The 57,671-nt window shown below is 67.8% G+C and carries 49 protein-coding genes and 1 tRNA gene (1 of these 50 cut by a window edge); 28 read left to right on the top strand and 22 right to left on the bottom strand.

Features of this window, described 5'->3' with window-relative positions; translation table 11 throughout:
• From J2S53_RS11755 to J2S53_RS11740, 4 genes are all read left to right on the top strand, one after another.
• Window positions 1-768 carry the 3' portion of a MetQ/NlpA family ABC transporter substrate-binding protein gene (locus J2S53_RS11755; protein ID WP_456241001.1) on the top strand. Its footprint begins 42 nt before the window's first position, so 768 of the gene's 810 nt are visible here — the last part of the coding sequence; its start codon lies off the left edge, out of view; it ends in the stop codon at window positions 766-768.
• 79 nt (window positions 769-847) lie between these two features.
• On the top strand, window positions 848-1,804 hold the full coding sequence (locus J2S53_RS11750) for a 4-(cytidine 5'-diphospho)-2-C-methyl-D-erythritol kinase (RefSeq protein ID WP_456242775.1): 957 nt from the start codon (window positions 848-850) through the stop codon (window positions 1,802-1,804).
• A 187-nt stretch (window positions 1,805-1,991) separates the two neighbouring features.
• Window positions 1,992-3,806, top strand: a complete 1,815-nt coding sequence (locus J2S53_RS11745; RefSeq protein WP_456241000.1) for an ABC-F family ATP-binding cassette domain-containing protein — start codon at window positions 1,992-1,994, stop codon at window positions 3,804-3,806.
• 194 nt (window positions 3,807-4,000) lie between these two features.
• Window positions 4,001-5,665 carry a fatty acyl-AMP ligase gene (locus J2S53_RS11740; RefSeq protein ID WP_456240999.1) on the top strand — a complete coding sequence of 555 codons (1,665 nt, stop codon included), beginning with the start codon at window positions 4,001-4,003 and terminating at the stop codon, window positions 5,663-5,665.
• A gap of 85 nt (window positions 5,666-5,750) precedes the next feature.
• Here J2S53_RS11740 and J2S53_RS11735 read toward each other — a convergent pair whose 3' ends face one another.
• The 5 genes from J2S53_RS11735 to J2S53_RS11715 all read right to left on the bottom strand — a co-directional run bounded on the left by J2S53_RS11735 (window position 5,751) and on the right by J2S53_RS11715 (window position 10,883).
• The gene (locus J2S53_RS11735; protein ID WP_456240998.1) at window positions 5,751-6,194 is read right to left on the bottom strand and encodes a hypothetical protein; all 444 of its coding nucleotides are present in this window, start codon (window positions 6,192-6,194) and stop codon (window positions 5,751-5,753) included.
• 196 nt (window positions 6,195-6,390) lie between these two features.
• The gene (locus J2S53_RS11730) at window positions 6,391-6,972 is read right to left on the bottom strand and encodes a hypothetical protein (RefSeq protein WP_456240997.1); all 582 of its coding nucleotides are present in this window, start codon (window positions 6,970-6,972) and stop codon (window positions 6,391-6,393) included.
• A 374-nt stretch (window positions 6,973-7,346) separates the two neighbouring features.
• Window positions 7,347-7,991, bottom strand: a complete 645-nt coding sequence (locus tag J2S53_RS11725) for a hypothetical protein (protein ID WP_456240996.1) — start codon at window positions 7,989-7,991, stop codon at window positions 7,347-7,349.
• 55 nt (window positions 7,992-8,046) lie between these two features.
• Window positions 8,047-8,502, bottom strand: coding sequence for a hypothetical protein (locus J2S53_RS11720; protein ID WP_456240995.1), 456 nt, complete (start codon window positions 8,500-8,502; stop codon window positions 8,047-8,049).
• A gap of 32 nt (window positions 8,503-8,534) precedes the next feature.
• Window positions 8,535-10,883 carry a glycoside hydrolase domain-containing protein gene (locus J2S53_RS11715; RefSeq protein ID WP_456240994.1) on the bottom strand — a complete coding sequence of 783 codons (2,349 nt, stop codon included), beginning with the start codon at window positions 10,881-10,883 and terminating at the stop codon, window positions 8,535-8,537.
• 651 nt (window positions 10,884-11,534) lie between these two features.
• Between J2S53_RS11715 and J2S53_RS11710 the strand changes: the two genes are divergently transcribed.
• Window positions 11,535-12,014: an SH3 domain-containing protein gene (locus J2S53_RS11710; protein WP_456240993.1), complete on the top strand. Its 480-nt coding sequence runs from the start codon at window positions 11,535-11,537 to the stop codon at window positions 12,012-12,014.
• 163 nt (window positions 12,015-12,177) lie between these two features.
• Here J2S53_RS11710 and pth read toward each other — a convergent pair whose 3' ends face one another.
• Window positions 12,178-12,768, bottom strand: a complete 591-nt coding sequence (gene pth, locus J2S53_RS11705; protein WP_456240992.1) for an aminoacyl-tRNA hydrolase — start codon at window positions 12,766-12,768, stop codon at window positions 12,178-12,180.
• Window positions 12,769-12,921: 153 nt separating this feature from the next.
• Window positions 12,922-13,551 carry a 50S ribosomal protein L25/general stress protein Ctc gene (locus tag J2S53_RS11700; RefSeq protein ID WP_456240991.1) on the bottom strand — a complete coding sequence of 210 codons (630 nt, stop codon included), beginning with the start codon at window positions 13,549-13,551 and terminating at the stop codon, window positions 12,922-12,924.
• A gap of 328 nt (window positions 13,552-13,879) precedes the next feature.
• On the opposite strand from J2S53_RS11700, the gene J2S53_RS11695 reads away from it, so the two are divergent.
• Entirely contained in the window at window positions 13,880-15,151 is a 1,272-nt protein-coding gene (locus J2S53_RS11695) for an Nramp family divalent metal transporter (protein WP_456240990.1), read from the top strand.
• 107 nt (window positions 15,152-15,258) lie between these two features.
• On the opposite strand, the gene J2S53_RS11690 is transcribed toward J2S53_RS11695, so the two are convergent.
• The 4 genes from J2S53_RS11690 to J2S53_RS11675 form a co-directional block, all read right to left on the bottom strand.
• Window positions 15,259-16,245: a ribose-phosphate diphosphokinase gene (locus J2S53_RS11690; protein ID WP_092923291.1), complete on the bottom strand. Its 987-nt coding sequence runs from the start codon at window positions 16,243-16,245 to the stop codon at window positions 15,259-15,261.
• Window positions 16,246-16,280: 35 nt separating this feature from the next.
• On the bottom strand, window positions 16,281-17,780 hold the full coding sequence (glmU, locus tag J2S53_RS11685) for a bifunctional UDP-N-acetylglucosamine diphosphorylase/glucosamine-1-phosphate N-acetyltransferase GlmU (protein ID WP_456240989.1): 1,500 nt from the start codon (window positions 17,778-17,780) through the stop codon (window positions 16,281-16,283).
• Window positions 17,781-18,191: 411 nt separating this feature from the next.
• Entirely contained in the window at window positions 18,192-19,928 is a 1,737-nt protein-coding gene (locus J2S53_RS11680; protein ID WP_092979559.1) for a GGDEF domain-containing protein, read from the bottom strand.
• Window positions 19,929-19,990: 62 nt separating this feature from the next.
• Window positions 19,991-20,061 (bottom strand) — tRNA-Gln (locus J2S53_RS11675).
• Between the two features lie 451 nt (window positions 20,062-20,512).
• Between J2S53_RS11675 and J2S53_RS11670 the strand changes: the two genes are divergently transcribed.
• Together J2S53_RS11670 and J2S53_RS11665 are read left to right on the top strand one after the other, a co-directional pair.
• Window positions 20,513-21,481: an acyl-CoA desaturase gene (locus J2S53_RS11670; protein ID WP_456240988.1), complete on the top strand. Its 969-nt coding sequence runs from the start codon at window positions 20,513-20,515 to the stop codon at window positions 21,479-21,481.
• Window positions 21,482-21,825: 344 nt separating this feature from the next.
• Window positions 21,826-22,434 carry a TetR family transcriptional regulator gene (locus tag J2S53_RS11665; RefSeq protein ID WP_456242774.1) on the top strand — a complete coding sequence of 203 codons (609 nt, stop codon included), beginning with the start codon at window positions 21,826-21,828 and terminating at the stop codon, window positions 22,432-22,434.
• A 331-nt stretch (window positions 22,435-22,765) separates the two neighbouring features.
• Here J2S53_RS11665 and J2S53_RS11660 read toward each other — a convergent pair whose 3' ends face one another.
• A complete protein-coding gene (locus J2S53_RS11660) occupies window positions 22,766-23,317 on the bottom strand; it encodes a thioesterase family protein (protein ID WP_130468191.1) in 552 nt (183 codons plus the stop codon).
• Between the two features lie 172 nt (window positions 23,318-23,489).
• Window positions 23,490-24,701 (bottom strand): PQQ-dependent sugar dehydrogenase, encoded by a 1,212-nt coding sequence (locus J2S53_RS11655; RefSeq protein ID WP_456240987.1) that lies wholly within the window; start codon window positions 24,699-24,701, stop codon window positions 23,490-23,492.
• A gap of 291 nt (window positions 24,702-24,992) precedes the next feature.
• On the opposite strand from J2S53_RS11655, the gene mfd reads away from it, so the two are divergent.
• The 5 genes from mfd (at window position 24,993) to J2S53_RS11630 (ending at window position 32,710) form a co-directional block, all read left to right on the top strand.
• Window positions 24,993-28,604 (top strand): transcription-repair coupling factor, encoded by a 3,612-nt coding sequence (gene mfd, locus J2S53_RS11650; RefSeq protein WP_456240986.1) that lies wholly within the window; start codon window positions 24,993-24,995, stop codon window positions 28,602-28,604.
• 277 nt (window positions 28,605-28,881) lie between these two features.
• A complete protein-coding gene (locus J2S53_RS11645; RefSeq protein WP_456240985.1) occupies window positions 28,882-29,355 on the top strand; it encodes an SseB family protein in 474 nt (157 codons plus the stop codon).
• A complete protein-coding gene (locus J2S53_RS11640; RefSeq protein WP_456240984.1) occupies window positions 29,352-29,843 on the top strand; it encodes a hypothetical protein in 492 nt (163 codons plus the stop codon). The genes J2S53_RS11645 and J2S53_RS11640 overlap by 4 nt, the downstream gene beginning before the upstream one ends.
• 7 nt (window positions 29,844-29,850) lie before the next feature.
• On the top strand, window positions 29,851-32,127 hold the full coding sequence (locus J2S53_RS11635) for a putative T7SS-secreted protein (RefSeq protein ID WP_456240983.1): 2,277 nt from the start codon (window positions 29,851-29,853) through the stop codon (window positions 32,125-32,127).
• Window positions 32,120-32,710, top strand: a complete 591-nt coding sequence (locus J2S53_RS11630) for a type VII secretion system-associated protein (RefSeq protein WP_456240982.1) — start codon at window positions 32,120-32,122, stop codon at window positions 32,708-32,710. Before J2S53_RS11635 ends, J2S53_RS11630 begins: the two co-directional genes overlap by 8 nt.
• A 368-nt stretch (window positions 32,711-33,078) precedes the next feature.
• Here the strand turns inward: J2S53_RS11630 and J2S53_RS11625 are convergent, their stop codons facing one another.
• Both J2S53_RS11625 and J2S53_RS11620 read right to left on the bottom strand, forming a co-directional pair.
• Window positions 33,079-34,602, bottom strand: a complete 1,524-nt coding sequence (locus J2S53_RS11625) for a glycerol-3-phosphate dehydrogenase/oxidase (protein ID WP_456240981.1) — start codon at window positions 34,600-34,602, stop codon at window positions 33,079-33,081.
• Between the two features lie 3 nt (window positions 34,603-34,605).
• Entirely contained in the window at window positions 34,606-35,190 is a 585-nt protein-coding gene (locus J2S53_RS11620) for a TetR/AcrR family transcriptional regulator (protein WP_130468186.1), read from the bottom strand.
• Between the two features lie 17 nt (window positions 35,191-35,207).
• Between J2S53_RS11620 and J2S53_RS11615 the strand changes: the two genes are divergently transcribed.
• Together J2S53_RS11615 and J2S53_RS11610 are read left to right on the top strand one after the other, a co-directional pair.
• On the top strand, window positions 35,208-36,821 hold the full coding sequence (locus tag J2S53_RS11615) for an FAD-binding oxidoreductase (RefSeq protein ID WP_456240980.1): 1,614 nt from the start codon (window positions 35,208-35,210) through the stop codon (window positions 36,819-36,821).
• A 187-nt stretch (window positions 36,822-37,008) separates the two neighbouring features.
• Entirely contained in the window at window positions 37,009-37,893 is an 885-nt protein-coding gene (locus J2S53_RS11610) for a diacylglycerol kinase (RefSeq protein ID WP_456240979.1), read from the top strand.
• A gap of 427 nt (window positions 37,894-38,320) precedes the next feature.
• Here the strand turns inward: J2S53_RS11610 and J2S53_RS11605 are convergent, their stop codons facing one another.
• The 3 genes from J2S53_RS11605 to J2S53_RS11595 are packed head-to-tail and all read right to left on the bottom strand — an operon-like array spanning window position 38,321 to window position 39,200.
• Window positions 38,321-38,734, bottom strand: coding sequence for a hypothetical protein (locus J2S53_RS11605; RefSeq protein ID WP_456240978.1), 414 nt, complete (start codon window positions 38,732-38,734; stop codon window positions 38,321-38,323).
• Window positions 38,731-38,979, bottom strand: a complete 249-nt coding sequence (locus J2S53_RS11600; protein ID WP_456240977.1) for a hypothetical protein — start codon at window positions 38,977-38,979, stop codon at window positions 38,731-38,733. Before J2S53_RS11600 ends, J2S53_RS11605 begins: the two co-directional genes overlap by 4 nt.
• The gene (locus J2S53_RS11595; protein WP_456240976.1) at window positions 38,976-39,200 is read right to left on the bottom strand and encodes a hypothetical protein; all 225 of its coding nucleotides are present in this window, start codon (window positions 39,198-39,200) and stop codon (window positions 38,976-38,978) included. Before J2S53_RS11595 ends, J2S53_RS11600 begins: the two co-directional genes overlap by 4 nt.
• 104 nt (window positions 39,201-39,304) lie before the next feature.
• On the opposite strand from J2S53_RS11595, the gene J2S53_RS11590 reads away from it, so the two are divergent.
• From J2S53_RS11590 to J2S53_RS11565, 6 genes are all read left to right on the top strand, one after another.
• Window positions 39,305-40,183 (top strand): helix-turn-helix domain-containing protein, encoded by an 879-nt coding sequence (locus J2S53_RS11590; protein WP_456240975.1) that lies wholly within the window; start codon window positions 39,305-39,307, stop codon window positions 40,181-40,183.
• The gene (locus J2S53_RS11585; RefSeq protein WP_456240974.1) at window positions 40,180-40,377 is read left to right on the top strand and encodes a DUF397 domain-containing protein; all 198 of its coding nucleotides are present in this window, start codon (window positions 40,180-40,182) and stop codon (window positions 40,375-40,377) included. Before J2S53_RS11590 ends, J2S53_RS11585 begins: the two co-directional genes overlap by 4 nt.
• A 613-nt stretch (window positions 40,378-40,990) precedes the next feature.
• Entirely contained in the window at window positions 40,991-42,061 is a 1,071-nt protein-coding gene (locus J2S53_RS11580; RefSeq protein WP_456240973.1) for an ESX secretion-associated protein EspG, read from the top strand.
• 87 nt (window positions 42,062-42,148) lie between these two features.
• Window positions 42,149-43,096, top strand: coding sequence for a SurA N-terminal domain-containing protein (locus J2S53_RS11575; RefSeq protein WP_456240972.1), 948 nt, complete (start codon window positions 42,149-42,151; stop codon window positions 43,094-43,096).
• 61 nt (window positions 43,097-43,157) lie between these two features.
• Complete coding sequence (locus J2S53_RS11570; RefSeq protein WP_456240971.1) at window positions 43,158-44,192, top strand: MazG family protein; 1,035 nt, start codon at window positions 43,158-43,160, stop codon at window positions 44,190-44,192.
• A gap of 137 nt (window positions 44,193-44,329) precedes the next feature.
• Window positions 44,330-45,073 carry a lytic transglycosylase domain-containing protein gene (locus J2S53_RS11565; protein ID WP_456242773.1) on the top strand — a complete coding sequence of 248 codons (744 nt, stop codon included), beginning with the start codon at window positions 44,330-44,332 and terminating at the stop codon, window positions 45,071-45,073.
• A gap of 104 nt (window positions 45,074-45,177) precedes the next feature.
• Here J2S53_RS11565 and J2S53_RS11560 read toward each other — a convergent pair whose 3' ends face one another.
• Entirely contained in the window at window positions 45,178-45,660 is a 483-nt protein-coding gene (locus tag J2S53_RS11560) for a hypothetical protein (RefSeq protein WP_456240970.1), read from the bottom strand.
• 220 nt (window positions 45,661-45,880) lie between these two features.
• On the opposite strand from J2S53_RS11560, the gene J2S53_RS11555 reads away from it, so the two are divergent.
• Entirely contained in the window at window positions 45,881-46,720 is an 840-nt protein-coding gene (locus J2S53_RS11555; protein WP_456240969.1) for a lytic murein transglycosylase, read from the top strand.
• Between the two features lie 268 nt (window positions 46,721-46,988).
• On the opposite strand, the gene J2S53_RS11550 is transcribed toward J2S53_RS11555, so the two are convergent.
• On the bottom strand, window positions 46,989-47,372 hold the full coding sequence (locus J2S53_RS11550; protein WP_092922616.1) for a tetratricopeptide repeat protein: 384 nt from the start codon (window positions 47,370-47,372) through the stop codon (window positions 46,989-46,991).
• A gap of 267 nt (window positions 47,373-47,639) precedes the next feature.
• On the opposite strand from J2S53_RS11550, the gene eno reads away from it, so the two are divergent.
• Genes eno through J2S53_RS11535 form a run of 3 tightly spaced genes read left to right on the top strand, consistent with a single transcriptional unit; the run spans window position 47,640 to window position 49,993 of the window.
• A complete protein-coding gene (gene eno, locus J2S53_RS11545) occupies window positions 47,640-48,926 on the top strand; it encodes a phosphopyruvate hydratase (protein WP_092922613.1) in 1,287 nt (428 codons plus the stop codon).
• A gap of 3 nt (window positions 48,927-48,929) precedes the next feature.
• Complete coding sequence (locus J2S53_RS11540) at window positions 48,930-49,469, top strand: FtsB family cell division protein (RefSeq protein WP_456240968.1); 540 nt, start codon at window positions 48,930-48,932, stop codon at window positions 49,467-49,469.
• Complete coding sequence (locus J2S53_RS11535) at window positions 49,466-49,993, top strand: DUF501 domain-containing protein (RefSeq protein WP_456240967.1); 528 nt, start codon at window positions 49,466-49,468, stop codon at window positions 49,991-49,993. Before J2S53_RS11540 ends, J2S53_RS11535 begins: the two co-directional genes overlap by 4 nt.
• A gap of 333 nt (window positions 49,994-50,326) precedes the next feature.
• Here the strand turns inward: J2S53_RS11535 and J2S53_RS11530 are convergent, their stop codons facing one another.
• Window positions 50,327-51,988 (bottom strand): isovaleryl-CoA dehydrogenase, encoded by a 1,662-nt coding sequence (locus J2S53_RS11530; RefSeq protein WP_456240966.1) that lies wholly within the window; start codon window positions 51,986-51,988, stop codon window positions 50,327-50,329.
• Between the two features lie 550 nt (window positions 51,989-52,538).
• Here J2S53_RS11530 and J2S53_RS11525 point away from each other — a divergent pair.
• Window positions 52,539-53,630 carry a lytic murein transglycosylase gene (locus tag J2S53_RS11525; protein ID WP_456240965.1) on the top strand — a complete coding sequence of 364 codons (1,092 nt, stop codon included), beginning with the start codon at window positions 52,539-52,541 and terminating at the stop codon, window positions 53,628-53,630.
• 47 nt (window positions 53,631-53,677) lie between these two features.
• Here the strand turns inward: J2S53_RS11525 and J2S53_RS11520 are convergent, their stop codons facing one another.
• Window positions 53,678-54,031, bottom strand: a complete 354-nt coding sequence (locus tag J2S53_RS11520; RefSeq protein ID WP_456240964.1) for a hypothetical protein — start codon at window positions 54,029-54,031, stop codon at window positions 53,678-53,680.
• Window positions 54,032-54,691: 660 nt separating this feature from the next.
• On the opposite strand from J2S53_RS11520, the gene J2S53_RS11515 reads away from it, so the two are divergent.
• Window positions 54,692-55,645, top strand: a complete 954-nt coding sequence (locus J2S53_RS11515; protein ID WP_456240963.1) for a Ppx/GppA phosphatase family protein — start codon at window positions 54,692-54,694, stop codon at window positions 55,643-55,645.
• Between the two features lie 207 nt (window positions 55,646-55,852).
• Entirely contained in the window at window positions 55,853-57,517 is a 1,665-nt protein-coding gene (locus tag J2S53_RS11510; protein ID WP_456240962.1) for a peptide ABC transporter substrate-binding protein, read from the top strand.
• The last annotated feature ends 154 nt before the right edge of the window (window positions 57,518-57,671 follow it).

Here is a 57,671-nt window from a genome sequence, read left to right as displayed (position 1 = left end):
CTCGCGTTAGCGGGTTGCGGCGGCGGATCGGCCGCGCAGGACGATCCGAACGCGGCGATCAAGGTCGGCGCCACCGCGCAGCCGCACGGCGAGATCCTGCAGTTCGTCAAGGAGAACCTCGCCGCCGAGCGGGACATCGATATCGAGATCGAGACGTTCAGCGACTACAACAGACCCAACGCCGCCACGGCCAACGGCTCGCTGGACGCCAACTACTACCAGCACAAGCCGTTCCTCGAGGAGTACAAGGAGGAGCGCGGTGGTGACCTGCACTGGGTCGCCCCGGTGCACCTGGAGCCGCTGGGCATCTACTCCAAGAAGATCGACTCGCTGGACAAGGTCTCCGACGGCGCCAGCGTCATGATCCCCAACGATCCCTCCAACCGGGGGCGGGCGCTCAAACTGCTCCAGTCCAAGGGGTTGATCGAGCTCAAGCAGGGCGCGGCCGAGGAGACCGACGTCCGCGACATCGTCAACAACCCGAAGAACCTCCAGATCGAGGAGCTCAAGGCCGCCCAGATCCCGCGCTCGCTGCAGGACGTGCGGTTCGCCGTGGTCAACGGCAACTACGCGCTCAAGGCCAACCTGGACGACCCGCTGGCCCTGGAGTCGACCGAGAACAACCCCTACGTCAACGGGGTGGTCACCAACTCCGAGATGCAGGGTGACCCGCGCATCGACAAGCTCGTCGACATGCTGCGGTCCCAGGAGGTCAAGGACTTCATCAACGAGCAGTACGGCGGCAAGTCCGTCATCCCCGCGAGCTGATCGCACGACCTGTCGGACCCCGGGCGACGCACACCTGAACGTGCGCGGCACGAACACGTACCCTGGGGGTGTGCTGTCCGTGGTACCGACCCCGATCACCGTCCGGGTCCCGGCGAAGGTGAACCTGCATCTCTCGGTCGGTGACAGTCGCCAGGACGGTTATCACGAGCTGGTGACCGTTTTCCAGGCGCTGTCGCTGACCGACGAGGTCACGGTACGCAGTTCCGACGAGCCGGGCATCGAGGTGCACGGCGAGGGCTCGGAAAACGTGCCGTTGGATTCCGACAACCTGGCCTGGCGAGCCGTGCTCGAACTCGCCCGTGCCAGTGGCAGGGATCCCGACGAGACCGGTGTCCACATCTCGATCAACAAAGGGATACCGGTCGCGGGCGGCATGGCGGGCGGTAGTGCCGACGCCGCCGCCACGCTGTTCGCGCTGAACGCGTTGTGGAAGCTCGAACTCGGCCGTGACGAGCTATCCGGGATAGCGGGCCGACTCGGCAGCGACGTGCCGTTCGCCCTGCAGGGTGGTACCGCGCTCGGCACCGGTCGTGGTGAGCGGCTGGTGCCCGTACTGGCCCGACACACTTATCACTGGGTGATCGCGCTGCACGGCGAAGGACTCGGGACACCGGAGGTGTACACCGAGCTGGACCGGTTGCGGCGCAACTCTGACAACCGCGTGGGCGAGGTCGAACCGCTGCTGGAGGCGTTGGCCTCGGGCGATCCCCGCGAACTCGCCCTGCTGCTGGGCAACGATCTGCAGGCCGCGGCGGTCTCGCTGCGCCCGGGACTGCGGCGGACGCTGCGTGCCGGGGTGGACGCGGGAGCGCTGGCCGGAATCGTGTCCGGCTCCGGGCCCACCTGCGCCTTCCTCTGTACCGACGGGGACGAGGCGGTGCGCATCGCCGCCGAGCTCTCCGGGGCCGGGGTCTGCCGGACCGTGCGAGTGGCGCAGGGACCCGTTCCGGGAGCACGGCTGGTCGGCGACGAGCACGTCGATCGCCCACCCACTCCGCCGCAGGTGCACGCGTGAATCCGGGTCGGGCGTGACGCCGACCGTGGCCGCGAAGCGGTCACGGGACCCCGGCCGCCGGTGGCCCGTCAGCGCACCGATCCAACCGAGAACCGACCCGCCCGCGCAATGAAATCGATGGTCCGGACCCGCAACGTCCGCGGCCTGTTCCGCGCATACTCGAAGTCGACGGAGTGACCAACACTCGATGGCCAACCTGATCAACCTGGAATCGGTCGAGAAGAGCCACGGGGTCCGGCCGCTGCTGGACGGAGTCTCGCTCGGCGTGACCGAGACCGACCGCATCGGGGTCGTCGGACTCAACGGCGGTGGCAAGACGACCCTGCTGGAGATACTGACCGGCATCGAAGAACCCGACGCCGGGCGGGTCAACCACACCCGCGACCTGCGCAGCGCGGTCGTGACGCAGCGCACCGAGCTGCCCGCCGACGCGACGGTGCGCAACGCGGTGCTGGACCCGCAGGGCTTCACCGCCGAGCACGAGTGGGCCGCCGATCCCAAGGTGCGCTCCGTGCTCAACGGGCTCGGCATCACCGGGCTCGGCCTGGACAACAGGGTCGCCGAGTTCTCCGGTGGGGAGCGCCGCCGGGTCGCGCTGGCCGCCGCACTGGTGCGCGAGCTCGACCTGCTCGTGCTGGACGAGCCGACCAACCACCTCGACGTCGAAGGGGTGCGCTGGCTGGCCGATCACCTGTTGTCGCGGCGTTGCGCACTGGTGATCGTCACCCACGACCGCTGGTTCCTCGACGAGGTGTGCAACCGCACCTGGGAGGTCGTGGACGGCCGGGTGGAGCAGTACGAGGGCGGTTACGCCGACTGGGTCTACGCCAGGGCCGAGCGGGCCAGGATTGCGCAGCAGACCGAGGAGAAGCGCCGCAACCTGGCGCGCAAGGAACTCGCCTGGCTGCAACGCGGTGCCAAGGCCCGGACCTCCAAGCCCAAGTTCCGGGTGGAGGCGGCCGAGGCCCTGATCTCCGACGTCCCCGAGCCCAGGGACACCGTGGAGCTCGTCTCGTTCGCCAAGCGCCGGTTGGGAAACACGGTCGTCGAGCTGGAGGACGTCGACCTCCGGGTCGCCGAGCGCAAGCTGCTGGACAACGTGACCTGGCGACTCGGACCGGGCGATCGGATCGGTCTGGTCGGGGTGAACGGTTCCGGCAAGACGACGCTGCTGCGGTTGCTGGCAGGGGAGCGGGAACCGGACGGTGGCAAGCGGGTCGAGGGCAAGACGGTCCGGCTGGCCCACCTCACCCAGGAGCTGCACGACCTGCCCGGTAAGTGGCGCGTGCTGGAGGCCATCGAGGACGTCGCCAAACAGGTCACGCTCGGCAAGTACGAACTGACCGCCTCCCAGCTGGGCGAGCGGTTCGGCTTCGGCAAGGGCAGGCAGTGGACCAGGGTCGAGGACCTCTCCGGCGGTGAGCGCCGCAGGTTGCAGCTGGCGAGGCTGTTGATGGACGAGCCCAACGTGCTCGTGCTCGATGAGCCCACCAACGATCTCGACATCGACACCCTGCAGCAGCTGGAGGACCTGCTGGACGGCTGGCCCGGCACCCTCGTGGTGGTCTCGCACGATCGTTACCTCGTGGAACGGGTCTGTGACAACGTGGTCGCGCTGTTCGGCGACGGCAACATCACCCACCTGCCGGGTGGGATCGACGAGTACCTGAACAGGCGACGCTCGCTGCTGGAGGGCGGGGACCAGGCGCTCGGCAAGCAGCAGCGGGACTCCGGCGGATCCACGGGGGCCGCGCAGGGCGGGAAGGCCAAGTCGAACGGGCTGTCCGGTGCGGAGGACCGCGCCGCGCGCAAGGAGCTCTCCCGGCTGGAGCGCCAGCTCGACAAGCTCTCCGGGCGCGAGGAGGAGCTGCACAGCCAGCTCGCCGAGGCCGCCACCGAACCGGAGCGGTTGCAGCAGCTGAATTCGCAGCTGCGGGAGCTGCGGGAGCAGAAGGACGACATCGAGTCCCGCTGGATGGAGCTGGCCGACAGCCTGGAGTGAGCCCCGGGCCCGTCGATTTCGCGAGAAATCGACACCGCGAGGACGGTGTCGGTCCGTCGATTTCGCGAGAAATCGACGCCCACCTCGCGGCGGTAGCGGGGATGGGCAGCGGCAGCGGGGATGGACGGTGTTTCGCAGCGCGATCCACCGACGGAGGTAACGAGATCCGTTCCGACGCGAAGTAGACTGGAATTGTGAGCCACTTCACGGAAATGGTGGCCGCCGCGGCCGCCGCGGATCACGGTCCCGGCACTCGCGGCCTGGTCACCGGTGAGCCGGACGCGCCCCGCTGCCGGAGCTGGTGGCAGGTACGCGAGTCCGCGTTGCGGATGTCGGCCGCGCTGCGTTCCGCCGCGGAGTTCCCGCCGGTGCGCCGTGGTGACGCGGTGGCGGTCCTCGCCGCGAGACCGGACTTCGTGGTTCCCGCGGTGCAGGCGGCCTGGCTGGCGGGTGCTTCGGTGACGATGCTGCACCAGCCCACGCCGCGCACCGATCTCGAGGTCTGGGCCGCCGACACACTGCGCGTCACCCGGATGATCGACGCCAGGCTGGTGCTGCTCGGCGAGCCGTTCCGCGAGTTCGCCCCGGTGTTGGCCGAGCAGGGCATCAGGTTCCGCGAACTGGACGAGCTCTCGGGGGCGGACACCGCGCCGACCGAGGAGGTTCCCACCGGCGAGGACGACCTCGCGCTGCTGCAATTGACCAGCGGCTCCTCGGCCGAGCCCAAGGCGGTGCGGATCACGCACGGCAATCTCCACCACAACACCCGCGCGATCACGGCCGCCGCACGGTTGTCCCCCGAGCACGACGTGGCGGTCTCGTGGCTGCCGCTGTTCCACGACATGGGCATGGTCGGTTGTCTGGCCGTGCCGATGGCCCTGGGCATGCGGCTGGTGAAGGTCACCCCGGCCGACTTCCTGGCGCGGCCCTCGCTGTGGCCGGACCTGATCGGGCGGTACGGCGGAACCGTCACCGCCGCGCCGAACTTCGCCTACGCCATCGCGGCACGTGGCATGGAACGAGCCGAGCAGGGTGAGTTCGACCTGTCCACGCTGCGGTTCGCCCTCAACGGTGCCGAGCCGGTGGATCCCGACACGGTGGAGCGGTTCCTCGCCGCGGGAGCCGGATTCGGACTGCGGCCGGAAAGCGTCGTGTGCGCCTTCGGCATGGCTGAGGCGACCCTGGCCGTCTCGTTCGCGCCCGCCAACGCCGGTATGAGCGTGGACACCGTGGACCCGGAGGAGCTCCGGTCGCGTCGGCGGGCCGTTCCCACCGAGACGGAAACGTCCGGGGTACGCGGGTTCGCGAAACTCGGCCCCCCGCTTCCCGGGATGGAGGTCGTGGTGGTCGACGAGTCCGGTTCGCCGCTGCCGGAGCGCAGCGTGGGTGGTCTGCTGATCCGTGGTGCCGCCGTGACACCCGGGTACCTGACGGTGCACGGGCCGGTAGCGGCCACCGACGAGGACGGGTGGCTGGACACCGGTGACGAGGGGTATCTGGTGGACGGGCAGCTGGTGGTGTGCGGGCGCCGCAAGGAAGTGATCGTGCTCGGCGGTCGCAACGTGCACCCCGCCGACATCGAGCGGGCCGCCTGCGCGGTCCCGGGTGTGCGTGCCGGAAACGCCGCTGCCGTGCGCAGGGACGCCGATACGCGACGCGAGCACTTCGCGGTGATCGTGGAGTCCCGTTCCGCGGGCGACGAGACCGAGGAACGCCGACTGCGCAAGGAAGTCGCCGCGAAGATATTCGGCGAGGTGGGGGCGCGTCCTTCCACGGTGCTCGTGGTCGCACCGGGTTCGCTGCCCAAGACACCCTCCGGCAAGCTCCGGCGCGGCGCCGGTGCCGAGCTGCTGTCCTGACCCTCTCGGTGGTGCCCGCCCGGCAGGCGGGGCCGATCGGTCGAGTCCCACTCGGACGGAGCGCGACTCGCGTCTACCGCACGGTCTACCGTCGTGTGCTTCGGTGGCGGTGGGCGCGGACGGCGGTGTGCACGACGACCGCGACCGCCGTTGTGAAAAGCAGCAGGGTCGCGGCGTTGAGTTGCCAGGGCACCAGGCTCATGGTGTGCCCGTCGGGCCACACGCAGTGTGTTGTGACCGGGTAGTCGAAGAGGGAACTGCTCTCGATGTAGACATCGGAGCTCAGTTTCCACGGGTTCGTTTCGCACACGTCTTCCGGCTGATTGGCGATGCCGGACCACAGCGCGGCGGTGTGGGCGTCCAGCGTCGCCAGCAGCAGCCAGCCCACGAGCTCGACCCTCACCCCGCTGGATCCGCGTCGCGCGAGCGAGATTCGTCCCGTCGTGAGCCAGTGCAGGAACTTGCCGAGGACCAGCCAAGGAGTGCCGACCAGCAGCAGTGTGGCGAGCTCGCTCGCGAGGTCTTCCACGGTTGGACGTCGCTCCTTGATCGACGCACCGGTTCATCGGTCTTCCGAACCGAGGTGCGAGTCGGAATCCGGGACGGCCCGGTCGCACGCTACGGAAACCTCGTCCCGGGCGGATCGACTCCGGGAGGTCCCGATACGCACGTCGGCCCGATCTCCACGGTACGGCAGGAGATCGGGCCACCGTGCGATGTGAGGGTCAGAGAACATCGACCGTCGCGGGGAGGTCGAGAATACGGCCTATCGTTGTACTCGAGTCGTCCTCCGGAACGAGCTCGACAGGTTCCCGCGGTTCGTACTTCGCGCCCCTGGGCGGGAAGCTCTCGAGCCGGCCGACGAGTTCGACCGGGTTCTTCGTGGTCAGGACAAGAGGTTCTTGCCGTGTTCCGCGAGGAGTCACCCGCTCCCGCAGGCTTTCGGGCGGGTTCTCGATCGAGATGTCCAAGCCGGTGATCAGGGGCTGCACGAACCTCGGTGGGAATTGCCGGATCATGGTCAGTGAACTGCTCGCGTCGGTGCTCTGTTCGATGCGGACCTCTCCGAGGCCCTGCTGGGCCGAGGAGTTCTGCCGGGGAGATGCGTCTTCGGGGGAAACCGAGTGTGCTTTCAGGTTTCTGATATCGACGGAAGTGGTCCGTCCCGGTGTCACCGGGGGCTCGCCTTCCATGATCACCGAGCCCGTCAGCGGAATCACGAAGTTCCCGTCACCCAGCTTGAGCTCCATGCCGGATGAGGTGAAGGCAAGCTTCTCGATACCTTTCGTCGAGCTCGACTTCTCCACCTGCGAGGTCGCCGGGGGCGTGGCCAGTGCCGCCGGTACGGCCGGTGTGACGGTCAGGGCGACCACCCCGGTCACGCCGATGACGGCGCGGCGAAACACACGACGATTCCACAACACGATTTGTCCTCACATTCGAGTCCGAACGGTGCCTGTGACAACCGATACCTTGGTGAGGGCGTGATGCTCCCGCAAACAGTGGTCCACTATCGAGGAATACGGTCACTCAATCCGACCACTGGTGAATACACGTAGGATCAAAATGGCGCAGTCCGAAGGTTTTCTGTTCGGTGCTTCTGCGGAATCACCTGCACCCCGGCTCGTCCGGAAAGGTTCGGCCGGGGTGGGGCGATGGCACATCGGCTTTTTCCGAGTCGTCAGTTGGGCCGCGCTCGTGCGAGTCGCCGCGGGGCGAAGGCGTTGATGCTGCCCGCCCCCTTGCCCGGTTCGTCGTCCCAGCCGCCGATCTTGGCCGCGAGAGCGCGGTAACGGCCACTGGTGGGTGGTGTGGTGATGTGGAAGTGGGACTCCTTGACCGGATCCAGGTCGCCGCCCCAGGCCACGAGCCCTTCGCAGTCGGCGAGGATGTCGCGGATCACGATCCGCTGCTCCTCGAAGAACCCGCTTTCCGCTCCTACGGGGTAGAACAGCGGACGGATCGTGATACCGCTGCCCGACAGGTACGTCGACTCGTAGGGAGCCCGGACGCGGGTGTCCGTGGTGTGCCCGGTGATCTCCCCGGGTTGCAGCTGGGACTCGATGTCGTAGACGAACCGCCGTGCCACGTACAGCAACACCGGTGCCGCTGCGGGGGCCAGTTCCACGGACAGGTTGCTGCCCTCCACAGGGAACCGTTCGGCCTCGTTCCCGCCGAGAACCGACCAGCCGTTGACGCTCTTCCGCCGCCGCCACGTCGACGTGGCCGGGGAAGCGAGTGCGGTGGCGGGCAGGGAGGTGAGTGAGGCGGCGCCGAGTGCCATGCCGCCCAGGGCGAAGAAGTGTCGTCGGTCGATGCTTGTCATCCTGCTGTCCTTTGATCTCGCGGACGGGTACGTGGCTTCGGGCGAGGGATCGCGTCTACGGCGTGGTGTGCTGCCGTGCTCTCCGGCGCCGATGGGCGCGCAAGGCGGCGTAGGCGGTGACCGCGACCGCCGTTGTGAAAAACAGCAGGGTCGCGGCGTTGAGTTGCCAGGGCACCAGGCTCATGGTGTGCCCGTCGGGCCACACGCAGTGTGTTGTGACCGGGTAGTCGAAGAGGGAACTGCTCTCGATGTAGACATCGGAGCTCAGTTTCCACGGGTTCGTTTCGCACACGTCTTCCGGCTGATTGGCGATACCAGACCACAGCGCGAGATTGTGGGAGTCCAGAGCGGCCACTAACAGCCAGGTCACGAGCTCGAACATCCCCCACCCGGAGCCGCGTGCTAAAAGTGGTAGCCGCTGCGTCAACAGCATCTGCAGAATTTTGACGAGAATCAGCAGCGGCGTGGCGAACAGCAGCAGCGTGGTGAACTCGATCGCGAAGTCCTCCATGCTCAGCGATTACTCCTTGATCGACGCACGGCTCAGTTTCCTTCCAGGCCGCGCAGTGAGTTGAGCGTGTCGGCGTAGCCCTGGCAGAACGCACGCAGATCGGACTGGGTGATCGACAGCGGATCGACGAACGTGCCGTTCTGCTTGATGATCAGCCCCTTGCGGGAGGCCGCGTACTTCGTGGCGTCGACGGGGTCGGCGGGCGCGCCGGTCAAGCATGCCACGGCCCCGTTCACGACGTCCGTCGTACTGCCGTACCGGTCGGAGAAGAACCTGCCGAAACGGGACTGGTGCCCACCACCGCTGAGCAGGTTCCGGAACTCGGTCACCACGTTCGCGCCCGCCTTGACCGCCAAGCCGATGTGGTAGCCGTCGACGTCCTCGACCAGGTCGTTCAGCATGAACGTCGTCCGCACGTTCGACTTCGCCAGCCGGTCCATGGCGTACTTGTGGCCGTCCTTGTTCTCGTCCTCGTCCCGGACCCACTCGCCGTAGAAGGTGATCAGATCACCGCACCAACCACCCAGGTCACCGAGTTCGATCCCGGCGCGGCTACCGGCGCCTTCCAGGAGGTAGGCGTTCGCCGTGGCGCACAGGTGATCCACGTGGATCGTCACCCCGGCGGAGGGATCCTGGTAGTTGTGGTGCTTGGAAGTCCGCAGACCGGCATCACGGCACTTCGCGACGAAACCTTCGTCTACGAGCTCGAAGTTAGCGCGCCACTTCCAGTCGTTGTACTTGGGATAGCGCATCCACTCCAGCGTGAGCTTGGAGGCGCGGGACGAGTCGTAGGACCGCGCCAGCTCGTGGACCTGTTCCAGGTAGGCGAGGAAGTCGTCCACCGGAGTGGTGTCGCGGTTGATCGAGTCGGCCCCGAAGTCCTTGCCCGGTCGATGAACCACTCGGTCGAGGTCGAAGACGTCGTCGCCGTTGTGGAACTCGAACTCCTTGATCTGGTTGAACGCCCAGTTCAGCGGCAGCGGGAAACCGAGGTTGCCGGAGAAGCCCCAGGACATGCCGGACACGAAGGAGTGCGACACGTACGCCTCGGAGCTGGCTCGGGCGCACACGTTCCGCGAGCCGTACACGCCGGGGATGAATCTGCTCCCCTGGCTGTTGAGGGCGCCCTGCACTCCCTGGAAGTAGGGGATGATGTTCGAGGTGATCTCCGGATCCGTGGCGTCGTAGTCGACGGCGAAGTAGATCACGGTTCCCCAGTTGAACCCGTAGTGCTCTCCCCGATCGTGGGCTTGCAGACCGTGCTGGTACCCGGAGGAGTAGTTGAAGTCCTCCAGATCGCGAGCGTTGTACTGCCAGATTGGGAAGCACCGAAGGCCCGCGTCGAAGATATTCTGCAACTCCCCGTCCTTGATCTCCTTGTCCAGGTCGCTGCTCGGGGGCTCGGCGAGGTAGCGGCCCACAGCGCGGTAGCCGGCCTCGTACAACGCCCGGGCGCGGGAAGCGGTGATGGTGAACCGCGTGTCACACGAGTCGGCCGGGCGGTCGGGATCACCCGTGGACACCAGCAGCTGCGCCCAGGTCGTGAAATCGCCGTCTCCGGTGACGGGGAGCGCGGAGAATTCCTGGAACTCCCTGACGAACGTGGCTGTCGCGGAGGTGTAGTTGTCCCGGAACCCCACGCCGGCCGGTGCACCGGGCACCGGTTCGTTGAAGATGCACGCGGCGTGGAACAGCTGGGTGATCGGACCGGAGGAACCGAGGGACTGCGGGTTCCGCCTGAGCCCCTCCTCGGTGCCGGGGCCGAAGTTCCCGTTCGGGCCGGGAACGTTCATCTCGTACTGCAGGGCCTTCATCAACGCCTGCTGCACGTCGCGCGAGAAATGACCCTCACACGGGCCGATGAAGTAGTTCGGCCTCGTCCAGTACCGGCCGTTCAACCAGCGCTGGATCTCCCGCACCTCCTGCCTGCCGCCGCCGAGGATGATGTAGGAGTCCATCGTCAGCAACGCCTTGAAGATCTTCGGGGTGACCTGGCCGCCGGAGGTTCCCGTCCCGCCCTCCGGCAGGCCCATGTTGCCCCGCATCTCCTTGACGGCCTCGGTGGTCACGGTTCCGTAACCGCCGTAGCTGTTCGCGCCCCAGTAGCCCTTGCAGAACAGGGCGTGCTGGATGATCCGCACGATGTTGGGATTGGCGTCCCAGCCGAACCCGATGTCACCGAGTTCCCGCACCCCCTCGAGGGTGCCGGGGCCGAAGTTGGCGACCACCGGCGAGATGCCCAGTTCGTGCTGCAGCCCCATCGTGAGGGACCACATGGTGCTCCACCCGGTGCGGCCGTCCTCGTCGCATTTCTGGTATCCGGCCACGTTGCCGTAGGTGGTGTTCACCCATTGCTGGGCTTTGAGAACCTTTTCGTCCATGTGGTTCGGATCACCTCTTCGATCGGGTTTAGACGCGCAGGAATGCGGGCGGTCTAAAAGGGTGACGCCCCGCGGTGTTTCCTGCGGTTGTCAACGGGTGACAGCGAGAAGGGGAGGTTTCGTTTCCCCGGTTCCTCTCACCGTGACTTCTTATGAGAACTTCGTGGAGCATAGTCATGATGGCGATTTAGTGCTACCCCTGAGTGAATCAGGATTCTCGTGTGTTGTGTCCTTCTGGCGTATTGACTTTGTCGGCTGGTTGTAATATCTGGGAGGGCGAAGTTGCTGACGGTTTTTCGGTGCGCAGAGCTGGGATGTAGGGTGCTGAAGCCGTGTCGGGCAGGGTGGACGAATCCATCATGAAAGGTTCCCTCGGTGCTCGGCACGTAGTGTAACGGTGTTGTCGCTTCCGTTTCCGGGTTGGCTCTGAGCTGGGAAAACTGTGAAAAATTCATCCTGTTGGGTCTTTGGTTCGAAGGTCCGGACGACTCACTGGTGAGGTGTACGTCACACGGTGTTGCCGCGGAATTGTCCGTGATGCAGGATGTTTCGACGGCGTCGAGATTGAGGAAATTTACCTGGGGGTGTTCGAAGTCTTCTGACGTGTCGATCTTGTACGGTGGCGCCCGTGCGGTGCTCTAGAAGTGACGTGTGGCGCTGTTGGCGTCTCATGTGACTTCGTTTGGTGCGAACCTGTTTTTGTCTTTTTGGGGTTTATTGATGAGTGGCAAGAAAATCGTAAACGGCGTGTCGAGTAGGCTTTTCCGGCGTTTCGTCTTCCCGGTGCTCAGTCTGGTTTTCGTCGCCGTTTTCTCGTTTTCCGTGAGCGCGGGGACTGCGGCGGCCGAGCCCTATCCGTGTGGGGATCGGGGGGAGACCGGCTTGTGCGCGGACAATCTGCGTGCCCTGAACGTCCGGACGGGGCCCGCCACGTCCTATACCGCGCTTTCCCGTGCTCCCGAGGGCAAGTCGATGGCCATAGACTGCTGGAGCTTCGGGGAGTCGATCAAGGGCGACAACATCTGGTACTACATAACCTGGGTGTCTTCCTTCGACGGTCACTCCGGTTTCGTCACCGGGTACTACCTGAACACTGGACCTGATCCAGCTCCTGGTATTCCTCAGTGCTAGGCCTGAACCCCCGCCCGGCAGCCTGGCCGTGTGGTCGGTTCGGCCCACCGGTTTCCCGCTCCCAGGGCATCCGGTCAAGGGACTGTCGTGACAGCGCGACTCGTGCTGTCACGGTCGGGCATCCGGATCGAAGGGTCCGGGGAACGACTGGCCCGAAACTCCGTCAGTGGAACTCGTTCTGCGCGGCCTCCAGGCCCTTGGCCGCCAGTGTCGACACCGCGTCGGCGCAGCGATCGACGAAGAACCCGAGTTCGGATCGCTCGGTGCGCGAGAAGTCACGCAGCACGTAGTCGGCCGGATCCATCCGCCCCGGCGGGCGGTCCACCCCGAACCGCACCCGCAGGTAGTCGCGAGTGCCGAGCGACTTGCTGATGGAGCGGAGCCCGTTGTGGCCGTTCTCGCCGCCGCCCCGCTTCAGTCGGACGGTGCCGTATGCCAGGTCCAGCTCGTCGTGGATCACGATCACCGACTCCGGAGCGACCTTGTAGAACCGGGCGGCTCCCGCCACGGGGCCGCCGGACAGGTTCATCAGCGAGCGGGACTTGGCCAGCGCGACACGGGTACCGTCCAGTCTGCCCTCGGCGATGTCGGCCCCGGACTTGTGCCGTTTGAACTTGCCACCGACGCGTTCGGCCAGTTCGTCGGTCACCAGGAATCCCACGTTGTGTCGGTTGCCCGCGTAGCGCGGTCCCGGATTCCCCAGCCCGACGATCAGTGCGAGCCGGTCCGCGTCTTCACTGTCCCGTGTACTCACGACGTCCTCGGATCAGCCGATACCGGAGGGTGTGGCCACCCGAGTCGATCCGTGCGGCCACACCCGTTGTTCCGGTGGAACTTTGTCACGCCTCGACGCGCCCGTCGAGAACGGCTGCGAAGCCCGAGCCGACGAAGCGTCACCAAAAGGCGATCACTCGTTCGCGGTCTCCTCTTCGGAAGCCTCCTCGACGACCCCGGCACCGCTGGTGTCGATCTCCGACTCCATCTCGGCCTCGGTCGGGGCCTCGGAGATGTTCACGACCAGGACGTCCTCGCCGCTCTGCAGCGTGGCGCCGCGCGGCAGGGTCACGTCCGGGGCGTGGAACTGGGTGCCGGCCTCGACGCCCTGGATCGAGATCTCCAGCTGCTCCGGGATGTGGGTGGCCTCGACCTCGAGCTGGATCTCGTTCGCGTCCTGGGCGACCAGGGTTCCGGGAGCGGCCTCACCGGTGACCACGACCGGCACGTTGACGGTGACCTTCTCGCCGCGCTTGACCAGCAGCAGGTCCACGTGCTCGATGTAGTTCTTGGTCGGGTGAGTGGTGATCTCCTTGCACAGGGCGAGCTCGCTCTTCTCACCCGTCACATCGAGGGTCAGCACGGCGTTGCGGCCGTTCTCACGGACCACGCGGGCGAAATCCACGGTAGGCAGCGAGAGGTGCTTCGGGTCGGAACCGTGGCCGTAGAGCACCGCGGGGATCTTGCCCGCCCGGCGGTACCTGCGGGCGGCTCCCTTGCCGAACTCGTTGCGCTGTTCCGCTGCGAGACGTACTTCGGACACGGTGACGTACTCCTTGGCTCAGGGATGGTGTGCATCAGTCGCTGTCCTGCGGCGGCGCGACGCGCGACTGGTCTGGCGGTCGGGTCGCCGAACGCTCTGCCGAAACCCTGGGAGCCGGAGCGGTGCACCGGTGTGCCACCGGTGACCACCAGCCGCCACGCCGATAACGCCGAGTTCTGGAACCCGACCTCGCCGAGGCAACCAGGCCATTGTATGCGGCGACCGTTCCGGCTGGTTAACCGGCCGGGGCGAAGTACCGGGGCGGATTCGAACAGGTCTCGCTGTTAACGTCTTTCCCGTCCGGCCGCGCGATACTAGGTTGGCTCGCATGACTGCCGAGACCACCGCGAGTGAGCCAACGAGCACGGACTGGCGCAGCAGGCTCCGGCGCGTCGGGCCGGGCATCATGGCAGCCGCCACCGGCGTCGGCGCGGGTGACCTGGTCGCCACACTGGTGGCGGGATCACGCTTCGGGTACGCGCTGTTCTGGGCGATCCTGCTCGGCACCGTTTTCAAGATGGGGATCGGCGAGGCGGTGGGACGCTGGCACCTCGGCTCCGGCAGCACCATTCTCGCCGGTTGGCGCTCGCTCGGACGCTGGGCCACCGGATTCTTCGGCGTCTACATCGTGCTGTGGGGCTTCGTCTACGGCGCTACCGCCATGTCGGCCACCGGCCTGCCGCTGAACGCGCTGTTCCCGGCGCTGTCCGTGCGCTACTGGGGGATGATCTGCGGCGTGGTCGGCCTGGTGCTGGTTTGGCTGGGCCGGTACCGGCTGCTGGAACGGCTGATGACGATCCTGGTCGGCGTCATGTTCGTGGCCGTGGTGGGAACCGCGGTGCTGGTCGGACCGAATCTCGTCGCGCTCGGCGGCGGGATCGTGCCCCGGCTACCGGAGGGGTCACTGGCCTATGTGCTGGGCCTGATGGGAGGTGTCGGCGGCACGATCACGATGGCCGCCTACGGCTACTGGACCATGGCGAAGGGGTGGCGGACCCCGCGTTGGATCCCGTTCATGCGCACCGACAACGCGGTCGGCTACATCACCACCGGCATCTTCGTGGTGGCGATGCTGATCGTGGGATCCGAACTGCTGCTGGGGCAGGGCATGGCCGACGGTGACCGCGGCCTGCTCGAACTCGGGCAGCGACTGGCCGCGGATTACGGGCAGTGGGCGCGGCTGCCGTTCCTGGTCGGATTCCTGGCAGTGACGTTCACATCCCTGCTGGGCGTGTGGAACGGGGTGAGCCTGCTGTTCGCCGACTGGTGGCGTACTTGGTGGTCACGCGAGGAAACCGGTTCGGACCCCGGGAGCACGGTGGGGATGCGCAGTTGGCCGTTCCGCGGGTACGTGCTGTGGTTGACCGTGCCCCCGATGTCGTTGTTGTTCCTGGACAAGCCGTTCCAGCTCACCATCGCCTACGGGGTGCTGGGCGCGCTGTTCATGCCGTTCCTGGCCGGGACGCTGCTGGTGCTGCTGAACTCGGGGCGGATGCCCGCCGCCCACCGCTCGCGGTGGTTGTCCAACACGGTGTTGGCACTGTGCCTGGTGCTGTTCGTCGTGCTGGCCTTGGACAAGCTGATCGGCTACGTCTCCTGACAGCACCTTGTCGACTCGGTTGTCCACCGTGCTCGGGGCGCGTCAATTTCTCGCGAAATCGCCGCGCCCCCCGGCCGCTAGGGGGTGGCCGTGCAGGGGGTGGCCGCTCAGGCCTGGCCGTTGAATAGTCCGGTCACCGAGCCGTCCTCGAACACCTGGTGCACCGCCTTGGCGATCAGCGGAGCGATCGAGAGCACCGTGAGCTTCTCGAACCGCTTCTCCTCGGGGATCGGCAGGGTGTTGGTCAGTACCACCTGCTTGGCTCCGCTGTTGGAGAGCCGTTCCACGGCCGGGCCGGACAGCACGCCGTGCGTCGCGGCGATGATCACGTCCTTGGCGCCGGCCTCCAGCAGCTGTTCGGTGGCCTTCACGATCGTCCCGCCGGTGTCGATCATGTCGTCGACCAGCACGCACAGCCGGTTCTCCACGTCGCCCACCACGCGGTTGGCCACCACCTCGTTGGGCTTGGTGGGGTCGCGGGTCTTGTGGATGAAGGCCAACGGCGTACCACCCAGGTTGTCCGCCCACTTCTCGGCAACGCGCACCCGTCCGGAGTCCGGTGAGACGACCGTGATCCGTTCCTCGGAGTAGGCGTCCCTGACGTAGTCGGAGAGCACGGTCTGGGCCAGCAGGTGGTCCACCGGGCCGTCGAAGAAGCCCTGGATCTGGTCGGTGTGCAGGTCCACGGTCAGGATGCGGTCGGCACCGGCGGTCTTGAACAGATCGGCCATCAACCGTGCCGAGATGGGCTCGCGGCCCTTGTGCTTCTTGTCCTGCCTGGCGTAACCGTAGAACGGCAGAACCACCGTGATGCGCTTGGCACTACCGCGCTTGAGCGCGTCCACCATGACCAGCTGCTCCATCACGGCCTCGTTGATGGGGCTGCTGTGCGACTGGATCACGAACGCGTCGCAACCGCGTACCGACTCGTCGTAGCGGACGAATATCTCGCCGTTGGCGAACTCGTAGGCCGCCTGCGGTGTGACCGTGACGTCCAGATGCTTGGCGACCTCCTCGGCCAATTCCGGATGACTGCGGCCGGAAAAGAGTTTGAGGCTTTTCTTCGGAGTCGCGGACATCGCACTCACGGTCATCGTCCCCTCCCGTTGACGGCTGGAAAGCTCGAGTGTCACTCGTCGTTCTCGGTGGAGTTCTCACGGTCGGCCAGCGCACGCTGGGCGGCCTCGTCGGCGGCTGTGCCGGGACGTCGTTTGGCGACCCAGCCTTCGATGTTGCGTTGTTTCCCCCGGGCGACCGCCATCGCACCAGGGGGAACATCATCAGTGATGACCGAGCCCGCGGCGGTGTAGGCGCCGTCGTCGACCCGAACAGGAGCCACGAACATGTTGTCGGCACCAGTACGTGCGTGGGAGCCGATTACCGTGTGGTGTTTGGCCACGCCGTCGTAGTTGACGAAAACCGTGGCGGCTCCGATATTACTGTTCGTGCCAACCGTGGCGTCTCCGACGTAGCTCAGGTGGGGAACCTTGGTCCCCGTGCCGATGTCGGCGTTCTTCACCTCGACAAAGGTACCTACCTTGCCGTTCTCGCCGAGACGGGTGCCCGAGCGGAGATAGGCGAACGGTCCCACCGATGCCCCGGCCGCGACCTCGGCGTGCTCGCCGTGGGTGGACACGACCTCGGCGCCCGCGCCGACCGAGCAGGCGGTCAGCGTCGTCTCCGGGCCGATGCTCGCGCCGTCCGCCACGGTCGTGCCCGCACGCAGCCGTACGTTCGGTTCCAGCACGACGTCCCGGCCGAGCCGCACGTCGCAGTCCAACCACACACTGCTCGGATCCGTGATCGTGACACCCTCGCGCATCCAGTGCAGCAGCATCCTGCGGTTGAGCTCGGCCCCCACCGAGGCGAGCTGGACGCGGTCGTTGACCCCCTCGACCAGCCAGTTGTCCGAGCACACCAGTGCGCCCACACCGAGGCCCTCGCCGCGGGCTATCGCCACCACGTCGGTGAGGTACAGCTCACCCTGTGAATTGTCCGTGGAGAGCCGCCGCAGCGCGGTGTCGAGGAAACGCGCGTCGAAGGCGTAGACCCCGGAATTGATCTCGTCGATCGCGGCCTGCTCGGGCGTGGCGTCCTTCTGCTCCACAATGGAGGTGACCTCGCCCGCGGCGTCGCGCACGATCCGGCCGTAACCCGCCGGATGCTCCACCACGGCGGTCAACAGGGTCACCGCGTTGCCGGATCGGCGGTGTTCACGCAGCAGCGCCCGCATCGTGGTGGAATCGAGCAGCGGAATATCACCGTAGGTGACCAGCACGGTCCCGGCGGACTCCCGTTGCTCTCGGCCACAGCGCACCGCGTGGCCGGTGCCGAGCTGTTCCCGCTGCACCACCGTCTCGATGCGGCGACCGAGTCCGTCCTGCAACGCCGCGAGATGTTCGTCGACGGCTTGCCTGCCGTGCCCGATGACCACGCTCAACTCGTCCGGTTCCGCGCCCGCCGCGGCGCGGACGGAATGCTCGAGCAGCGGCCTGCCCGCGATCCGGTGCAGCACCTTCGGAGTCGCGGATTTCATTCGAGTGCCTTCGCCCGCGGCCAGCACGAGCACACTCACGGGGTCGGAGGACATGCCGTCCGAAGGCGGCTGGGCCGAAACGCCCTCGAGCATCGATGCTCTCCCTCGGAGTCCAGCGGTTTCGACGCCGACTCACCGCCACCCGTGGTTACTGCCGGACTCCGCGAGACCGAACCCGTAGCAGTCCCGGTAAGGACGGTGCCTGTACGTCCAATCGGGTGAAGGGTAACTGTTCGGACGCTGTATCGGACCGCTGCCCCGGTATGTAATGACGTGGCGGTGTGCCGGTGGGAGGAATGTTACCGCGCGTGTCCGTTCCGTGCGCGGTTTTCGGGTGATTTCTCGCGCGTTCACCTTCCGCTCGTCCGTACGTTGGTCCGGGCGCCCCGGGTTCCGGGACGGGCATCACCCGGACTGCCCGGCGACACCGAGGTGTCGCGACTCACGTACCGCTCCGCGGGGAGCGTGAGTCCCGGTTTCCGGGAACCTCGGCGAACCGGGGGACTACTGCTCCGATTCGGGTGGAATCCAGGCCGGTGGTTCGGCGGGATCACCGTGGTGCGCGTCCCCGGACATCGCCGCGACCTGATTACCGCCCCGTCGTTTCGACTGGTACATCGCGGTGTCGGAACGGGCCAGCACCTCGCTGCCGCTCTCCTGGGGCAGCATCGCCACCACCCCGATGGACAGCGTCACTCCCCGGGACAGCGAACCGGGCAGTCGGGACACGGCGTTGACCGTGCGGGTCAGCGCGCTCTCGGCGGCCTCCAGCTCCACCCCGGGCAGCAGGACCACGAACTCGTCACCGCCGTAGCGCGAGACGAGATCGTCGGCGCGGAGCGTGTCGCTGAGCGTGCGCGCGATGACCCGGAGGACCTCGTCGCCCTCGGCGTGCGAGAGCTGGTCGTTGACCTCCTTGAAGCCGTCCAGGTCGACCAGTGCCACCGACAGCGGCTGCGCATCGGGTTCACGCAGCATGCTCTCCAGCTTCGCGTCCAGCGCTCTGCGGTTGGGCAGCCCGGTGAGCGGGTCGTGCATGGCCTGCCTGGTGATCGCGTGGTGCTGCCGGTTCAGCCGTTGCCGGTCCAGACGGGCCATCAGCGTGGCGCTGCGCGAGGCGCGCATGGTCCACAGCTCCGATTCGAGCTCCTGGGCGTACTCCTCGACGGCGACGGCGGTGTTGTCCGGATCGAGTCTGGCGCGTCTGGCGTACTCGCGTACCAACGAGATCCGCAGGCTGGGTTCGGAGATGTCCTCGCAGACCCGCTGCCGGGTCTCGGAAAGCACCCTGGTCGCCTCGTCCGGACGTTCCGCGCTGTCGTAACAACGTGCCAACGCGATCGCTATGATGATCGTTTCCTGCACGGGCAGTTCCAGCCCGGGATCGGAAACCTCCTCCAGCTTGTCGATGTGCGAACCGTCCGGCTCCGCCAGCGCGCAGGCGGCCGCCAGCACGGGCATCTGCTCCGCGGCCTTCCTCCCGGGAACCCGGGGAAACAACGACTCCTGCCACGGCCCGTCCACCGCGACCGCTATCTGCGCGGCGGTGCTGAACCTGCCGTCGGCGTCGTCCTGCTTACCTATCCGTTCCAGCCGCAGGCCCCAGCCGAGCAGCATCCGACACCGGTTGATCAGGTGGGTGGCGATCTCGTGCGGACCGCCGCTCTCGCGGATCCGATGGTGCGCTCGGGCCATCACCTCGTCGGCGATGTCGAACACGCCCAGTTGGGTGAGCACGAGACCGATGTCGATCAGTGAGGTCGCCAGCAACCGTTCCCAGGAGCGCCTGCCCAGCGCGGCGTCCGGCACCAGGTCGTCGTCCAGGATCACCAGTGCTTCCGCCGCCTGGTTCAGGGCGTTGTCCTCGTTCCCGTCCAGCAGGGCCAGCCTGCCGCGCAGGGCGTGCGCGTCGGCACGAAGTACGTCGAGCCGGTGTCTTCGTGCGTGCGTCAGCAGTTCGTCCAGCAGCGGGACGGCTTGTTCGGCCATGCCCGGCGTGCACAGGCGCAGTGTCGCGCAGCAGCACAGCAGTTGCCCGAGCATTCTCGGATGCCCCCGCCTGCGGGCCTCGGTGAGGAGGTTGTCCGCTTCCCGACGAGTGGCGTCTCGTGCTTGTGGATCACTGTGCTGACCGATGACCTGCAGTTCGCGCGCACGTCCGACCAACCACGCGTCGGACAGTTCACCGAGCGAGGTTGCCGCTCCCTCCCGCGCGTCAACCACGTCGTCGCGCAGCGGCACACACCCCCTGCCAAATCCGGCCGGGCCAGGCCGGTGCGTGTTGTCAACCGGGGTGCCGGTCGCTCCGCCGCCAGGATTCGAACCTGGACTATCGGAACCAAAATCCGAGGTGCTGCCTTTACACTACGGCGGACCGCACGACACGACATCACTTTTCCGATGACGCGGTGCCGCGTCACCGATGTCCACACCGCAGCCTACCGACTACACGTCGCGCTGACGATGTCGGACTGTCCGCTGTCGTGCCCGAGCACATGATGTCATGCCCGGTTTCGGTGTCCGTAGCCGGATGGATGTTGTGGGGTCGCCTCGTTCGGCCCCATCCTGGGTATGGCCCGCCACACCACTCGGGAGGCTCTCCTCGCTCGGCCCGGGTGGCAGTGGGGTACTGCCGGTGTGAGGCTTGGGAGTGCGGTGGAGCCCGGGAACTTACGCCAGCGTAGGTTACGGTGTCGTAGGCTGAACGGTGCATTCCGGTCGCGCCGGGGAGTCATCCGCGCGGCCGTGGGGTGTGCACGCGGTTAGCGGGCCGCTCCGAACAACCGGTACAACCTCTGTTTCCCGATCCCAGTTGAGGTAGCGATATGACCGCACCAACCGAGAGCGCGGCCGCGGAGCAGCCGCCCCGGCGCACTGCTCCGAAACCCCTTACCGCGGGAAGTCGTCCGCGCGTCGCGCAGGCCCTGGTTTACGTGTTCGTGATAGTTCCACTGCTCGCCCTGGTGGCGGCCGTTCCCTTCGCCTGGGGATGGGGGCTCGGCGTGGTGGACATCTCGTTGGCCATCGTTTTCTACGCACTCAGCGGTCTCGGTGTCACTGTCGGGTTCCACCGGCTGTTCACGCACAGATCGTTCAAGACCAACCGAGCCGTGCAGGTGCTGCTGGCCATCTCGGGCATGGGCGCGGTGCAGGGGCCGGTGATCAATTGGGTCGCCGACCACCGCAGGCACCACGCCTACTCCGACCGGGAGGGCGACCCGCACTCGCCCTGGCGCTTCGGCAGCTCCGCCACGGCGCTGGCCAAGGGGTTCTGGCACGCCCACATGGGTTGGCTGTTCGAACGTGACGTGACCAACGTCGACCGGTTCGCTCCCGACCTGCTCAAGGACCGCGTCCTCGAGCGGATCAACAGGCTCTTCCCGCTGTGGACCGTGGTCAGCTTCGTGCTCCCCGCCGTGCTCGGCGGGCTGATCACCTGGTCCTGGTGGGGAGCGCTCACCGCGTTCTTCTGGGCCGGTCTGGTCCGGGTGTCGGTGCTGCACCACATCACCTGGTCGGTGAACTCCATCTGCCACATGATCGGCGAGCGTCCGTTCAAGAGCCGCGACAAGGCCGCCAACTTCTGGCCGCTGGCGCTGATCTCGTTCGGCGAGTCCTGGCACAACTCGCACCACGCCGATCCGACCTGCGCGCGGCACGGGGTGCTCAAGGGGCAGCTCGACATCTCGGCACGGTTGATCTGGATGCTCGAGAAACTCGGCTGGGCCTGGAAGGTCCGCTGGCCCAACGAGCAGCGGCTCGCCCGCATCTCGGTGACCGAGGAGCACGGCTGAGGCCACCGCTCCGACAGGAGCTGCTCACTCCGGTCCGCCGGGGTGACCCGTCGCGGAACCTCTCGCGGGCTCTCGTGCGGTGAGGGCCGACGTGGCGTGGTGTGTTCCCGCCCCGTGTCGGCCCCGCCAGCGGTGAGAGCCCGCGAGAGGACCCGTGGCCGTGCGCGGGCCGCTTCGGTGCGCGGGCCGCGCCACATCCCGGTCCGACACCACGACGAAGGCGTGTTCACGGGCGGCCGCGCCGGTACGTAGGGTGATCTGTCATGGCGGTACGGCGACGTGGACGGGGCCGGTCCGACAGTGCTTCCGGCGGCAACGGTTCCCGCGGTGCCGGCCGGGTACGGATGACCGGCAAGGAACGTCGGCAGCAGCTGTTGGACGTCGCCAGGGCGCTGTTCGCGGAGAAGGGCTTCGACGGTGCCTCCATCGAGGAGATCGCCCATCGCGCCGAGGTCTCCAAGCCGGTGGTCTACGAGCACTTCGGTGGCAAGGAAGGCATCTACGCCGTGGTCGTGGACCGCGAGATGCAGACGCTGCTCGACAGGGTCGTCTCCGCGCTGTCGGCGGGGCATCCGCGCGAGCTGCTGGAGCAGGCGGCCTGCGCGCTGCTGGACTACATCGACAATTCCACGGACGGTTTTCGGATCCTGGTCCGTGACTCTCCGGTTGCCAGCGCCACCGGAACGTTCTCCGGGCTGCTCAACGACATAGCCAGCCAGGTCGAGCACATCTTCGGACTCCAGTTCAGTGCCCGCGGTTACGATCCCGAGCTGGCCCCGCTCTACAGCCAGGCGCTGGTGGGGATGGTGGCGCTGACCGGGCAGTGGTGGCTGGAGGTGCACCGGCCGGGCAGGGACGAGGTCGCCGCCCACCTGGTCAACCTCGCCTGGAACGGTCTTTCGCACCTGGAACACGAGCCGCGGTTGCGCAGCCGTGACCACGAAACCGAGTGAGGAGCTCCCCGCTTCGATCCCGGCGCCGTCGATTTCTCGCGAAATCGTCGCGCCGCTGGGCGTGGCCTACGGTGCGCATGGTGCGGTTCCCGTGCGGAGGCCGTTGATTTCTCGCGAAATCGTCGCGCCATCGACGCGGGCCGAACTCCCACCACCCCCGCAGGCCGCGCTCCGACCACTCTCGCAGTAGGCACCGCCGCGGGTTCTCCCGTGCGGCTCTCGCGAGGAAGGTCCGACGTTGTGTAGGTCGCTACCCGATGTCGGGCCTCCCCGGGGTGAGAGCCGTGCGGGAGGTTCCGCCAAGCGGCCACCTACGGCGAGATGCCTACACTCACTCGTAGGAGTCGGTTTCCTGTTCGAGTTCGCGGGTGTGTTCGTAACCGGCCTTGCTCCACTGCGCCACCCATTCGGGGAGCTCCGGACGCTCCACGGGACCGGGAAGCAGGTTCGCCACCTGTTCCGGTGTGACCCGCTCACCGGTTTTGGAGAGGAACCGGAGCTGGATCACCGCCGTGGTGGTGAGCTTTCCGCCGCTGACCGCTCGGTGCTCCATGAACAGGTGTCGTTCGTCCCAGCCGATGATCCTGGTGCGCAGCGTGAACGCGCGGAAGGGCCGCAGCGGGCGGCGGAACGATCCGGTCTCGTTGGTGACCACGGCGTACCAGCCCTTCGGCCGTATCCTGCGCAGTATTCCGGAGCGCAGCATCAGGTCGATACGCCCGAGATCGAAGATCGAGAAGTAGACACCGTTGTTCATGTGCCCCAGCAGGTCCAGATCGGTGGGCGCCACCCGGAAGTTCGTGTAGCAGGGGCCGAGCGGGTGCACCCTGCGGCCGAACACGGTCTTGACCGCGAGCACGACCAGGCGCAGCAGCATGTTCATCGGTGTGTTCCTTCCGTGCCGCGCCGGGAACGCGGTGGCATCAGCGGCAAAAGTTACTGTCGAGTAGACAACGTTAGGTTCGGCGGTCCCACCGCCACAACCGCCAGTGAACACCGACACACCGTGCTTCGCTCATCGCCGCCTAACGGAACCGGCACGGTGCCGCCCGGGATCAGCCCGGGGTGACCCGCAGCAGTTGATCGCCGGATCCGTTCGACGTGGTCAGGTACAGCGCGTCGTCCGGGCCGAGGGTGGCGGCTCGCAACCTGCCGTGGGTGTCGTCCAGCTCCTCCGGCGCCCACATCCGCCGCACCGAGCGACCGTTGTCGGACAGCCGGAACAGCAGCAACTTGCTGCCCTTCAACGTCGTGACGGCGAGCACCCCTTCCAGCGATCCCCAGCGTGAACCGCGAAGGAAGGTCGCGTCGCAGACCGCCACGGTCTCGTCGCCTGAGGTCCACACGGCGGGCACCGCGTCGGGGAACCGCTCCCGATCGGTCATCGGCACCGACTCGTCGTAGTATCCGCTCCGCCCACCCTGTGAGGGGTCCCAGCCGTAGTTGCCGCCCCGAACCAGCCGGTTCAGCTCGTCGTCCACATCGGGGCCGTGCTCGGCCACGAACACCTCGCCGTCCTCGCGCACGGCTATCCCCTGGGGATTGCGGTGGCCGAAGGTGTAGATCAACCGGGTGGCGGGATCCGGATCGCCGACCATCGGGTTGTCCGGCGCGGGAGCACCGGTGTCCGGGCGCAGCCGCAGCACCTTGCCGCCCAGCGATCCGAGGTCCTGCGCCACGTCGGGACGCGCGGTGTCCCCGGTGGTCACCAGCAGGTTCCCGTCGGGGCCGAGGACCGGTCTGCATCCCGAGTGCCTGCCGCTGGGGTTGACCGGCAGGCCGGTCAGCAACGTGCCGGTCCGCTCGGCCCGCCGTCCGTCGGCGGACAACCGCCAGTCGACCAGCCTGATGTCCACCGCCTCGCCGTCGCGCTGGTGCGTCTGGCAAGTCAGGAACCGCCGGTTCTCGTCGAAGTCGGGGTCCACCAGCAGCCCCATGAGGCCGCCCTCCCCGCGAACGAGCAGGTCGTCGAAGTTCGCCCGAACCGTGCCGGTCCCCGAATCGCCGACCACCGCCAGTCGGCCGGGGCGCTGCGTCACGAGTGCCGAACCGTTCGGCAGGAATCCCACGTCCCAACCGTGCTCCAGCCGATCGGACAGCACCTCCACCCGCAGCGGCGGCGCTGGGTCCGGGGGCGTGGTGCGTTCACCGTCGGTGTCCCCGCCGCCGCAGGCTCCCAGCAGCAACGTGCCCGCCATGCCGGAGAGCGCCGCACGGCGGGAGATCACCGGTCGGTTCGGAAGATGTGAACGATCGGATGTGACCATACCCACATCCTGGCATCGTTTCCGGCCCCGGCGAACCGGGACGACAGGGCACTGCCCGGAGCGGTGCGGTGTCGTTACCGGAGCGGGCGGCGTCCTCGCCCGAACGGGGGTGGTGTCCCGCACGGAACGGGGCGGGCCGCCCGGGAGCCACCGCCCGCGAGTCGTACGCTGGTTCGGGTGCCCGCGGGCCGGAGGCAGTGCCCTGCGGCGGGCGAGGCCGCTTTCACGGCGTTCCCACTGTTCGCGGGATCGTGTGCCGACGTTCCCTTCGTCGCGGTGCGAGGTTGTTCCATGACCCAGGCTGGGCCGCTGGCCGGACTGTTCCAAACTCTTTCACGTGACCCGGCGCTGGGGCGGGTCGCGGCCGTGGCCGATTCACCGCGGCTGTCGATGGAGGGGCCCGCCGCGGCGCGACCGCTGGTCGCCACCGCGCTGGCGGCGGGCAGCCGACTCGGCGGCAGCGATCGGCCCGTGCTGTTGGTCACCGCGACCGGCAGGGAGGCCGACGAGATCGCGGCGGCGGTCTCCTCGATGCTGGGGCCCGAAGGCGTCGAGGTCATGCCCTCCTGGGAGACCCTGCCGCACGAGCGTCTGTCCCCGCGCGCGGACACCGTCGGGCGGCGACTCGCGGTGCTGCGCAGGCTCGCCCATCCCGAGGAACACCCGCACGGCGCCCTGCGAGTGCTGGTCACCACCGTGCGCAGTCTGATTCAGCCGGTCGCGCCCGGTCTGGGGGAGCTACCGCCGGTGCTGCTCGGGGTGGGCGAGGAGCACGAGTTCGAACAGCTCGCCACCCGCCTGACCGAACTCGCCTACAACCGCGTGGACATGGTCGAGAAGCGCGGTGAGTTCGCGGTGCGCGGCGGCATCGTCGACGTCTTCCCGCCGACCGAGGAACACCCGCTGCGGTTGGAGTTCTTCGGCGACGAGGTCACCGCCATCCGCCCCTTCTCGGTCTCCGACCAGCGCTCGCTGTCCGACGGCTCCGACGAGCAGGACCCGCCCCGGCTGCACGCACCGCCGTGCCGCGAGCTGCTGCTCACCGAGGACGTGCGCGCCAAGGCCCGCGAACTGTCCGAGCACCACTCGGGTGACGCGCAGCTCGGCGAGATGCTCAACAGCCTCGCCGAGGGGATCGCCACCGAAGGCATGGAGGCGCTGATACCGGCGCTGTGCGCGGGCAGGATGGAGTTGCTGACCGATCTGCTGCCCGAGGGCACCCACGTGGTGCTCGCCGATCCGGAGAAGGTCCGGGCGCGGGCGGCGGATCTGGTGCGGACCGGTGAGGAGTTCCTCGAAGCCTCCTGGATGGTCGCGGCCGACGGCGGCAACGCTCCAATCGACCTCGGCGCCTCCGCCTACCGTGAGCTGGCCGAGGTTGCCGAGTACACCCGCGAACTCGGGCTGCCGTGGTGGACCCTGAGCCAGTTCAGCAGCGTCGAGGAGGGTGACGACGAGGCCCTGCGGCTCGGGCTGAAGCAGGTAGAGCAGTACCGCGGTGACGTGTCGCGGGCCTTCGACGACCTGCGCGCCCACACCGCCGGTGGTGGTGCCACGCTGCTGGTGGTGCCCGGCACCGGTACCGCGCAGCGCGCCGTCCAGCAGCTGGGCGAGGTGGATCTGCCCGCCCGGCACGCCGAGAACGGGCTCGCGGAGGCGCCGGAGGCCGGTGTGGTCACGGTGGTGCGCGCCGACATGGAGGACGGCTTCGCCGCCCCCGACGTGGGGCTGGTGGTGCTCACCGAGGCCGATCTGACCGGCGGTCGCGGCGGCACCTCCACCAAGGACATGCGCCGGATGCCCTCGCGGCGGCGCAACGGGGTGGATCCGCTCGCGCTCAAACCGGGCGATCACGTGGTGCACGAGCAGCACGGCATCGGCAAGTACGTCGAGATGGTGCAGCGCACCATCGGCGGCGCCACCCGCGAGTACCTGGTGCTGGAGTACGCCTCCAGCAAGCGGGGGCAGTCGGGCGACCGGTTGTTCGTGCCGACCGACCAGCTCGACGAGGTCTCGCGCTACGTCGGTGGCGAGGTCCCCACGCTGAACAAGCTCGGCGGTTCCGACTGGAAGAACACCAAGGCCAAGGCCCGCAAGGCCGTCAAGGAGATCGCCTCGGAGCTGGTCCAGCTCTACGCGGCCAGGCAGTCCGCGCCCGGTCACGCCTTCGGCGAGGACTCTCCGTGGCAGCGCGAGCTGGAGGACGCCTTTCCCTACACCGAGACCGGTGATCAGCTCGCCGCGATCGAGGAGGTCAAGACCGACATGCGGAACTCGGTCCCGATGGACCGGGTCATCTGCGGTGACGTCGGCTACGGCAAGACCGAGATCGCGGTGCGCGCGGCGTTCAAGGCGGTGCAGGACGGCAAGCAGGTGGCGGTGCTGGTGCCGACCACCCTGCTGGCGCAGCAGCACCTGAACACCTTCACCGACCGGATGCACTCCTTCCCGGTCAACATCAAGGGGCTCTCCCGGTTCACCGATCCGTACGAGTCCGAGCAGACCGTCAACGGGCTGCTCACCGGTGAGGTGGACATCGTCATCGGCACCCACCGGTTGCTGCAGACGGGGGTGCGCTACAAGGACCTCGGGATGGTCATCGTCGACGAGGAGCAGCGCTTCGGTGTGGAGCACAAGGAGCACATCAAGCAGCTGCGCACCCACGTGGACGTGCTGACCATGTCGGCCACCCCCATCCCGCGCACCCTGGAGATGAGCATGGCGGGCATCCGCGAGATGTCCAACATCCTCACCCCTCCGGAGGAGCGCCACCCGGTGCTGACCTACGTGGGTGTCTACGACGAGAAGCAGGTCGCCGCTGCGGTGCGACGGGAACTGCTGCGGGACGGTCAGGTGTTCTTCGTGCACAACCGGGTGCACGACATCGAGAAGACCGCCCGGCACCTGCGTGAACTCGTTCCGGAGGCGCGGGTGGTCACCGCGCACGGGCAGATGAACGAGGACCGGCTGGAAAAGATCATCCAGGGGTTCTGGGAACGCGAGTACGACGTGCTGGTGTGCACCACGATCGTGGAGACCGGCCTGGACATCTCGAACGCCAACACGCTGATCGTGGACCGCTCGGACGCGCTGGGGCTGGCGCAGCTGCACCAGCTGCGCGGCAGGGTCGGCCGGGCCAGGGAACGCGGCTACGCGTACTTCCTCTACCCGCCGGAGAAACCGCTGACCGACACCGCGCACGACCGACTGGCCACCATCGCGCAGAACTCGGAGCTCGGGGCGGGGATGGCCGTGGCCATGAAGGACCTGGAGATCAGGGGCGCGGGCAACATCCTCGGTTCCGAGCAGTCCGGGCACATCGCCGGGGTCGGCTTCGACCTGTACATGCGGCTGGTCGGCGAGGCGGTGCAGGCCTACCGCGAGGACGCCGGGGCCGAGCCGGAGGAGCAGGAGGAACTCACCGACGTGCGGGTGGACCTGCCGGTCGACGCGCACATCCCGCACGACTACGTGCCGGGGGAGCGGTTGCGGCTGGAGGCCTACCGCAAGATCGCCGCCTCCTCCGGACAGTCCGATTTGGACGCCGTGCGCAACGAGCTCGCCGACCGCTACGGCACGCCGCCGCGGTCGGTGGAACGACTGCTGCGGGTCACCGCGTTCCGCCAGCTGTGCCGCGAGTACGGCGTGACCGAGGTGACGTTGCAGGGAACCTCGATCCGGTTCGCGCCGCTGGAACTGTCCGATTCGGCCCAGATGCGCATGAAGCGGCTCTACCCGAAGGCGGTCTACAAGTCGGCCGTGCGCACCGTCTCGGTGGCCCGGCCGACCGAGGGCGCGGCGGGCGGCAACATCGGAGCGCCGCAGCTGCGGGACGAGGAGCTGCTGGACTGGTGCGGCAAGCTGGTGGAGTCGCTGGCCGCCGCGCCCGTCGCAGCCGGGTGAGGTTCGGGCCTCTTCCTGGGCGCGGGTTCCTTCCGATGTGGCGTGCGGTTCCGTTCCGGACTCCGCCTGGTCCTGTCCGAGTGATATCTCTCGCCATGATTCGTGGGGTGGCGGTCGGGGCACCTGATTTGTGATCATGGTTTTTCCGCGTGATTACGAATCCGCCTCGCGGGATTGAGGGGGCTCGGCGGTCGGCCGGAGCGTGTAGCGGGGAGCAGGGGACTTCCTTCTGTGATGAGTACGAAACGGGTCGTAGTTCATGGATCAATCCCGGACAGTGACGTTGCGTGGAACGCTGCCGCTGTCGGTGGCCGAGGGGCCGGCGGAAGAGGAGCGCGACGATGCCTCGGCCGAGCTGCTAGCGGCCGTCGACGCCGCCCGCGCCGGTAATGTTGACCTCCAGGAGCTGATGAGGGCGTTCCGACGCGCGGTACTCGCGGTGGAGGTGATCCCCGCAGCGGCGGGGCACACGCTTCGCCAGGTCTGGTACGAGGGACTGTGCTGGTTGCCCGTGTTCTCCGACCTTCGGCAGTTGGCGGGCTTCTTCCACGAGGCGGGCTGGACCGAGGAGGTCGACTACGGGTTGCTGTCCGGTGCGGAGCTCATCGACGAGTGCCTGCCCCGGCTTCCCCACGGTACCGGGATCATGCTCGACGCGGTGGGTGAGCGTCCGTTCGCCCTTCCGCCCGTGGTGGGCATAGTTCCCGAGTCGTTGGCAGTTGCGACCCCCGAGGAGGAGCCGAGCCGATGAGTCAGGAGCAGAACGAGTTCGGAGTGGATCTGGATGCCCTGGCCGACGCTGAGAAGGGCGTCGAGAAGGTCGTGAGCGAACTCCGCGAGATGCTCGGTTGGGGAGCGGGGCACATGGCCGAGCAGGGAGTCGGGCTGTTTGCCGGGGTTTCGTTGGATGCTTCCACCGAGGTCGGGCACGAAGGACTCGGGGAGGCACTTCGCGCCTTCGGCGGGAGATGGCAGTGGGGATTGCGTCACCTCGTCGACGACGGTGTGGGGGCCGCCGAAGCGTTGGGGGACACCAGGAGCACCTACGAGAAGGTCGAGGACGCCGTCAACGGAACCCTCAAAGGCATCGTGGGGACCGCGGTGGGGGATCCTTCGACGAGTACCACCGCTTGGCAGGACAGGTCATGGGGACAGATCGGCAGTGGGTTGGTTCCCGGCTCGACAACCTTCGAGATGCTTCAGGGGTCCGACAACAACGGTGACGGCGAGGTCGGCTAGATCCGGTATGAGCAATCAGAGTTCGATCGGGCAGGACGCCGCCTGGATCGCCGACAACTTCGACCATGCCGTGGAGTGGGTTCCTGGGGGCGGTGAGACCGCCGCCGACTGGTTGCGTTCGCAGGGGCAAGGCCCCGTACCCGGTGAGCCGGCCACCCTGCGCGAGACGGCCGATCACTTGAGCACGCTCGGCAAGGCGTGCGAGCGAGCCGGTGAGGGGTTCAGGGCCATCGACGACGGCGGCTGGTACGGCAAGGCCGCCGACGGTTTCCACGCGTACCTGGACCAGGCCGCTCCGAAATGGTTTCGTGCCGCCGACGCGTTGACCGAGGCAGGGAAGGCCGTCACCGACTACGCGGAGACTTTGGAGTCCGCACAACGGCGGGCCAACCGGGCACAACAGGACCTTGAAGCTGCTCAGCAGCGCTCCGAACAAGCCCGGCAGCGGCACAACGCCGAGGTGGAGAACTACAACGCGCAGGTTCGACGTGCCAACGGTGGTGGACCGGCACCCGACATGGCACGTCCCGGCGAGTTCGTCGATCCCACCGCGGACGACAAGCGTGCCGCGAAGGAGATCATCGAACAAGCCAAGGCCGAGGTGAACGCGGCGGGCGACCGTGCTGCCGGGATCCTGAAGCGCGCCTGTGCGGATGCCCCGGAAGAGCCCGGTGTGCTCGCCAGGTGGCGCGACAACATGGTCGACGGCTTCCAGGCCCACATCGACGCGCTCCAGGATTTCGGGAGTGGTGTGGTCTCCGGTGCGGCCGAGATGGTCAAGGGTATCCGGATGATCAATCCGGTCGACCCGTACAACCTCACCCATCCGGCCTCCTACGGCGAGAACCTCTTAACCATGGGAAAAGGCGTGGTCGGGGCGGTGACGCACCCGTACCAGGCCGTGAAGACCACCCTCAATGTCGAGGGATGGCAGAACAATCCCGCGCAGGCCCTCGGCAAGTCGGTGCCGAGTGCGCTGGCCTCGTTGGCCGGCGGCAGCGGTGGCGCGGCCAAGCTCAGCAGCATGGCCGGGAAGTTCGGCAGGTCCGGCGATGAGCTCGCCGGTTTGGGTAAGCGTGCCTCGGACCTGTCTTCCACGGTGAAGCGTGCCAAGCCCGACGAGCCCGATGCCGGGTCGTCGTCCCCGTCGAAAGACGGCTCGAGTGGATCGCAACAACGCTCGAGTCAGCCATCCCACCACGGCCAGCACCAGCAGAACCAGCCGAATCAGCCGAGCCAATCGAGCCAGCCGAACCAACCGAGCAATCAGGGGCAGCAGCCGGGAGGTCATGGCCAATCGGCGGGGAATCCGACTCCACCGCAGCAGCACCTCGCGCAACCGAACGTCCCGCAACACGAGGTGTCGAGCTCGGCGCCTCCGTGGACGAATCAGGACCTGTCGCCGCAGCCGGCCCAACCGCTGCGGCCGGAACCACCCTCCCCCGGAACGGGAGGTTTCGGCGATCCTGCCGGACAGCAAGCGGGGACGCATCCTTTCGGGCCGGGCAGTGCGCCTCAGCAGGACTTCGGCCCCGGTCCTCGCCCGGACGGCGGGTTCGGCCCGCAGCCCGACGGCGTAAGTTCTCCTGACTCTCACGGAAGTTTTGGAGCACGGGATGCGGAGTCCGTCTCTCGTTCCGAGCCGGGTTCAGGAGAGGGTACCCGGGGTGAGAATTCGGGTACGTACCGAGATGTTTCGGGTGGGAGTGATGATGTTCCTTCCCGGGATGCCCCCGGCCAGGAAGACGAAACTTCGGATGTGGCGAAGCGATCCGGGAATGATGTCGACGAGCTGGAAGGGAGTGGCATAGCGGAAGACATACGCCAAACCGCGATTGATCCGATCGATCCGGCTCAGCTTCCTGACAACATGGTGTGGCGCCAGAGCAACGAGTTGTTGTACCGTGTCGATGATCGCTCCGATGTTTTCGATAATGGGTTCGAGGCGAGAGATGCGCGAAATCTGGACCTCGATGACTACGTTGAGAACAATACAGAATCGGGGTATGTTTCTTGGTCTCGTGACAAGGACATTTGGTTGCAGTTTGCCGACAGGAAGTATGTTTACGTGACAGATGCCCCCGGTGGCATCGATGTAAATGCCAGCGTGCCAGGGCATCAGTACCAGGCGCAGGAGGAGATAGCCCATGTCGGTGGCACTTCTCCTGAGCGGATAATTGGTCGATACGAGATAATTAAAGATCCTGAGTCCGGTCTTCCCGTGCGTTCCGACAATTTCGAGCCGAATCCGAACTACAGTCCGTTGAAGGGAAGCAATGAGTAACCATCAAATTCCTGTTCCCGCTGTTACCGAAGGGATGAGGCAGCAAGCTCTCGCTAACCCCGGGAAACGTGTCTATGTTGTCGATCCGGAGTTCGACGCGAACGGAAGTGTTCCTGGCTGGGGTGTTCGTGGCGCTTTTCCCGTCTCGGAGTCGGGCGATATTTTGACGAACGATTACATCGCGAATCCAAAATATTTTCCCGGGCCGAAAGTCAGGGGTTTCCCTGAGCCTCGAAATGCTGTTGAACGAGCGTTGGAGCTGGCTGCCAGCGGCTACGGTCCGGAGGAAGGGCTCGTAGCGGAGCTCGTGGGAAGTGGTGTGGAACTCCTGTTTTCGGTCGATCCCGGGGATCCGGGTCGTATTCCCGTGGTGGCTGATCAGTCGGGAACCCGCCTTGTTTATGCCTGCACTTCCGAGGAACGGAATACTTCTGGAGGGCGGGTGGTTTCGATTCCGGTGGCTGCGATTCGTGACATGCTATCCGAGGTTTATCTGGTGCTCAACGCGGGAAGTGTTCCCTCGGTGAGTCTTCCTGGGCGAGATATCGTGGCCGCGATGTCCGCCGAATCGGGCAATGGGTGACGATCCCCACCAGTGATGGCAAGGATGTTCGATCAGATCTTCGTTTTCCGGGGGCGAATTCCCCTCGCGCGTACTGCCGGTGACTCACCTTTCCGGTCAATGCTCGCTGTGGCGTATGCGGAGGGTGTACGAGTCGGAGCTGTCACACGGGGCGACCCGAGCACCTTCACCGATCATGAAACCGTTGCGAATCGTGTGCTCGTACTTCGTTTGGGGATAAAACCGTCCTATCAGTGCCGCCGGGCGGCGAGTGTCGCGAACAGCACCGGGAGTATGACCAGCACGTTCTACGGAGAGGCATCGGGGCTGGCGTCGGTCTCCCGGCGCGGACCTGATTACCCGCCGCTGGTGCTTCCGGCGCGCTCGCCTCATTCCAGCGCGTGCCGGGCGGCGGGCAGCGCGGCCTCGCGGTCGCGTGCCACCACGCCGACACGGGTTCTGCGGTCGAGCAGGTCCGCTGTGTCCAGCGCACCCTCGTGCCGCGCGGCGAACCGCAGCTCGGCTGGGGTGGTCGACACGTTCCCGGTGACCGGTTCCAGCGCGGCCCCGTCCCCCTCGGCCTGTTCGAGCACGGCCGGCGCCTCCGTGCCGTAACGCGCGACGAGCTCGCGCGGTGCGCGCACCCGGGACAACCGCGCCCGGTCGGCCGCTCCCACCAGCGGCAGTCGCCTGGTGCGGCACGGTCCCGCGCTCAGCCCGGCGTGCCGGACCGCCGCGTCCACCGCGTCCTCGGCCATGCGCCGGTAGGTGGTCAGCTTGCCGCCCACCACGCTGATCACGCCGTTCTCGCCGGTAAGCACCGTGTGGCTCCGGGACAGATCCGCGCTGCCGTCCGACTCGCCGCCGTCCAGCAGCGGACGCAGCCCCGAGTACGTGTCGAGCACATCCTGCGAACGCAGCGGTTCGGTGAGCACGGTGTTGATCGTCTCCAGCAGGAAGTCCACCTCGTGCCGCGCCGCTTCCGGGAAGTCCGGCACGTCTCCGGGTGCCTCCTCATCGGTGAGTCCGATGTGGATTCTTCCGTTGTCGGCGGGCAGCGCGAACACGAACCGGTTGGTGGTTCCCGGGATCGGCACCGTCAGTCCCGCGTGCAGACCGGGCAGCGACTCGGCCGCGACCACCAGGTGCGTTCCGCGGCTGGGGCGCAGCTTCAGATCCCCGGCGATCTCACCGGCCCACACACCCGCCGCGTTGACCACGGCCCGCGCCCGCACCGGCACCGTCCCGCCGCCGAACCGATCGCGCAGCACGGCCCCTTCACCGGTGACGTCCTCGGCGGCACACCGGGTGAGCACCCTGGCGCCGTGTCCGGCCGCGGTGCGGGCGATCGCGGTTACCAGCCTGGCGTCGTCGGTCAATCGCCCGTCCCAGGCCAGCAGCCCGCCGCGCAATCCCTCGTTTCGGACCGGGGGCGCCATGCGCAGTGTCTCGGCGGTGCTGATCCCCCGGGAGCGAGGCAGCGAGCTCGAACCGGTCCGCGCCGCCAGTCGGAGCGCGTCCCCGGCCAGGAAACCCGTCCGCACCAACGCGGCCTGTCCCGTGCTCGTCTCCGGCAGCAGCGGCACCAGCTGCGGCAGCGGCGCCGTCAGGTGCGGGGCGGTGTGGCGCAGCAGGATTCCGCGCTCCACCGCGCTCTCGTACGCGATGCCGACGTTGCCGGAGGCCAGGTAGCGCAACCCGCCGTGCACGAGCTTGGAACTCCACCGGCTGGTGCCGAACGCCAGGTCGTGCCGCTCGGCCAGCACCACCGACAGCCCCCGGGAGGCCGCGTCGAGCGCGACTCCGGTGCCGGTGACACCGCCGCCGATCACCAGCAGGTCCACCCGCTCGGTTTCGGCCAGTTCGGACAGTTCGCGATTCCTGCGGGCGGCGTTCAGCGAGGTGTCGCGCATGAGTCACTCCTCGGTGGGGGAGTCGGGGCGCAGGTAGTTCTCCAGCATCGTGCGCAGCTGCTCGTCCAGGCGTTCGGCGGGCAGCTGGTCCGCCACGAGGCGCGCGGAGAGCGCGGCGGACTGGGTGACCAGCAGCAGCATCGCCGCGAGCTCCTCGGGATCGCCGTCGGTGATCGAGCCGTCCCGCTGGCCCCCTCGGATCGCGGCGGCGAAAACCTCCAGTATCTCGCGCTGGCTGGTTCCGAGCCGGTCGAAGGTGTAGGTGATCAGCAGTTCCGGATCGGTCTCCAGGATCTTGCGCAGCAGCGGGTGCTCGCGTACGGCCGCCACGGTGCTGACGATCCGGTCCAGCCCGCGCTCGCGGGCGTTGCCGCCGGTCTCTTCGTCGTCGGGCAGCAGCGCGCGAAGTTCCCTGGTCAACAGGTCGGCGGCCAGCGAGCGCATGTCCTGCCAGTGGCGGTAGACGGTCGGTCTGCTCACCCCGGCGCGGCGTGCCACCTCGGTCAGCGTCGTACGGCGCATCCCGACGGCGAGGACGCACTCGCGCGCGGCGTCCAGGATGCCGTCTTCGTTACGACTTGACGTCATGTGTAAAACTGTAGCGCATGACCGCACCGCAGCACCGCACCCCGGAGCCGATGTGGAACGCGTGGGGCACCGCGTCCGAGGCCGATCCGCTGCCCGAACACCTGCGCGCGCTGCTGACCGACTCGCTCGGCGTGCCCCGCCGCGACACCCCCTCGGTTCCCCGCGATCAGGTGCGGATCCGCGAGTCGGCGCTGCCGGACGTGGCCCGCGCGTCGATCCAGGACGCCGTCGGTGCCGAACACCTGCACACCGACGAGCACACGCGACTGCTGCACACCGGCGGCAAGAGCACCCCGGACCTGCTGCGCCGCCGTTCCGGTGACGCGGACGAGGCCCCCGACGCGGTGGTGCGGCCCGGCAGCCACGAGGAGGTCGAACTGGTGCTGCGCGCCTGCGCCCGGCACCGGGTCGCGGTGATCGCGTTCGGCGGCGGCACCAGCGTGGTCGGCGGGGTGAGCCCGGACCGCTCGGCGCTGCCGGTCGTGGTGGCCCTGGACCTCGCCAGGTTGGATCGACTGCTCGAACTGGACACCGAGTCGGGTACCGCCACGCTGCAGGCGGGGTTGCGCGGCCCGGAGGCCGAGCGGTTGCTGCGGGAGCGGGGCTGCACGTTGGGGCACTTCCCACAGAGCTTCGAGTACGCCAGCATCGGCGGTTTCGCCGCCACCAGGTCCTCCGGGCAGGCGTCGGCTGGCTACGGCCGGTTCGACGACATGGTGCTGGACCTGCGGGTGGCGACCCCGCGCGGCACGATCCACCCCGGGCGCGCGCCCGCCTCGGCGGCGGGGCCGGACCTGCGGCAGCTCTTCCTGGGCTCCGAGGGGGCGTTCGGCGTGGTCACCGAGGTGACCGTGCGGGTGCGTCCGGCACCGGCCGAGACGCGCCACGAGGCGTGGTCCTTCCCGGACTTCGCGACCGGCGCGGCGGCGCTGCGGAAACTGGCGCGGACCGGTTCGCTGCCGACCGTGGCGCGGCTGTCCGACGAGACCGAGACCGGGCTGAACCTCTCCTCTTCCGAGGTGGGGGAGAGCGCGCCCTCCGGTGGCTGTCTGACCGTGACCACCTACGAGGGCACGGCCGAGCACGTCGAAGCCCGCCACGCCGAGGTCGCCGAACTGCTGCGAGCGGCGGGCGGCACCTCGCTCGGTGCGGAACCGGCGGACTCCTGGGACCGCGGCCGGTTCCACGCGCCGTACCTGCGCGACGCGCTGCTGGACGTGAACACCCTCGCCGAGACCCTGGAGACCGCCACCACGTGGTCCAATCTGGACCGGACGTACCGGGCCGTGCACGGAGCGCTCACCGAAGCACTGGGGGAGCAGGGGACTCCACCGCTGGTGATGTGCCACGTCTCGCACATCTACCCGACCGGCGCCTCGCTGTACTTCACCGTGGCCTGCGCGCGTGCGGCGGATCCGGTGGCGCAGTGGCAGCACGCCAAGCGGGCGGCGGGCGACGCGATCACCTCGGTCGGCGCGACCATCACGCACCACCACGCGGTCGGCTCCGACCACCGCGACTGGATGGTCGAGGAGGTCGGCGAACTCGGCCTCGACGTACTGCGCGCCGTCAAGGAGACCGTGGACCCCGAAGGGGTGCTCAACCCCGGGAAACTGCTCCCGCCGAAGTGACTACCCCACCAGAGCGCCGCGATTTCGCGAGAAATCGACGCTCGGATGAGCACCGCTCGGTGTGGTGAGGGAGGAAGCGGCCCGGCGGGAGGTTCCGTCGACCGTGCTCTCGGAAACCCCGACGGAAATACTCCGGCCGACTAGGTCGGCCGGGCAGGTATCGCGACAGTGAACGAGGGAGCGGCCGGTGCGCGACATCTCCTTACTCGTCAATCCGACTTCCGGTAAGGGGCGGGCACGCGAGGCGGCCCGTCGCGCCGCCGAACGGCTGCGACGCGACGGTGCGTCCGTCACCGAACTGGTGGGCACCGGCGCCACGCACGCCGCGCGGCTGGCCGAGCACGCCGTCGCCTCCGGCACGGACGCGCTGGTCGCCTGCGGCGGTGACGGCATCATGAACATCGCGCTGCGGGCAGCGGTCGGCACCGTCACGCCGATCGGGCTGATCCCGGCGGGCACCGGGAACGACTACGCGCGGATGTTGGGGCTGCACGGCAGCGATCCCGAGGATGCCGCGCGGGTGGTGCTCGCGGGCGTCACCAGTGCCATCGACGCCGGTCGATGCGGTGAGCAGTGGTTCGGCACCGTACTGTCGTGCGGGTTCGACGCCAAGGTCAACGAGCGCACCAACCGCATGTCCTGGCCGCGCGGCAAGTGGCGCTACAACCTGGCAGTGGTCGCGGAACTCGCCAAGCTGCGGCCGTTGGACTACCGCCTCGAACTCGACGGCGAGTCGTGGGAGACCAGCGCGGTGCTGGTGGCGATCGGTAACGGTCCCAGTTACGGCGGCGGGATGCGGATCTGCCCCGAAGCGTCCTACGTGGACGGTTGGTTCGACGTCACCGTGATCGGGCCTGTTGCGGCGCGGCGGTTGATACGGCTGCTGCCCACCGTCTACGACGGCAGGCACGTGGAGTATTCGCAGGTGACCACGGTTCGGGCCCGGCGGGTGTCGGTGTCCACACCCGGCGTCACCGCCTACGGCGACGGCGAGCCGCTGGCGCGGCTGCCGCTGACGGCCGAGTGCGTTCCCGGCGCGGTGAACGTGCTGGTGCCGTCCGAGCCGCGCTGAGCGCGGGAATCGCCGGGAGTGGTGCGCCGGGTGGGCGAGCGTGTCCGATCAGCAGTGGGCAGTGTTCATCAACGCGGTCAAGGCCGACCAGCTCGGCTGAGCCCCAGAGACTGACATAGCGGCTTTGGGCAGGTCGCTCCGGAGGCTGGATTGGCGATGACTCCGGTATCTGTTCCCACCATTGTGGATTGCCATAGGGTCCCCGCCCGGCCGGGCGGGGTTTTCGGTGGTGGCGGTTTGTACATTTCGCGAGAAATTGTCGCCGCTGCGTGGGGCGTGCGCGGCGATTTCTTGGGAAATTGTCGCCCCGCCACCGATGGCCCGGGGTGTGTCTCGGCGGTTGTCGAGGGTTGGCCGAGTACACGGTTCCGGGCCGTCTGGGTGGGGAGATGGATCGTGGGGACGGAAGCTGGCGGGTAGTTGGTGGCTAGAGGCGGTGCAGCCCGTCGAGGACGCGGCGCAGCATGGCCAGCTCGGGATGCTCTGTCCCACCCGGATCGGTCACGGGATCAAGTGCCGTGGGGCTGGTCGTCAGGGTGGGACTTGGTGCTGCTGGTTGCGCCGGAATTGGATTCGGGAGCACCGGTGCCGGTGGGTCGAGCCGGAACAGGTGCGGGTGTTCGTCCGGGTCGCACAGCGGCCAGCCGATCAGCTCGGTGGTGGACTGTTCGTCCCGGAAGTACGACTCCAGCCGCAGTGCGGCCAGTCTGCGGGCGGCGGGGCCGCTGCCGCCCGCGTGGCGGGGCCGATAACTCGCCCGGTTGCCCCAGCCACCCAGCACGATCGCGGTGGCCGTCAGCACGACGGCGGTGGTCAGCAGCATCGCCGGATGGGTGCTCACTCCGCCTCACCCCGCCTGCGGAACTCGTCCGGGTCGATCGAACCGGACTCCGGAGGGTTTCCGCCGCCGAAGGCCAGCCCGGCGGCGTAGTCCCGCAGCTCATCCGAGAGCCGCTGCAGTACCCCGGCGAGTTCGGCGCACTGCCTGGGGGTGGCCTGCCGCGCCGGGATGTCGTAGGAGGCCTGTTCGAGTTCCCACTGCTCGTGGGCCAGCCACATGCCCAACCTGCCCGCGTAGCTGGTCATCGAGCATCACTTCCAGTCCGCACCGCCGCGGTCAGCACATCCCGCAGCTCGACGGCCTGCTCGACCGTCCACACCGTCCGGTGAAACACCGTCGGCGTCTCGATCCGAATCACCTCCGGCGTCCAACAAGAGATCCACACCAGCAACGACGACGACCAGCCCGACTCGTTGCCACACCACACCCGCACACCCGGATGACGCACCTCGTACCTGATTGGCATCGATGACCTCCTGTAGTCAGTATTAACTACTTGTATTTGGTGTGAGACCAGTTTGTAGGTATCGAGACCATTGGGACAATAGCTCTTTCAGGTGATCTCCACAGATGTTGTTCTCATTTACGGTGTGGTGCATGACCGGGACCACGAACCTCGCACCACGTGCCTACATCCTTGGCTCTGAACTTCGCGAAGCACGGGTAGGAGCCGGAATGACCGTTCGCAAACTGGCTACGCAGCTCGATGTTTCGCATTCGGTCGTAGTCCGTTGGGAGCGTGGTGGGCGAGTCCCATCCACCGAGTCGGTCTCGGCGATGTGCGCGGTGTTGGACCTGCCGAGTCACCAGCGAGACCGACTACTTGAGTTGACTCGTGAAGCGGCTTCCGAACCGGTCAACTCGGTTTCGGTGGGAGCCACAGGAGAAGGTGATCAACTCACCGCTCTACTTGAATTCGAGCGTACCGCTACTGCGATCACTGACGTATCTCCACTGCTCATGCCCGGACTCTTGCAAACCGGAGACTATGCACGGGCCATCATGGGCACCGGAGTTCCGAATGTAGACGAGCGTGTAGCGCTTCGACTGGGACGCAGCGATGTCATCACTCGTCGGAAAGCGCCAGCTGCATACACAGCTTTCATATTGGACTCGGTGCTGCACCAAGCTGTTGGTGATGAGGAGGTTATGGCGGAACAGCTGTTGCACCTGACCGAGATGAGTCAGCGAGGCAACGTCGAAGTGCGCGTTATACCGAGGCATCTCGGTTGGACTCCAGCGCACGCCGGACCATTCATGCTGCTGGAGTTCGAGCGTGCCTCGCCTGTGGTGCACTTGGAACACCACAGGTCAAGCGCTTTTCTGCGTGACGAGGGGGACGTTTCGGCATTCGTTGATGCGCGGGATGATATCGATCGGTTGGCGATGAGTGCAGAGGAATCGAGGGAGCTCATCACCGAGACAATCGAACGATTGGAGGCGACGTGACTCTGTCGCACGCGGTGAGCACGTGGCGTAAGAGCAGCTACAGCAGTCAGGAGACCAACTGCGTTGAAGTCGGTCGTCTCGACGGTGGCGCGGCGATCCGCGACACCAAGGATCGTGCCGCCGGGTACTTCACCACCACCGGTCAGCAGTGGGCCACCTTCATTAACGCGGTAAAGACCAACCGCTTCGACTGAACCCCAGCGAACGAACACAGCGCCTCCGGAGCTTTGAAGTGGTTCCGGAGGCGCTTTTACTGTCTCCAAATCCCCGTGTGCGCGGGGCCTACATCCCCGAGGTGCTCCGCGCCTGGGCCGAGCACGGTCCATCCCCGCGTGCGCGGGGCCTACTCGGGGCCGGGCTTGATGCTCAGGTACTCGGCAGGTCCATCCCCGCGTGCGCGGGGCCTACCACCGCGTACGCGATTCGACTCAGTCATGGTGGGGTCCATCCCCGCGTGCGCGGGGCCTACACTCACTGCGCTGGGATTCTAGCGCGGCGAAGGCGCTGTGAACACCACTCCGTCACATCCCATTGGACATATCCGCCCGGTCGGGTCTCACTCTATCTCCGCCATTGCTCCTACTTCCGCCGAACTCGACACCGACCGGGGCCAGTTGTGGGGACGGCCCGGTGGTGGGCGGAGCGTAAATTTCTCGCGAAATCGTCGGGAGGTGGGCCGGAGACGGGGCGTAAATTCCCAAGAAATCGCCGGGCCGCCGGGCCGCTGGGCCGTCAGGGGGAGGGGAGCGGGGGCAGCGCTGCTATGGCACCGCTCCGTCCTCGCTGCGGCCCCGCGAGGCGTTGTGAATGGCACAATCGTGGGAGTGGGGGCGGCAGGTCGGCAGCGATGAGGTGAGTGTGTCCAGTCCCCGTTCCGAAGGTCCCCATTCCGAAGGTCCACGTCCCGGCGGCTTCCCGCCCCACAGCCGCGGTCGCCGTGCCGGTAACCCGAGGGTCGGTGACCCAAGGGGCGACAACCCCCGTGTCGACGATCCCCGGTTCGATGGCGCCGGATCCGACGAACAGGACTTCGAGAGTTCCCGCTTCGAGCGCGTCATCACCGAACCGGTCATGCTCAGCTACGCCGCCTACGACGTGCTGCACCACGACGAGTTCGGCGCGGGCACCGCCAAACCGGCCGGGCTGGAGGGCGTTTCTCCGGGCGCCACGCACCGCGAACGCGCGGCGATCGTCGAGGCGGCCAACGCCGAACTGCGCCAGGCCGGTCTGACCAGGGGTGGCGCTCCGATCGGTGCGCTGCGCGACACGCTCCGTCTGCTGCGCACGCCGCAGCGCCGCATCTACGGCTGGTACTCCATCCGCACCGACGCCGGGGCCACGCGCGGCGGCTTCCAAGTGGCCGAGGCCGACGACTTCGCCGTGCTCGCCGCCGTGGAGCAGGACCGCGTGCTGCTCGAACCGGTCGAGCCCGACGCCTTGCCATCCACAGTGGCCGGACTGCTGCCGGACGCGCCACCGGTGGACGAAGCACCGACCACCATGCCGCCCCCGCCCGCCCGACACACCGCGCCGGACCGCGACCGCCCTTCCCGGTCCGACCCGAACGAATCGAACGAACCGGACGCACCGGACGACGAGCGGCCAACCGGGACGCGATCGACCTCGCCGGGACACCGGCTGCTGGAACGGCTGACCGCGCCGCCGCTGGACTTCGCGCTGCGTGCCGTGCGCTCGCAGTACGTCTCGCGCGGCACCGAGCGGGAGTGCGAGTACCCGCTGAACTACTACGCGGGTCCCGAGGGGGCGCTGCTCACGGTCATCAAGCGCGACGAGGACGACGAGCCGCTGCTGCACCTCCACCCGGCGACCACGGAGGTCTTCCTGCGGGAGCTGCGTGAGCTGGGCCGGTTCCGCTGAATTCCCGGTGATTGTACGGAGGGTGAGCGAGCATGATCACAGCGGGCTTACGGACAGCACCCGGGTGCTCGTGAGAAAGTGGCCCTTGTGAGATCAGTCATCGCCCGCCCACGGTTGATTATCGCGCTGCTCGCGGCCTGCCTGCTGGCCGGTTGTGGTTCCCAGCCTTCCAAGATCGGCTCGGCAGCGCTCGTCGGTGACCAGGCCATCCCGGTGAGCACGGTGCAGCAGCGGTTCGAGGCGGTTGTCGGTGAGCGCCCGCAACTGCGCGAACAGCTCGACGAGCAGGGACGCACGGACGAGCTGGCGCGGCAGATAGCCGCGTTCACCGTACGGCAGAAGCTCGCCGAAGTGGCCGCGCGACGCCAGAACCTGCGGGTTTCCGAGCAGGAGATAACCCAGTGGGTGCAGCAGCGGGGCGGTGCGCAGGCCGCCACCGAGGGAACCATCTTCACGGCCGACGAGGTCCGCTCCGTGGCGCGTTCACTGGTGCTGATGCGCAAACTCGGCAGCAAGCACCTGACGAGCACCTCGGTGGTCTTCGACTACACCAGCGCCACCAGCCGCGCCGAGGCCGAGCGCAAGGCGAACCGCATGGCTCGTGGCCCGGAACAGGCCGCCGAACTGATCCGGCAGGAGAGGTCCGAAGGGGTTCCCGCGGGCTCGGGGCGTGAGCTCAGCGCGTCACGCGCGCTCAGCTTCGCCGCCCAGACGCCGCTGTTCGCGGCCGACGAGGGCACGGTGCTCGCCTTCCCCGGACCCGGTAGGCAGAGTGCCGGTCAGTGGCTCGTCGCGCGGATCACCGAACGAACCACCGGAAACGGTGACGGCCAGTCGAGCACACCCTCGCTGGGCAGTCAGGGCGAGCAGCTCACGCAGGCCTTCGGATCGCGGTTGCTGGGCCTGACCGCGCAGCGCGTCGGGGTCGAGCTCAGCCCGCGCTACGGGGTCTGGGACTCGCTGGAACTCACAGTCGCGCCGGACAAGGGGCAGACCAGCGGTTTCCGCATCCCCGAGCGGGAGAGCCGGGCCTGATTGAGCTTTCCGGTCGATCGAGGGCACACCATGATCGAGTAATGGCTGGAACAATCGGGGTATGAGTGCCGTCGGTGAATCCCGCCCTTCCGTCGTCGACGGCTGCGCGGTGGTGCTGGTGGACGACCGCCTCGGGGACGTGGTGCCCGCCGAGGCGGTTCCCTGGCTGCGTGGTGCGGGGGAGGTCTATGCCGATCCCGGACTGGCCGAATCCACCCGTGACTCCTTGGGAGCCGCCGCGCCGCCGGAGCACGCCGAGCTGCTGCGTCGGGCCGCCCGCGAGCCGGTCGTGCTGGTCGCACCCGACGACCACTCGGCAGCGGTGCGGGAACTGCTGGCGGCGGGAGCCCGCGAGGTGCGGGCGACGCCCCCGCCGGGAGTCGAGCTGCTGGACGCGGTGACGGTGATGGACCGGCTGCGTTCCCCCGGCGGCTGCCCGTGGGACGCGCGGCAGACGCACGAGTCGCTGCGCACCTATCTGGTCGAGGAGACCTACGAACTGTTGGAGGCCCTGGAGGGTTCCGACCGCGGTGCCATGCGGGAGGAACTCGGTGACGTGCTGCTGCAGGTGCTGTTCCACGCTCGCGTGGCAACCGAGGACGCGGCCGATCCGTTCGACGTCGACACCGTGGCGGCCGAGCTGGTGAGCAAGCTCGTCTCGCGTCACCCGCACGTGTTCGCCACCGATGATTCGGTGCACGACGCGGAGTCGCAGCACGCGCGGTGGGAGGAGCTAAAGCAGCGCGAGAAGCAACGCGAGTCCGCTGTGGACGGTGTGGCGCACGGGCAACCTGCCGCGGCGCTGGCGGCCAAGCTCGTGCAGCGTGCCGAGCGGGCCGGGATACCGGCCGAGCTGATCGGCGACGACTCCCATCCGGGAGCCGAGCTGTTCGACGCCGTGGCACGCGCGAGACGCGACGGCGGTGACCCGGAGGACACGCTGCGCGCGGCCTCGCTGGCCTTCGACCGACGCATCCGGACCGCCGAGGCACGCGCGCGCACCTCGGGAGCCGATCCCGCGGGGCTGTCCGAATCCGATTGGCGCGAGTACTGGCCAAAAGCCGACGAAACCGGTGAAATCGACGAACCGGGCTGAGGTCTTTCACCCGTGACCGGCGACTCCACCGGATCCGGTGGAGCGGGTAACAGTTCAGTGACCTAGGGAGGTCCGCCATCGTGCCGCGACGACGGAAAGCATCCGACTCGCCGCTCGTGCTGTTGAGCGGACTGGCGATGCTCGCAGTGCTCGTGCTGTTGGCCGGATTGCTGGACAACGGGGGGCAGCAGAATCGGTCCCGGCTGCCCAGCGCCACGGCACCACCCCGTGCCGGGGCGCAGCCACCCCAGGTGCGCCCGTTACCCGGCGGCGCCGATCCGGCCACGACTCCCCGTCCACAGCGGCAGCTCTCCGACTGGGCCGAGAACCTCTCCGACGAGCTCAACATCCCGCTGGCCGCGCTGGAGGCCTACGGCTACGCCGAACTGGCCCTGGAACGCACCAGGCCGGACTGCGGGCTGAGTTGGTCGGTGCTCGCCGGGGTCGGCGCCGTCGAGTCCGGTCACGGCCGCTACGGCGGCTCGGATCTGGACAGCACCGCCCGCCCCGAGCCGCCCATCAGGGGGATCCCGCTGGACGGCAGCGAGGGCGTGCGGCTCATCCGCGACACCGACGATGGGGAGCTGGACGGCGACACGGTCTACGACCGCGCCGTCGGCCCGCTGCAGTTCATCCCGAGCACCTGGCGTGATTGGGGACGCGACGGCGATGCCGACGGGGTGGCGGACCCCGACGATCTCGACGACGCGGCGCTCGCCGCGGGCTACTACCTCTGCGACTCGGGCAGCGACCTGCGCCGTGCCGAGCAGTTCCGCGACGCCGTGCTGCGGTACAACGCCAGCGGCGAGTACGTGCAGCAGGTGCTCGACCACGCCGACGACTACGGCAAGCGCAGCCGCGAACTGCTGCGGAAGCAGTGAAGTGTCCACCCGATCCACCGGGGGTGATTCGGGGAACGTGCGCGAGGTTTCGTGCCGCGAGCGTCGGAGGAAACTCCCCTGTCGCGTCCCGTTTCCGTCGCCGGTCAGAGCGTCATACGCTGCAGCAGGAGATCGCTGTCCGCGAACCCGAATCCCGTCTCTTCGATCGTGGCGGCCAGCAGCAGTGCGAGCGCGGTGGCGGTGGCCGCCGAACCCGACCAGGAGCCACCGCTGATGGCGGAGAAGACACCTCCCAGCACTGCCCCGGCGAACACCGCCAGCACACACCACATGACCAGGTTGTTCACCTGGATCCCGATCTCGGGCGCGTCGGGATAGTAGACGGTGTTGTAGAGCAGCGGCTTGCCGACGTAGAAGGCCACCACCGCACCGAGCAGGCAGGCGATGGTGCGCGGCACGGCCGTGCGAGGAGTTCGGCGAGCGCTGACCAGCACGGCCAGCATTACCCACGGGGTCAGCGCGTGCGCGAACGGGTTCAGCGGGCGGTGGTAGAACCCGAAGGCGGCGAACGCGCCGGAGAGCACCCCGATCGAGCCGACGAGCAGCAGTGCCGCTTCACAGCGCACCGTTGACGCGGCTCCGCGCTGCCGCGTTCACGACGGACAGCTCGTCCGACATTTCGACTTCTCGGGATCACTGGTGGTGCGTCTCGTGCTCCGCGTGCCGGACGCGGAGGACATTTCAGTCTCCCACAGCAAGATCGGGATTCGGGCCGTTACGAACAAGGATCCGGACCGCCCCGAACGGAGGTCGGGTACGGCTGGACAAGTCGCCTAACCTGTTGCAGTGACCGAATCCGCTTCGTCGAAGCCCCCGCGTTCCCGCTCGGTCTCGCGTGCGGTGCTGACCGTCGCCGGACGCGGTGTCCTCGCGGTGGGCACGGTGGCGAGCACCGTGCTCGGTGTGGGTGCGGTGGCTGTGTTCGGGGAACCGTCCGCCGCGCCGCAGGCGCCCCCGCTGGCGCGGCAGAGCGTCGAACCCGCCCCGGTGGAGCCGGGATCGAGCGCCCCCGGCCGGTCCGCGACCGCCTCCGAACCCGGCGACGAATCCGGCGAGGACCCGGTGCGCGACTGGGCCAACGAGGTGGCCGCCGTCGTCGACGTCCCGTCCCGGGCGCTGGTGTCCTATGTGAATGCCGATCTGGCCATGCGCAGCCGCTCCCCGGAGTGTGGCGTGGACTGGGCGACCCTGGCGGGCATCGGGCGGATCGAGTCGGACCACGGCCGTTACAACGGACGCAGGCTCGGCGCCGACGCGGTTCCCTCCAGCCCCATCATCGGAGTGCCGCTGGACGGCGGCGAGGACGTGCGTGCCATCACCGACACCGACGACGGCGTGCTCGACGGTGACCCCGTCCACGACCGCGCCGTCGGGCCGATGCAGTTCATCCCCTCCACCTGGGCGAAGTGGAGCACCGACGGCAGCGGCGACGGGGTCGGCGACCCGCACAACCTCGACGACGCGGCGATGGCCGCCGCGCGCTACCTGTGCGCCGGCGGGCGCGACATGCGCAGCGGCGACGGCTGGTGGTCCGGTGTGATGTCCTACAACAACTCGGTTTCCTACGCCAGGAAGGTGTTCAGCCTGGCCGAGCGATACGCCCAAGCGGGTAGCCGCGACGAATGACGTGGTGTCGGGAGTGCGGCTCGGTCTGCTTGGCGGTGCGGTTGGCGGAACCTCACGGGCCGTCTCGCTGCGGGATCCTCGACATCGAGTAGTTACACGCCACGTCGAGGCTGTCCTCGCGAGACGACCCGTGAGAACCCGCGGCGGTGCCGGTTACGGGATGGGGGCTTGGGCGCGCTGAAGCAGGTCCCCACTCGACGGGCACGAGGGAGCCGCGTTGAGTATCGCTCTACGAAATGCGGGACTGTCGTGTTGGCGGTGGGATACGTCACTCGGTCGCGTTGACCCGAGCGATGTGCGCTCGGATCTCTCCAAGTACTTCCTGGTACGCGGGATCGGGGTACATGGTCGTGGCCAACCGCACCTGGGTGTGCGCCTCGTTCAGTCTTCCCTGCCGTTGCAGGGTTCTTCCCAGTACTAGTCGGGCATAGTGGTCGGACGGGTCCAGTTCGATGACTCGCAGGAACGCCAGTTCGGCACGCTGGAACTGCGCCGAGAACAGATACGCGCGTCCTGCCAGCAGCTGCACGCTCGGCTTGTCCGGATCCTCTTCGAGCACCGGACCGAGCGCGCGTAACGCCTCCAGCGGGCGTCGCTGCGACACAAGGGTTTCCGCTTTGCGGAAAGCTTCTACGGTACCTTCAGCCCTCATTACCACACCAACGGTACGACTCGATCGACGGTTCCGCCATAGTGCTCGGTCGGATGTTGCCAACTCGGTTCCCGTGATCACCCGTCGGATCGGCGCGTTCGTCGCACATGCCGGGAGCCTGACCGCGAGCCTGCGGCGGACGATCAGAGCGCCCGGTTAGGCTCGGAGGCAGTCGTCGGGCGCCCGGCCCGCACCGGCGGGACCGCCGGTGGAAGCATCGCGGCGGGCCGTAGCGTCTCGGATTCACAAAGCTTGTTAGGAGCACACGTGGCGATCATCGAGCAGGTCGGCGCTCGCGAGATCCTGGACTCGCGGGGCAACCCCACCGTCGAGGTCGAGGTGGCCCTGGATGACGGCACGCTGACCCGCGCTGCCGTTCCCTCCGGAGCATCGACCGGCGAACACGAGGCCGTCGAGCTGCGCGACGGTGCCGCCGAGCGCTACGGCGGCAAGGGCGTGGAGAAGGCAGTGGCCGGCGTGCTGGACGAGGTGGGGCCGGAGCTGGTCGGCGTGGAGGCCATCGAACAGCGCGTGGTCGACCAGAAGCTCGTCGACCTGGACGGTACTCCGACCAAGTCCAGGCTGGGGGCCAACGCGATGCTCGGTGCCTCGCTGGCGACCGCCAAGGCGGCAGCCGAGTCGACCGGGCTCGAACTCTTCCGGTACGTGGGTGGCCCCAACGCGCACGTGCTGCCGGTACCGATGATGAACATCCTCAACGGCGGCGCACACGCCGACACCGGTGTGGACATGCAGGAGTTCATGATCGCGCCCATCGGGGCCGACTCGTTCTCGGAGGCGCTGCGCTGGGGCGCCGAGACCTACCAGGCGCTGAAGTCGGTGCTCAAGAGCAAGGGCATGGCCACCGGACTCGGTGACGAGGGCGGCTTCGCACCCGACCTGCCCAACAACCGCGAGGCGCTCGACCTGATCGCCACCGCCGTGGACAAGGCGGGCTACAAGCTGGGCAGGGACGTCGCGCTGGCGCTCGACGTCGCCGCGACCGAGTTCTACTCGGACGGCGTCTATCAGTTCGAGGGCTCCAAGCGCAGTGCCGAGCAGATGATCGGCTACTACACCGAGCTGCTCGACTCCTACCCGCTGGTCTCGATCGAGGACCCGCTCTCGGAGGACGACTGGGACGGCTGGACCCGGATGACCTCCGAGATCGGTGAGAAGGTCCAGATCGTCGGCGACGACCTGTTCGTGACCAACCCGGAGCGGCTGGAGGAGGGCATCAACCGGCGCGCGGCCAACGCGCTGCTGGTCAAGGTCAACCAGATCGGCACGCTGTCCGAGACACTCGACGCGGTGAACCTGGCGAACTCCTGCGGCTACCGCAGCATGATGAGTCACCGTTCCGGCGAGACCGAGGACACCACCATCGCCGATCTCGCGGTGGCCACCGGCTGCGGCCAGATCAAGACCGGTGCGCCGGCCCGCAGCGAGCGGGTGGCCAAGTACAACCAGTTGCTGCGCATCGAGGAGAACCTCGGCGACGCCGCCCGCTACGCGGGTGAACTGGCCTTCCCCAGGTTCAGCGCGGAGGTGTGATCCATGCCGACCGGGCGACCGGCACAACGCGATCGACGGAACGAGGCGGACGGCACGAGCCGTACCCGGCAGTCGACGCGTGCGCGGCGCCCGCGCGGTGACTCGGACGGCAGGACCGCGCCACGTCGGAGGTCCGGGTCCCGAGGGGCCCGGACCCCGGCGGGCACCGGTGGTGCTTTCAAGCTCTCCTCCACCAGGCGGGCCGCCGTGCTGGCCACCCTCGTGTGCGCCATGGCGCTGAGCGTCTCGGTTCCGCTGCGCACGTATCTCGGGCAGCTCGACGAGTTGTCCGACATGGAGCAGCGGGAGCAGCAGCTGAGCGAGGAGGTGCAGCGGCTGTCGGAGCGTAAGGCGGAACTGTCGGACCCGAGTCGGCTGGAGGCCGAGGCGCGGGAGCGCCTCGGCTACGTCCGGCCGGGCGAAACGCCCTACATCGTCGATCTGCCCTCCGAGGAGAAGCAGCAGTCCGAGGAGAAGGCCGCTCCGGAGTCGAAACCGTGGTACCAGCGGATGTGGAACACCTTCACGGGAGAGGGGAAGTGACAGTGTCGGGCGTGGACCCGAGCGGTGAGCCCACCGCGACCGAGGACGACCGGCTGATCGTGCGGCGCCAACTGGGTCGTCCGCCGAGGGGAATGCGTGACGTGGTCACCCGCGACTCCTCGGGCGAACCCACCGTGGTGCGCACCAGCCCCCGGCTGCCGGACGGGACTCCGTTCCCCACGCTGTACTACCTCACCGCACCCCGGCTGGTGACCCTGGTGTCCACGCTGGAGTCCGAGGGGCTGATGCGCGAGATGACCGAGCGGTTGGTCACCGACGCCGAGCTGGCCGAGCGGTATCGCCGCGCGCACCGGGAGTACCTCGCCGAGCGCGACGCGCTCGAACCGCTCGGCACCGAGGTCAGCGCGGGCGGGATGCCCGGCAGGGTGAAGTGCCTGCACGTGCACGTGGCCCACTCGCTTGCCAAGGGGCGCGGGGTTAACCCGTTCGGGGACGAGGCGCTCGACGTGATCGCCCAACGGTGGCCCACTGAAGCACCGGAGCTCTTTCCCGGGTTCGGGTGACTTCCGGACGGGTTGCGTGCTTGGTCCCGTGGCGGAACCTCTCGCACGGCTCTCGCTGCGGGAGGCCCGACATCGAGTAGCCACGCCTACGCCACGTCGGGCCTTCCTCGCGAGAGCCGCACGGGAGAACCCGCGGCGGTGCCGATTGCGAGCATGGTCGGAGTTCGGCCTGCGGGGGTGGTCGGAGTTCGGCTCCGCGTCGTAGCGGCGCGGCGATTTCGCGAGAAATTGACGCCGCCCCGAAATCGGGTGGCGCTTCCGCCCTGCTCTAGTCCTGGTCAGACCAGGTATCGCGGCGGCGCCGACCGCGGGAGTGGTGGGGGTTCGGCGGCTTCAGTCCCCGCGGGGGGTGACCCGGTCCAGCAGGACGTCGGATCTGGTCCCGGTGGCGCCGAGGGTGTGGCCGTCACCGTCCAGCCGGGTCGCCAGGAAGGTTTCGGCGACCTCCGTGGGGGCGGTGCGCAGCAGCAGGCTCGCCTGCAACGTCAGCACGAGCCGTTCCGCCAGGGCGCGAGCCCGTTCCTCGCGCGGTTCGCCCAGTTCCTCCCGCAGCTTTCGCAACGAGCGGTCGTAGCGCTCGTCCCGTCCGGCCGTACGGTCCAGCTCGGCCAGCAGCGTCTCGGCCGTGTCGGGCTGTTTGTGCAGCGCTCGTAGGGTATCCAGCGCGGTTACGTTGCCCGAGCCCTCCCAGATGGACAGCAGCGGCGCCTCCCGGTATAGCCGGGGCATGCCGGACTCCTCGACGTAGCCGTTGCCTCCCAGGCATTCCAGCGCCTCGCCGATCACCGTGGGAGCGCGCTTGCAGACGTAGTACTTCGTGGCGGGCAGCGCCAACCGCAGCAGATCCAGTTCTGCCCGGTCACCGCGTTGTCCCCGGTCGATCGCGCTCGCCAGTCGCATCGCCAGGCCGACGGCCGCCTCCGACTCCACCGCCAGATCCGAGAGGACCGCGCGCATCAGCGGGGTCCGGTTCAGCGTGCTGCCGAAGGCGGCGCGGTGCGCGGCGTGGTGCGCCGCCTCCGAGAGCGCGACGCGCATGTTGGCTGCGGAACCGAGCACGCAGTCCATCCTGGTCATCGACACCATGTCGATGATGCTGCGCACCCCGCGCCCCTCCTCGCCGATCAGCCAGCCGATCGCGCCCTCGTACTCCAGCTCGGCCGAGGCGTTGGACTTGTTGCCCAGCTTGTCCTTGAGCCGCCGCAGCCGTACCGCGTTGCGCGTGCCGTCCGGCAGTACCCGGGGAACCAGCAGGCAGCTCAGCCCGGCAGGGGTCTGTGCCAGCGTGAGGAACAGGTCGTTCATCGGTGCCGAGGTGAACCACTTGTGTCCGACGATCCGGTAGCTGCCGTCGGCCAGCGGCTCGGCCGTGGTGGTGTTGGCGCGGACGTCCGAACCGCCCTGCTTCTCGGTCATCGACATCCCGGCCAGCAGACCGCGCTTGTTCGCGGCGGGCCGGAGACCGAAGTCGTAGTTCGTGGCGCGCAGTCCCGGTTCGTAGACCTCGGCGAGCTCCGGACTGTGCCGCAGGGCGGGGACCGAGGCGAAGGTCATCGAGATCGGGCAGCCGTGGCCCGCTTCGGCCTGCGACCAGAGGTAGAATCCGGCGGCGCGGTGCAGGTGCGCCCCTTCCGGCGCGTCCGGTGCCCACGGTGCCGCGTGCAGCCCCTCGGATACCGCGCGTTCCATCAGCCAGTGCCAGGAGGGGTGGAACTCCACCTCGTCGATGCGGTGACCGTAGCGGTCGTGGCTGCGCAGCACCGGCGGGTGCTCGTTGGCGAGTCTGCCGTGCTCACGTGCGGTGGCGGAGCCCGCCTGCCGCGCCAGTGGACGCAGTTGCTCGATCCGTTCCGACCGGCCGTGCTCGGCCAGTGCCTCCCGCAGTGCCGGGTCGCAGTCCAGTGGATCGAAGTCGTCCAGCGGGGGCGGCTGATTGCTGACCTGGTGGGTCGCCTGGATGGCGAAGTCGGCTGCGGACTCTCCGGGCTGCGTCATGCCCGCAGCGTAGGACATATCGGTTACCGAACAGTAGTAGTCGTCGCTCCCGATCGAGCGGCGCAGCCACGCGAGGGGCCCGGGCCGGGTGGCCGTCAATTTCTCGCGAAATCGCCGGGCCGCTACGACGCGGAGCCGAACCCCACCACTCCAGCAGGCCGCGCTCCGACCACCCTCGCAGTCGGCACCGCCGCGGGTTCTCCCGTGCGGCTCTCGCGAGGACGCCGGAGACGTTGTGTAGGTCGCTACCCGAGGTCGCCGTCCCCGCAGCGAGAGACGTGCGGGAGGTTCCGCCACAGCACCACCCCGGCAACCCGCGCCGGGAAACCGCTGTTCATCGGGCGATCTTCGCGCTGATGAGTTGCAATCCGGAGGGAGTCGGCGATGCCGCGAGGACCAACTGGGGAGGGCGATCGTGCCGCGTCGGAGCAGAACGTCGCCGTGGCGGCGACGTGACCAACCTTCGTGGTGGCCCCGGCATTCCGAATCCGAAACACTTCCGAAACCGACCGCCCGTCGCGGTCCGCGCAGACCACCGGTCGGTTCGCTGTTGGCGCTGTTGGCGTTGCTGTTGCCGTTCGTGCTGGTCGGTGGTGCCAACGCGCTCACGGCCGCGATGTTCGGCGATCCGGGTGGCGGTGACCGTCCCGGAACGCCGCCGAGACAACTGGGGGTCACCGGGGAGCTGCCCGAACAGCGGGAACCCGGCGTGCGACTGCTCCGGGACAGTCGTTCGATGCGGGAGCCTTCCGAACCGGACACCGGAGCGGGTTCCGCCATCCGGGTGCCGGACGGGCCCGCCGGGATTCCGGAGCCGATGCTGCGGGCCTACCGCGACGCCGCGGACCGGATCTCGGAGACCGAGCCGTCCTGCGGGCTGCACTGGTCGGTGCTCGCGGCGATCGGACGTGTCGAGTCCGACCACGGCAACTCCGGTCGGGTGGACGACTCCGGGACGACCGTGACCGCGATCCTCGGGCCACGGCTCAACGGTGGTGCGGGATTCGCCGCCGTGCCGGACACGGATGCCGGTGAGCTGGACGGGGACCCGGTCTGGGACCGCGCGGTGGGCGCGATGCAGTTCCTGCCCGCCACCTGGGACCGCTACGGCGTGGACGGCAACGACGACGGTGTCGCCAGCCCGCACAACGCGCACGACGCGGCGCTGGCTGCCGGGAAATACCTGTGCGCGGTGGGCGGGGATCTGAGCGGCGAGGAGGAGCTGGCCCGCGCGGTGTTCGAGTACAACCACTCGGAACGCTACGTGCGTGACGTGCTCGGCTGGGCCACCGCCTACCGCACCGGCGGCCATCCCACGCCCGCGCCGGACATTTCCGAGCTCGGACCGGCAGCCCCCGAACGAAGTGGCGAGGTGGTCCACCCACCGGCCCCGAGCAACGGGCCGGAACCGAGTGGTCAGCGACCTCCTGGCGAGTTCCCGCCGTTGTCCCCGGCCTCGCCCCCGGAAACCTCGTCTTCGGAGACCGGTCCCTCGGAGACCGTGCCTTCCTTCGAACCGATCGTGCCCGAGACGGCGCAGCGGCCGGCCGGGCAATCCGCCCCCACCGGAAGCGAATCGGGGAGTGACGCCGCGTCGAGCACCGAGCCCGACGTCGAGGAGCCGGATAATTCAGGCGACTGACCGGCGCGTTCCGCACGCGTCGCGGAACGCGCTCCGCGGGGAGGCCGTCAGTTCTGCTGCTCCATCTCCCGACTCATCTGCTCCTGGAACTCGTTCTGGAACTCGGGCGACTGGAAGACCGAGATCGCGAGGATGGCCCAGATGATGCAGATGACCAGGCCGACACCGGACAGGATCGTCCCCGTGATCGCGGCCCTCTTGTTGGTGGCCCTGCCCTGGGAGACCTTCCGGATGCCGATGATGCCGAGGATGATGCCGACGATGACGACCGGCCAGGCGATGATCCCGATCCCGGGGATCAGCGACAGCACCACCCCGATGATGCCGAGCACGAGCGCGGCGGTTCCGAGGCCGTTGCTCGGCTGCTGTTCGGGGTACTGTTGGTAGTCCTGATAGGACACTTTCGATCCTTCCGTGACGTCGTTGGCCGGTGCGTTTCCGGTTCCCGCGAAACTTCGGTTTCCGCGTGCTGCGAACCCGGCACCGAACGGGAAACCCTATAACGCGATTGTCCGGTTGCGGCTCCAGTTGCCCGATCTGGGCCGGCTGTTCACCGTTTCGTTGTACAAGTCGTGACTTTCCCTACACCGACACGCCGAAATCCACCGGTATCTCCCTTGTCCGATCCCGCGCGGTGCCGCTCGCGCCGCTCACCGAGCCGCTATGCGGGCGAGCATCGGCGACACTTCCGCGTACTGCTGACCGAATCGGTTCGGGTCGCCCGTGCCGCCCACCCTGCGCTGCAATAGCCTGGACCCGACAAGGTGCTCGGGACGGACGACGAATCGACAGGGTTCACCGACTTTCGTTCCGTCATTCCTCCGAGACTTTCCGGCCGGGTTGCTGCTAACCGTGGGATCTCCTTCGGCACGCCAGTGCCGAAACACCCACCTACGCAGTCCGCACCGCCGCGGGTTCTCCCGTGCGGCTCTCGCGAGGAAGGCCCGACGTTGGGTAGTCGCTACCCGATGTCGGGCCTCCCGCAGCGAGAGCCGTGCGAGAGGTTCCGCCAAGCGAGCACCCTGTCAAATCAACCGGGAGACTTCGAAGCAGGAGGAAGCATGGTGCGCGTGGCTGCGATCGACTGCGGGACGAACTCGATCCGGCTGTTGATCGCCGAGGTGACCGTGCACGACGACGGCACGCGCGAACTGCGCGATCTGCACCGCGAGATGCGGATCGTGCGGCTGGGGCAGGGGGTCGACGCCACCGGCAGGTTGTCCGAGGATGCGCTCGACCGCACCAGGCAGGCGCTGCACGACTACGACGAGCGCATCCGGGAGGAGGCCGTCGAGCGCACCAGGATGGTGGCCACCTCGGCGACCAGGGACGCGGCCAACCGCGAGGACTTCTTCGGGATGGTCCGCGAGACGCTGGGTGTGGAGGCCGAGATCATCACCGGCGCGGAGGAGGCCAGGCTCTCCTTCATCGGCGCGGTGGGCGATCTGGATCCCGCGGACGGCCCATTCCTGGTGGCCGATGTGGGGGGCGGTTCGACCGAGTTGGTGCTCGGCCACTGGGACGGCAAGGAGGCCGAGATCGTCGGATCCCACTCAGCGGACATCGGATGCGTGCGTCTCACGGAGCGTTGCCTGCACAACGACCCGGCTACCGCCGATGAGGTGAAGATCGCCGGTGAGCTCACGCGGGAGGTGCTGGACGAGGCGTTCGCCGCCGTGGACGTCTCCGCCGCGCGCCGCTGGGTGGGGGTGGCGGGCACCGTCACCACGCTCTCGGCGCTCGCGCACGATCTGCCCGAGTACGATCCAGCGGCGATCCATCTCTCCCGTGTGTCCCGGACCAGTGTCGACGAGACCGCGCGGGAGCTGCTGGCGATGGATCACGAGCAGCGCGCCGCGCTGGGGCCGATGCATCCGGGGCGGGTGGACGTCATCGGGGGAGGCGCGTTGGTCGTCAGCGTCCTCGCGGCCGAGCTGGCGGAGCGCGCGGGGATCACGGATATCACTGTCAGTGAGCACGACATCCTCGACGGTATCGCCCTTTCGATCGGTTGAATCCCGCCATGTGAGACACTTCATTCCGTCAATTGGGTGATTATCTTGCTGAATCGAGAAAGAAAGTGACGGCTTTGTGACAGCTCATTGCCGTGAACTGTGTCTCGCTTATGTTTACGCTCGCACTCATCCGACGACCCGAGGTCGTCGGCGTGGCGACCCTCGCCCTGATCGGCGAGGAGTCACGTAGACAGCGGGAGGAATTTGATGCGCAAGCGACGCATGGTCGCGCCGGTCGCGGCATCGCTGTCGGCGGCCCTGCTGGCAGCAGGCTGCGGCGGCGGTGGCGGCAGCGCCATCACCGAGGCAACCGGGACCCTGGAGGACCCGATCACGGTCCAGTGGGCCGAGCCGCAGAGCGAGTTGGTTCCCACCAACAGCAACGACACCAACGGGAGCCAAGTCCTCAACCCGATGTTCACCGGTCTGGTGGAGTACGACCCCAAGTCCTTCGAGCCGGAGAACGCGATGGCCGAGTCCATCGAGCTCTCGGACGACAAGAAGACCTACACGGTCAAGCTGAAGCAGGGCTGGAAGTTCCACGACGGTGAGGAAGTCACCGCGGACAACTTCGTCCGGGCCTGGAACTACGGCGCCTACGCGGGCAACGCGCAGCAGAACGCCGACATGTTCAACGCGATCCAGGGCTACGACGAGGTTCACCCCGCCGACCCCGACGGCGAGAGCGGCCCGAAGGAACCGCCGGAACCCTCCGCCGAGAAGATGTCCGGCCTGAAGGTGGTCGACGACCACACCTTCACGATCACGCTGAAGAAGCCGTTCAGCGTCTTCACTACCAAGCTCGGCTACCAGGCGTTCTCGCCGATGCCGGATGCGTTCTTCGAGAACAAGGAGGAGTTCCTCAAGAACCCGGTCGGCAACGGGCCCTACGAGTTCGAGAGCCGGACGCCGCAGCAGAGCCTCACGCTGACCCGCTACAAGGACTACAAGGGCGCTGACGCGGGCAGCGTCGACGCGGTCAAGCTGGTGGTCTACAACAAGGCGCAGACCGCCTACCAGGACCTCAAGTCCGACAATCTGGACGTGATCAACGTCATCCCGACCTCCGCGCTGGCCGACAACCGGTGGAAGGACGAGCTCGGCGACCGAGCCATCTCCAAGCCGCGCATGGGCATCACCGTGCTGAACCTCCCGATGTACAAGGAGAAGTTCAAGAACCCCGACCTGCGCAAGGCGCTGTCACTGGCGATCGACCGCGAGAAGATCGTCAACCAGGTCTTCAACGGTGAGGCCACCGCCGCCACCGGCTGGATCGCCCCCGACTTCCCCGGTGGTCCGGACAAGGGTTCCTGCGGCGAGTGGTGCAACTATGACAAGGCCAAGGCCAAGGAGCACCTGGAGAAGGCGGGCGGTTTCGACGGTCAGCTGACGCTGAGCTACAACGCCGACGGTGCGCACAAGCAGTGGATCACCGCCGTGGCGGGCAGCATCCGGGACACCCTGGGCATCAAGGTCGGTCTCAACGCCGTTCCCACCTTCGGCACCTACCAGGACCAGATGGACAACGACGAGATGACCGGTCCGTTCCGCTACGGCTGGGTCGCCGACTACCCGACGCCGCGGACCTTCCTCAAGCCGCTCTACACCTCCAGCGGTTCGGCGAACAACACCGGTTACTCGAGCGAGAAGTTCGACAACCTGATCGCCGAGGCCGACAAGGCCGCCACCGTGGACAAGGCCAACCAGCTCTACAACGAGGCGGCATCGCAGCTGGGCAAGGACGTGCCGTCCATCCCGCTGTTCACCAACGCGGTGAAGGGTGCGACCTCGAACCGGTTGGCCGAGGGCACGCTCAACTCCCGCACGGTTCCCGCGATCAGCACCTTCAAGGTGGCTCAGGCGGGAGAGTGAGTCAGAAGGCGTTCCGGAACGGCTAGGGTGACCCTCCTGCACGGTAGGTGGCGCTTCGGCACATGAGCTGGCTGCGCCGTGGGAGAGCGGGGCACGTAGGGTGAGTGACCACTCGATGTGCCCCGCGACGCGGCGGAGTCGACGGCCCTGCCGG

This window comes from Actinopolyspora lacussalsi, from assembly GCA_030803735.1.
Taxonomy (GTDB): Bacteria; Actinomycetota; Actinomycetes; order Mycobacteriales; family Pseudonocardiaceae; genus Actinopolyspora; species Actinopolyspora lacussalsi.
This window is presented reverse-complemented; position numbering and strand designations above follow the sequence as displayed.

Coding starts and splice junctions, on each gene's coding strand:
- J2S53_RS11515 (WP_456240963.1), top strand. CDS start 54,692: ATGGTGCGCGTGGCTGCGATCGACTGCGGGACGAACTCGATCCGGCTG.
- J2S53_RS11725 (WP_456240996.1), bottom strand. CDS start 7,991: ATGACAAGCATCGACCGACGACACTTCTTCGCCCTGGGCGGCATGGCA.
- J2S53_RS11540 (WP_456240968.1), top strand. CDS start 48,930: ATGCCGACCGGGCGACCGGCACAACGCGATCGACGGAACGAGGCGGAC.
- J2S53_RS11550 (WP_092922616.1), bottom strand. CDS start 47,372: ATGAGGGCTGAAGGTACCGTAGAAGCTTTCCGCAAAGCGGAAACCCTT.
- J2S53_RS11530 (WP_456240966.1), bottom strand. CDS start 51,988: ATGACGCAGCCCGGAGAGTCCGCAGCCGACTTCGCCATCCAGGCGACC.
- J2S53_RS11595 (WP_456240976.1), bottom strand. CDS start 39,200: ATGCCAATCAGGTACGAGGTGCGTCATCCGGGTGTGCGGGTGTGGTGT.
- J2S53_RS11655 (WP_456240987.1), bottom strand. CDS start 24,701: ATGGTCACATCCGATCGTTCACATCTTCCGAACCGACCGGTGATCTCC.
- J2S53_RS11510 (WP_456240962.1), top strand. CDS start 55,853: ATGCGCAAGCGACGCATGGTCGCGCCGGTCGCGGCATCGCTGTCGGCG.
- J2S53_RS11695 (WP_456240990.1), top strand. CDS start 13,880: ATGACTGCCGAGACCACCGCGAGTGAGCCAACGAGCACGGACTGGCGC.
- J2S53_RS11690 (WP_092923291.1), bottom strand. CDS start 16,245: ATGACCGTGAGTGCGATGTCCGCGACTCCGAAGAAAAGCCTCAAACTC.
- J2S53_RS11665 (WP_456242774.1), top strand. CDS start 21,826: ATGACCGGCAAGGAACGTCGGCAGCAGCTGTTGGACGTCGCCAGGGCG.
- J2S53_RS11620 (WP_130468186.1), bottom strand. CDS start 35,190: ATGACGTCAAGTCGTAACGAAGACGGCATCCTGGACGCCGCGCGCGAG.
- J2S53_RS11635 (WP_456240983.1), top strand. CDS start 29,851: ATGAGCAATCAGAGTTCGATCGGGCAGGACGCCGCCTGGATCGCCGAC.
- J2S53_RS11745 (WP_456241000.1), top strand. CDS start 1,992: ATGGCCAACCTGATCAACCTGGAATCGGTCGAGAAGAGCCACGGGGTC.
- J2S53_RS11630 (WP_456240982.1), top strand. CDS start 32,120: ATGAGTAACCATCAAATTCCTGTTCCCGCTGTTACCGAAGGGATGAGG.
- J2S53_RS11715 (WP_456240994.1), bottom strand. CDS start 10,883: ATGGACGAAAAGGTTCTCAAAGCCCAGCAATGGGTGAACACCACCTAC.
- J2S53_RS11590 (WP_456240975.1), top strand. CDS start 39,305: ATGTTGTTCTCATTTACGGTGTGGTGCATGACCGGGACCACGAACCTC.
- J2S53_RS11625 (WP_456240981.1), bottom strand. CDS start 34,602: ATGCGCGACACCTCGCTGAACGCCGCCCGCAGGAATCGCGAACTGTCC.
- glmU (WP_456240989.1), bottom strand. CDS start 17,780: ATGCTCGAGGGCGTTTCGGCCCAGCCGCCTTCGGACGGCATGTCCTCC.
- J2S53_RS11640 (WP_456240984.1), top strand. CDS start 29,352: ATGAGTCAGGAGCAGAACGAGTTCGGAGTGGATCTGGATGCCCTGGCC.
- J2S53_RS11660 (WP_130468191.1), bottom strand. CDS start 23,317: ATGAACATGCTGCTGCGCCTGGTCGTGCTCGCGGTCAAGACCGTGTTC.
- J2S53_RS11615 (WP_456240980.1), top strand. CDS start 35,208: ATGACCGCACCGCAGCACCGCACCCCGGAGCCGATGTGGAACGCGTGG.
- J2S53_RS11565 (WP_456242773.1), top strand. CDS start 44,330: ATGCTCGCAGTGCTCGTGCTGTTGGCCGGATTGCTGGACAACGGGGGG.
- J2S53_RS11580 (WP_456240973.1), top strand. CDS start 40,991: ATGGCACAATCGTGGGAGTGGGGGCGGCAGGTCGGCAGCGATGAGGTG.
- J2S53_RS11570 (WP_456240971.1), top strand. CDS start 43,158: ATGAGTGCCGTCGGTGAATCCCGCCCTTCCGTCGTCGACGGCTGCGCG.
- J2S53_RS11670 (WP_456240988.1), top strand. CDS start 20,513: ATGACCGCACCAACCGAGAGCGCGGCCGCGGAGCAGCCGCCCCGGCGC.
- mfd (WP_456240986.1), top strand. CDS start 24,993: ATGACCCAGGCTGGGCCGCTGGCCGGACTGTTCCAAACTCTTTCACGT.
- J2S53_RS11720 (WP_456240995.1), bottom strand. CDS start 8,502: ATGGAGGACTTCGCGATCGAGTTCACCACGCTGCTGCTGTTCGCCACG.
- J2S53_RS11600 (WP_456240977.1), bottom strand. CDS start 38,979: ATGACCAGCTACGCGGGCAGGTTGGGCATGTGGCTGGCCCACGAGCAG.